The sequence below is a fragment of the Sporosarcina sp. E16_3 genome, from assembly GCF_017347125.1.
Lineage (GTDB): Bacteria > Bacillota > Bacilli > Bacillales_A > Planococcaceae > Sporosarcina.
Map to the genome: position 1 here is coordinate 1 of NZ_JADPRX010000025.1, position 55,000 is coordinate 55,000.

Here is a 55,000-nt window from a genome sequence, read left to right on the forward strand (position 1 = left end):
TGTAGCGGTTAACATGCCTGCCTGTCACGCAGGAGATCGCCGGTTCGATCCCGGTCGGGACCGCCATTAAATTTTAAATTCAGAACCGATTCTAGGGATTAATTCCGGGATTGGTTTTTTTGTATATAGAATTCTAGGATTTAACAAATATATTTAATTGAAAAAGAAGTAGGCAATGTTTTTTTGCAAACTAGACAACACTCCAACAAAAATAAACAACGTTATCGCAAAAGTGAGCAACGTTTTCAGCAAAGTAAACAACACCCCCATCCGAAAATACATATATAAGCGTAGATGCTTTCTGATATATCAAGTTTTCGGTACACTATAGCAAAGAAGCAGAGAGGAAATAACCTATGACTAGGGAAATAGAAGTTAGTTCTGTAGAAGAGACAGAGCAGATTGCAACGAAACTTGCAGCCCTTCTCACACCACCGGATGTACTAACGCTTGAAGGCGATTTAGGTGCAGGTAAAACGACATTTACAAAGGCACTTGCAAAAGGACTAGGCATTACACGCACCGTTAACAGTCCGACATTTACAATCATCAAACAGTACGAAGGTTATTACCCGCTCAATCATCTCGATGTCTATCGCTTAGCTGGCAGTGATGAGGATCTTGGCTGGGATGAACTGTTTTACGGAGATGCAATATCTGTAATAGAGTGGGCGCATCTAATAAAAGATGATTTGCCGGCAGAACGTCTGGAAATCCAGCTTGTTCATGGTGGCGGAGATAAACGGATGATTACATTCACGCCGATAGGTGAAAGATATGAAAAGATTTGCGAGGGGATTTTCTTATGATCTGGCTAGGTATAGATACGGCTAACACGCCCATTTCAGTTGCACTTGTGAAAGATGGGGAACTATTAATAGAAGGAACTTCTGCGATGGCTATTAACCACTCGCTACGTGCTATGCCGGCAATTGAAGAGTTATTGGAACAAGCTGGTTTAGTACCTGCGGATATTGATGCAATTGCAGTCTCGGAAGGCCCGGGTTCTTATACAGGCGCGCGAATCGGAGTGACGATAGCGAAGACACTTGCCTGGACACTTGGTAGACCACTTGTGGGCGTATCCACTTTAAAAGCACTAGCGGCAAATGCATTATTCTTTAATGGTTTTGTTTGTCCAATTGTTGATGCAAGACGAGGTAATGTCTACGCCGGCGTTTATCAATATGATGCAGGAAAGTTTACTGAAATTATTGAGGATGGCCATTACTCGTTGGAAGAGTTGGTTCATTTGCTTGAGCAACACAGTAGTCCTGTTTTATTCGTTGGAAAAGATACAGCAATGCATGAGCGAAAACTTATTGAGCATCTAGGACAACGTGCAGTTCTAGCTCCTCTTCAATTTAATCTACCACGAGCGTCATCCCTTATATATATTGCTGCTCAATCAGAATCAGAAGCGGATATACATGCATTTGTTCCGGAATATCGACGTATTGCTGAGGCTGAGGCAAATTGGTTAAAAGAGCAGGGGAAGGACAATGATCGTGGATAAAGAGATTAGTTATAGAGAAATGGGAGTAGAGGATATTCCTTCCGTTGTTGAAATCGAAAAGGAATCATTTGCTACGCCGTGGACTGCAGAAGCTTTTGAGCATGAAATGACCGAAAATGACCATGCGCACTATGTTGTTGCAGTTTATGAAAATGAAGTTATCGGGCATTGCGGAATGTGGATAGTACTGGATGAGTGCCATATTACGAATGTTGCGGTACGTAAGCATTTGAGGCGCAATAGCATCGGTGAATCTCTAATGAAGGAAGCGATTGCACTTTGTATAGAAAGAGAAGTCCGTTTAATGACACTGGAAGTGCGGATGACCAATATTACGGCTCAAAATCTTTACCGTAAGCTTGGGTTCCAGGACGGCGGAATTAGGAAAAACTATTATACGGACGACCATGAAGATGGGCTCGTCATGTGGGTGGAATTCAAATGACAAAAGATAGCTATATTTTAGGAATTGAGACAAGCTGTGATGAAACCGCTGCATCCGTCGTAAAAAACGGAACAGAGATTATATCGAACGTCGTAGCATCTCAAATTACTAGCCAAAAACGGTTTGGCGGGGTAGTGCCGGAAATTGCATCGAGACACCATGTTGAGCAAATTACACTGGTGATTGAGGAAGCACTTGCGAATGCTGAACTAAAACCCGAGGAACTTGACGCAGTTGCTGTTACCGAAGGACCTGGTTTAGTAGGGGCCTTGTTGATTGGTGTTAATGCTGCGAAAGCATTTGCTTTTGCCAGCGGTTTACCGATTATCGGTGTTCATCATATTGCAGGACATATATACGCTAACCAACTAATGCAGCCCATGGAGTTCCCACTTCTTGCGCTCATCGTCTCAGGAGGCCATACAGAGCTAGTAATAATGGAGGGGCATGGTTCGTTTAAATTAGTTGGAGAAACACGTGATGACGCTGCTGGTGAAGCCTATGATAAAGTAGCTCGTGTACTGGGTCTTCCTTACCCGGGCGGACCACAAATCGATAAGTTAGCGGCTGAAAGCGATGGCCAAGTTGTTTTCCCGCGAGCATGGCTCGAGCCAGGTTCATATGACTTTAGCTTCAGCGGTCTTAAATCATCAGTGATTAATTATAAGCATAATCTCGCACAAAAGGGGGAGGATGTAAACCCCTTTCATGTTGCGGCTGGCTTCCAAGCAAGTGTCGTTGAGGTGTTGACGACGAAAGCGTTAAGAGCAGCGAAAGAGTTCGGTGTGAAACAGGTAATTGCCGCTGGCGGAGTAGCAGCGAATAAAGGGTTACGTGCTTCTCTTGAAGAAACATTTAAGACGCAAGATATACCTTTTTACGTTCCACCAATCGCATTATGTACAGATAATGCGGCAATGATTGCTGCAGCTGGATCGGCCATGTTTATAGATGGAATACGCGGAAATCTTGCGATGAATGGTAAGCCTGGTATGCCCCTAGTGTCATGGAAACAGTAAATAAGTAATAACACGAAAGTCGTCATATTTTGACAACTTTCGTGTTTTTTTATCCCGATTTTTTTTGAGATGTCAATAGGGAACATTCGTACTTATGCACAATTGTGGATAAGTTGTGTATAACAATTGTATATGTACATATAGTAACAGTGATTGAGGGATAACTATGTGTATAAGAAATGCATTTTTTGTGGATAGTGTGGATAATAACGGTGGATTACAGGTATAACTACATTTCCTGTGTGGATAAGATTGTGGAAACCTTTTTCGGAGAATATCCTTTCTTACTTTTATTTGATAGAATACGACAGCAAGAAATGACAAAACGTCACGATTAAACCGCTAATTCTGGTTTACCGTGACGTACTCTTCACATCTTTCTTACAATGATTCTAGCTCCTCTTGAAGAACAAGCCAATTTTCTGATTTGCTGTCATGCTGTGCCTGAAGTGCATCAATCTGTGCCTGTAACTCCATTAATTTGACATGATCGTCTGCAAATTCAGGAGTGGAAAGTTCATCTTGCAGTGCTACGATTTCATCTTCCAAAATAGTTAGTTGCGATTCGACTTCGTCAATAGCTCTAGTCAGTCTTCTTTCCTGCCTTTTTAGTTCTTTATCTTCATCATTTTTTCTTTCAATGACAGGAGTTGCAGTTGCTTTAGCGGCGTTAGATTCGGCAAGTAGTTCTTCCTGTTCCAGTTTTTTCTCGATGAAGTAATCATAATCACCAAGGTATTCGGTTGTACCTGTTGCGCTGACGTCGATTACCTTTGTAGCGATGCGATTGATAAAGTACCGGTCATGCGACACAAAGACGAGGGTGCCAGGGAAGTCATCCAATGCATTTTCAAGAATTTCCTTGCTATCCAAGTCAAGATGGTTCGTTGGCTCATCAAGGACAAGTGTATTTGATTTTTGTAACATTAATTTAGCGAGAGATAATCGAGCTTTTTCTCCACCTGATAGGGAAGTGACAGGCTTCTCAACATCTTCACCGGTAAATAAAAAGCGTCCAAGTACTGAGCGAACGTCTTTTTCATTCATCATCGGCCACTCATCCCAAAGTTCCTGAAGAACTGTCCCGGTTCCGATAAGTGTCGCTTGTTCTTGGTCGTAATAGCCAAATTGAACATTTGTGCCATAACGGATTTTGCCGTCTATTGGCTCTTGTGACTTGACTATGGTTTTTAAAATGGTTGATTTACCGACACCGTTCGGTCCGATGAGTGCAATACGGTCTTGTTTGTAGACACGGATGCCAATACCGCTTGACACAGGAGTACCGTTATAACCAACTGCTACATCTTCCAGTGCTAGCACATCATTTCCACTGGGACGGTCAATAGAGAAGGTAAAGTTTGCGGATTTTTCATCCCCATCAGGAGAGCCCATCCAATCCGTTTTTTCTAGTGTTTTACGGCGGCTTTTCGCCATTTTAGAAGTCGATGCTCGTGCAATGTTTCGCTGAACGAAGTCTTCAAGCTTGGCCTTCTCACCCATTTCTTTGACGTAAAGTTTTTGATCACGTTCATAATTTTTCGCTTTTTCGTCAAGATACGCACTATAGTTACCCGTATACTTCGCTACTTTTTTCCGCGAGACTTCGTAGACGATTGTCACGATTTCATCTAAGAAATAGCGGTCATGGGAAACAATCAAGATTGCTCCCTCATAGGACACCAGGTATTTCTCTAGCCAGCCGAGCGTTTCGATATCCAAATGGTTTGTGGGTTCATCAAGGATGAGGAGATCTGGTTTACTTAGCAGCATTTTAGCGAGTGCCAATCGCGTCTTCTGACCACCGGAAAGTAGATTGACGTTTTTGCTGTAATCCTCAGGGTAAAAACGCATCCCGTGAAGCACCGAACGAGTATCAGATTCATATTGATAGCCGCCAGAGTCTTTGAATTCTATTTGTAGGGCGTCGTACTCTTTGATGACCCGTTCATAGTCGCTCGGGTTGTCGTAGACAGAGGGATCTGCCATAAGCCCCTCAAGCGATCGAAGTCGTCTTTCAATACTATGGAGTGGTTCGAATACAGTCATCATCTCTTCCCAAACCGTCAATATAGAATCAATGCCTGAATGCTGTTCAAGGTACCCAATCCGGATATCTTTAGGGACGATTAAATCACCCGAATCAGCGCTCATTTCACCTGCAATTATTTTGAGTAATGTCGATTTTCCGGCTCCGTTGCGTCCAACAAGTGCGACGCGGTCGCGATGTTGAACTTCGAGCTTTACGTTACTTAATATATCTGTTCCTGAAAATGACTTTGTTAGTCCGTTCACTTGTAATACGATCAAATAAAGCACCTCTATTCCTCTTCAGTTTAAATGAATGGCGTCAAGCGTGCAACGGTCGACTTTACAACATTCATTATCTACTGTACGATAGAATCGCCTTTAGATACACTCAGGAGGGTTAACATGATAGGGGAAACAATCAAAATTCCGCAGGCGACGTCAAAACGTTTGCCTTTATATTATAGGTTCCTTCAAAACTTCGCGAATTCAGGGAAGAAACGGGTATCATCCAGTGAATTAAGCGAAGCTATGAAAATTGATGCTGCCACGATTCGACGTGATTTTTCACATTTTGGTGCACTTGGTCGCAAAGGGTACGGGTATGATGTGCATTATCTTGTCGACTTTTTTCGTCAGGCTCTCGATCAGGATGAAGTCACAGATGTAGCGCTCATTGGTGTTGGTAGTTTAGGGAACGCTTTTTTGAAATATAATTTCCATAAAAACCATAATACACGGATCATCATTGCATTCGATCCGAAAGCTTCACATGAAGGGACAGAGATGAGTGGAATTCTTGTATTTCATCCAGATATGATTGAGGATAAAATCAAGGAATTAGGAATCGAGCTCGTCATTCTATCTGTGCCTTCACGTGTAGCTCAAGAAGTGACAGATAAGCTTGCAGCTATCGGTGTGAAAGGAATCCTTAACTTTACTCCGGTCCGGTTAACAGTACCCGACTCGTTACGGGTCCATACAATCGATTTGTCTGTCGAGTTGCAAACGCTTATTTATTTTATCAAAAACGACGTAAAAGATTCACATATGTAACGCCTCGTAAATAGTATTTCAGTCAGCTTTCGTGTAAAATAGACACAAGAAGGATTGAGTTCAATCCAATCCCTAGCTTTATGAAGGAGGTGTCCGAGATGCCAGGTGCAGGAAGTCTGATTATCATTGCTGTTATTGCTTTGCTCGTATTCGGTCCCAAGAAACTACCTGAAATCGGGAAAGCCTTTGGTTCATCTTTGCGTGAATTCAAACACGCGACAAAAGGTCTTGTAGAAGACGATGAAGTAAAGAAAGTTGAAGACAAGAAAGAAGAACTGAAGTAAGTTAGGATGTCTGTCGATGATAGAAAAAAACTTAACAGTCATTGAGCATATAGATGAAATTAGAAAACGGCTGATGGTTATCGTCGTTTTCTTTATTGTTGCGGTAGTAGGTGCTTTCTTTATAGCAAAACCGCTTATTCAGTTCCTGCAAAATGATGGGGAAGCACATAATATTGCGTTGAACGCTTTCAATGTACTTGACCCGATTATGATTTACGTGAAAGTGATTGTCTTTATTGCATTCATCGTCATTTCACCGGTGCTTATGTATCAATTATGGTCCTTTATTTCACCTGGATTGCATGAAACTGAGCGGCGTGCGACATTGAATTATATCCCGTTCACATTTTTCCTGTTTGTTGGTGGTATTGCATTTTCTTATTTCATCCTGCTGCCTTATGTGATGAAATTCATGATGAATTTATCCGCGGAGCTCGATATAACCCAGACAATCGGCATTAATGAGTATTTCTCGTTCCTTTTTCAACTGCTAATTCCATTCGGTATTGTATTTCAATTACCGGTTGTCTTGTTGTTTTTCACGAGACTCGGTATTTTGAATCCGAAGACACTTGTGAAAATACGAAAATACGCTTACTTTGTTCTATTTGTAATTGCGGCTTTTATTACACCGCCTGACTTATTGTCACACGCGTTCGTCACGCTTCCATTGTTTGCACTTTATGAAATAAGTATTTTCATTTCACGCTTCGGTCACCGAAAATACTTGAAGGCCGAACAGCAGCGACAATTTGAAGAGGCGAAAGCTGAACAACAGCGTCAGATTGATGAAGTGAATGAGCAACAGCAGAAATGAAAAAAGTCTTCCACAACCCTAAGTAGGGCTGTGGAAGACTTTTTTAGTGCATAAAGAAGATTATGGCTTGTTTCAAATCCTCTTGCAATTGCTGTAACTTCTCAATGTTTAAATTGAGGACAACGACAAATCCGTTCATTAGTAAATGGGCAATCATTGGTGTCAGTATGCGTTTCGTCCGGTAATACAAGTAAGAGAAGACGAAAGCGGGCATCATATAAATTAGAAGGTGTTCGAATTCATTATGAACAGCAGCAAACACTAGGGCGCTGACAATGGCTGCAATCCAAAAGTTTGTCTTTTGATAAATTCCGCCAAAGATAACTCGTCGAAAAATGATTTCTTCTAGGAATGGTGCGAACAGTACAATTGAAATGATGATAATTGGAGACACTTTCGCAATGTCGGAAAGTATTGCGGTGTTATCGGATCCTGGTTCTATTCCGATTGCAATCTCGATGGCACCAGCAAGCATTTGCCCACCCAAGGCTAGGAAGAAACCGATGAATCCCCAAAGTACTGAATTGCCGATGGAAGATTTTTTTCCTCCGAATACTTGGAAGAATTTTTTCTTCTTCAAAATGATTAGTAGAAAAATGATCGCGGCAATTGAATTAACGGTGAAGAGCGACCAAGAACTCGCCCGGTACTTCATGTCCTGCTCGGTGTATTGTTCATTCCAAGGAAAGTTTTCGAATAAGCCCTGCGTCAAAAATACACTGCCTACATGCATTAGAATGTAGGTAAATAAAAGATACATATAGATTTTCCAATTCTTCAAGTAGCGCCACCCTTTCAACTGGGGATGAAGTCAATTTTAGCTGTTTAGAGGTAGATAAGCAAAGAGAAAATGTTCGGAGTATTTCACTTGCAATATATGCAAATGTTCATTATGATTAGAAATGTATTAGCACTCATGTCTATCGAGTGCTAAAAGGGAGATATTATCTGAGGAGGTTGTTTCAATTGTTGAAACCATTAGGTGACCGTATTGTTATCGAGCTAATCGAGGCAGAAGAAAAAACGTCAAGCGGTATTGTTATACCGGACTCTGCAAAAGAAAAACCGCAAGAAGGTAAAGTTTTTGCTACAGGTACTGGACGCGTTCTTGAAAACGGACAACGTATCGAATTGGAAGTTAAAGAAGGAGATCGAATCCTCTTCTCAAAATATGCAGGTACTGAAATCAAACATGAAGGTAATGAATATCTGATCTTGCGTGAAAGTGACATCTTAGCAATCATTGGCTAATAGACTGATGCACAGCTTGTTTAAAAATACACGAAAAATCAGGAGGGTACTTATAAATGGCTAAACAAATTAAATTCAACGAAGACGCACGAAGCGCAATGCTACGTGGGGTCGATACATTAGCAAACGCTGTAAAAGTAACGCTTGGACCTAAAGGACGTAACGTTGTCCTTGAGAAAAAATTTGGTTCACCGCTTATTACAAATGACGGTGTAACAATTGCACGTGAAATCGAACTTGAAGATGCATTCGAAAATATGGGTGCAAAACTGGTTGCTGAAGTAGCGTCTAAAACGAATGAAATCGCTGGTGACGGTACAACGACTGCAACGGTTCTAGCGCAAGCAATGATCCGTGAAGGACTGAAAAACGTTACTGCGGGTGCTAACCCTGTCGGAATCCGTAAAGGAATCGAAAAAGCGGTTATCGCTGCTGTTGAAGGGCTTCAAGAAATCTCCAATGAAATCGAAGGAAAAGAAGAAATTGCACAAGTTGCATCTATTTCTTCTGGAGACGAAGAAGTTGGAAAACTCATTGCTGAAGCAATGGAGCGCGTTGGCAACGACGGCGTCATTACAATCGAAGAGTCAAAAGGCTTCACAACTGAACTAGACGTTGTTGAAGGAATGCAATTTGACCGCGGTTATGCTTCTGCATATATGGCAACGGATACAGACAAAATGGAAGCTGTGTTGGACAATCCTTATATCTTGATCACAGATAAAAAGATTACGAACATCCAAGAAATCCTTCCTGTTCTTGAACAAGTTGTACAACAAGGTAAACCACTTCTTATGATTGCAGAAGACGTTGAAGGCGAAGCACTTGCAACACTTGTTGTGAACAAACTACGCGGTACATTTAATGCTGTTGCTGTTAAGGCACCAGGCTTCGGAGATCGCCGTAAAGCGATGCTTGAAGACATTGCAACTTTGACTGGCGGAGAAGTTATCACTGAAGACCTCGGTCTTGATCTTAAATCAGCTGATATTTCACAGCTTGGCCATGCAGTGAAAGTTGTTGTTACAAAAGACAACACGACAATCGTTGAAGGTAGTGGCAATTCAGAGCTTATTGCATCACGTGTTAACCAAATCCGTGTTCAACTTGAAGAATCCACTTCTGAATTTGATAAAGAGAAATTGCAGGAGCGTCTTGCTAAACTTGCAGGCGGTGTTGCAGTTATCAAAGTCGGTGCAGCTACTGAAACTGAACTTAAAGAACGTAAACTTCGCATCGAAGACGCATTGAACTCAACGCGTGCAGCTGTTGAAGAAGGTATCGTTTCTGGTGGTGGTACTGCTCTTGTAAACGTCTATAGTAAAGTAGAAGCATTACTAGAGACTACTGAAGGCGACGTAGCTACAGGTATTAAAATTGTGCTTCGCGCGCTTGAAGAGCCTGTACGTCAAATCGCTAACAACGCTGGTCTTGAAGGATCTATCGTTGTAGACCGTCTAAAACGCGAAGAAGTTGGAATTGGCTTCAATGCAGCTGACGGTACGTGGGTAAACATGATGGAAGCTGGAATCGTTGACCCAACTAAGGTTACACGTTATGCACTTCAAAACGCAGCATCTGTTGCAGCGATGTTCTTGACTACTGAAGCTGTAGTTGCAGACCTTCCTGAACCAGCAGGCTCAATGGGCGGAATGCCTGACATGGGCGGAATGGGCGGCATGATGTAATTCTCTTCACAAGCCATTTTGTGAAGCTGTCTTGTTCATAATTAATTCGTATTGGAATAACCACTTCTCAGAAAGTTGAGAGGTGGTTATTTTTTATGCTTTGGAGAAAATATCAAAGAAACAACAATTTAGCCATTATAGAAATATGGAAATGAAGTTATTCTGAAAGCACATTATAGCTCTGATGTGCATTGTCACCATATACTACCTAAGACACTAGGTGGAGCAGCTGAATTTAAAAACTTAGTGATAGTGAATTAATCTATTCACAGATTGATTCACGCAACAACAGACAAAACCATTGAACGATATATGCAAGAACTTAAGTTGAAAGGAAAACAGCTCGAGAAACTAAATAAATATCGTAAGAAATGTAATTTGGTTGAAATTATTATTGTAGATTAAGAAGGAACGCAGTATAAAGTGAAAGTTAAAGTACGGTGTGGAGCAGGGGGAAAGGTGGAAAAATTTCAAAGCCTTACCTATTGCACTCGATTGCATAAAGTAAAATAAGAAGGCAACCATATTAACATTTGGTTGTCTCCCTATTGCCTTTTTATTCGGGGTATTGAATTGTCATAATTCAACCATGCACAGGTACCTTTGAATTATCTCCTGCTTGCGCGCGATCCGTGGATTATCTGACGTCGACGTCTACGTCTACGTCAAATTTGCTGTTAATATTGGAGATATTAATCAGACCATGTTGAATGACTACTACGCTAGGGTGCGAAGCGCAAGCGTGTGGCCTTATAGAGGCAGATTCAACAGCTAAGAACGGTCCCCAATTCCTGTTAGAGTTATTTGAACACATATTTATCACCTCCTATCTCTGCTATTCTATTCAAAGCGAATGCAAGGCGGACGGGCTATCGACTACTTGTCTATAACAACTTTAAATTTATAAACTAGTACTGCGGATTTTTCGGAACATCTGTGCAACTTCTAAAACAAGGAAGTGTAACTAGCCGAAATTCAAAATTTGTCGTGCCTTTATGATTATCAAGTTCAAAAAACAGCCGCCTTGACACTAAGTCAAGGCGGCTGTTATAGATAGGCTACACGATATATTAATTCCGACTACATCATCTAAATAGGAATTAATGCTTCTTGCTGAAGATGTTGAAAAGCCAAGACGTCTCTTTATTTTTATGTTGTTGTCTTTTCATTTCATTAGAACTCGCAATTGGAACTATATCATTTACTTTATTGGAAATCTCAATAGGGGCATTTACCACCCCATTTGGAGCAACCTCACTCACTTCATCGAAAACCTCAAGAGGCGTATTTACCACGTCAATTGGAGCTATATCATTCACTTTATTGGAAATCTCAATAGGGGCATTCACCACCTCAATTGGAGCTATATCATTCACTTTATTGGAAATCTCAATAGGGGCATTCACTACCTCAATTGGAGCTATATCATTCACTTTATTGGAAATCTCAATAGGGGCATTCACTACCTCAATTGGAGCAACCTCACTCACTTCATCGAAAACCTCAAGAGAAGTATTTAACATTTCGATTGGAGCTATATCATTCACTTCATTGGAACTCTCAATAGGAGCATTTACCACGTGGATTGGAGCTGGAGCTATAGTATTCGATTCAACGGAACTCTCAATAATAGCAGTAACCACCTCAATAGGAGCCACATTATTCACTTCATCAAAATACTCCGTCACCTTCTCGTTTTTTTCAAGAATGCTGGTAGTTGAAGATAGAGTCGAATTCTCGATGACTCTAATTGGTATCCTTTGTTTTTTCTTAAACTTATTTAGCTGAATTGCCGAAGTCATTGGAGCATTATTGTTCCGTCCACTATATAGTTGGCTAGGATTAATGCCAGTCGATGGGAAACTTTTGTTACTAAACTGCTGCTCTTCTGGATACTTCTTCTGAATAGCCAGGTTTGAAACAGGAGCAGCATCACTTGATGCTTCTTGGATGCTATTAGCCTTAGCTACAAGACTTTGCAGTTGCATAAAAGATGGTGGACGATTCGATTGTTGAATGGAAGAGATGAATGATCGGTCTTTAGTTTGGGTTGTTTCTTCTATTAAACTATCCACCCTATTCTCGTTATTCTTGATAATTTCCGATTCTTGTACTTTGACCTGTTCATTAACGTGTTCTATAAAATCATTGCTAGTATCATTTTTTATTTTATTCCTTAACAATGAAATATCTTGATTCAATTCCTCAACAGTTTGGTTTAGGTTGTTAATCTGAACAGAAAATTGTTTTACTTGTTGCTCATACTCCCCAATTTGCAAACTTTGTTTTTCATCCATTATTTCCGCTAGCCCTTCTAAATGTGAGATTTGTGATTTAAAACCACTAAATTCATTCTTTATGAACAGATACCCATCAATTGAGCTCCCTGTTTTCAACGAAGTTAAGGTGTCTTTATAGGTTGCGATTTTCTGCTTCAGTTTTTCAACGTCATGAGCGGTGTATAATTTAGAATCTCCCATCACTATTCACCCCTTTACAATACTTTACTATACTATTAGTAGTGTTTTCATTAGGTGACAAATTGTTTTTACCAGGCATGGAATTGATCAGCGGTAAATAACTTGTCACTTTCAGCCACTGATTTATATATCATAATGAGCTGGATTCTCAGCGGGCAATATCCTTACTGTAGTAAACCATTTGCATCAATTACTCCTTACCACATCCCATTCCTGTTCAATTTAACAAATATCTTGATAAATCATTTGTTTGCCCATACGCTCATTTTTTCACATCATATGCTACCAAAGAAAGATAAAAAAAATATGGAGGTGTCTGCAAAATGCAAGAAAAAAAGCATCATGAAGGAAAAGAATTAATTTGTATAAATGTCGACAAGGTGTTTGACTGGATTGTTAAAGAAAAGTCGTTTGATGTTAGTCCTAGGGGATTCATTCATTTCCCTGGAATACCAAAACATTTACACCATCATGATTTAAGGGGAGCGACCGTTTCATGTGAAGTGAAACCTGATCAGCATCATCCGATTGTCATCCTCGGACGCGAGGATTGCTCATTCTGTATTGATGGAAAGACTGTTATTCTTCAACGTCTCACTATTAAAAAGAAGTTTGATTTAACAATTTTCATTACTTTACGGAATGGATGCACATATCCATCTGAAAATATTGATGTTAGTCGTAGTGAACAAATCACCTTGTGTGCCCCTAAAGAAACAGAGGTTGAAATTACGTACACGAATCTAGATTGTTTCGTCAGTAGCACTGGGGAGTTAGAATTTAAGCATGAGGGTGAGTACGGAAATCCTGCTGAACCAACGTTGGAAGGCCCACATCCGGTAAATTCGGATAGAATCAAATTCTCTGATCTATCTATCTCAATAGATACATGCCAAAGCATCCAATCAACATTCCCAGTCACTGTTGAGTTTTTAGCTGATTACTGTGAACCAAGAGAAGATTTAGCAACTGCTTGCGCACCACCAATGCGCCCGCAACAATGCTCTGTTGTTTTCCCCGATGATGACCACGATCATTGCTGTCACTAATATCGGCTACTAGTGATAATGGTTAGGCATAAAACATATCTTAAAGAGAGGAAATTTCTCTCTTTATTTTTTTTGAGGAAAAGGGGTAGGGGAATGGTGGGACACAATAGGGATGATGTGGAAGCAAAGATTACGAAGCTTCAGCATCAAACAAAAACATATTTATCTGAAATCAAAAAAATGATTGATGAGATTAATGAGCCTGCCAAAATGATACTAGTAAGTTATTTTACTTATTCATTAAATATTGCGCATGATCCAGAACAAGAGAGCCTATGTCTCGGATCTTACCATATACATAATCTGGGGAACCAGCCAATCACAAATCCATCAGTGTGCATAAAAGTATCTAAAGAGTCTCCCTTCTCCTTTTCAGGGAGGTACGTTTATGCCGATTTTAAGCAGTCATTGAAAGTTGCAGATGGCTGGGAACGTACAAATGAGAAAACGAATAAAGAGGAATTTTGGCTTAGACCTTTAGGGAAAGCATCCATTGAACCTAATGAGACCATTTCATTTTCAAACTTCCAGATTACATGGTCTCCCAAAGAATCTTATGCGGGCAGTATCCTGGGATTTACGTATAGTGATCAAATAAAAGATGGGATTGCTGTGATTAATCCCATTAATCTCAACGGAACCGTGCAGAAACAGGAGGATGAAAATGAGTGATCTAGATGGCAAAGAGCAAGAATTATTAGTGCAGAATGTCATCAGCCAATTTATGAAAGATCAGCTTAATGGGCTAAAAGAAGGTAAAGGAGAAGCCAATAATAGTTTTGTGTTTTTGGAGAATAGCACTTTGAATATGTTGATACTCTATCTATTGATGAACGGAAAAAGTCGAACGCATGAAAAAGTGAGCGAGGATTCTCAAGGGAAAAACGTAGAGGAACTTGAGCATATTATTGCGGATAGCAAAAAAGACTTTGAAGAGATTCTTACATTACTAAAAGCAAAATTCTAATGTCATCTCTTGCAACCTAGCCTTAAAAATATTGCTATAGGAGGTACTGACGTGAATAGTGAAAACATAAAAAATAACGACCCCTTACAACTTCGGCAAATGATCATCTTTTTAAAGGCGGAATTAGCTAGACATAAACATGAAGTTAAGAAATACCAAAATAGCTATCACTATTCAGTAGTAGAAAACCTAGAGCAAGAAAATATACAATTAACGAACGAAAAAAATGAACTAGCTGAGGAGTTAGTTAAGTTAAATCAAGAAATTAAAAAGCGGGCTAGTGATTATAAGGGACCTGTCCAATTGCGAGGAATACAAGGCAATAGATTCATCGCTTCTATTGATACCTTTCAGAAAACAAAAACAGATCTATTACCAATTAGTAAACAGTTAACCGAAGTTATTAATAAATTAAAAGACGGAGTCAATTCCGATCAACAAAGATACCAAAAAAATGACAGGCAAGTTTCTTCTCTTCATAAAAAACTTGAGAATAATAAAACGACTATAGACCAGCTTGAATATAAGTTGGTTGATCTCATTCAAGAGGCAAATAAACAAGTGCACTCGCAACTGGAGAAGTTAGACATAGCCAACAAAGAGCGTACCCAATCTGAGAAAGTGAGACAACGTTTACTAATAGAACTAGAAGAAAAAAACAATACAATAGGAAAACTCAAACATGAAATAGCGGATTTAAAAAGACAAATTGAAAAGCATACCGAGGTTGTTGCAATAGAAGAACAAAATCTAACTAATAAAACGACTATAGCTCAGCTCGAAAATAAGCTTGTTGATCTAATTCAAGAAGCAAATAAACAAGTGCATTCTCAACTTGGAAAATTAGACATAGCCAATAAGGAGCGTGCGCAGTTCGAAGAGGTAAGACAACAATCTCTAATAGAACTAGAAGAAAAAAACAATACAATAGGAAAACTCCAACACCAAATAGCGGATTTAAAAGGACGAAATGAAAAGAATAGTGAGGCTATTGCAATAGAAGAAGAAAATCTAACTAATAAAACGACTATAGACCAGCTCGAATATAGGCTTGTTGATCTCATTCGAGAAGAAAATAAACAAGTACACTCGCAACTGGATAAGTTATCCAAAGCAGACAAAAAGCGTACCCAGTTCGAAGTGGTGAGACAACAATCCCTAATAGAACTAGAAGAAAAAAACAATACGATAGGAAAACTCCAACATCAAATAGCGGATTTAAAAAGACAAATTGAAAAGCATACCGAGGTTGTTGCAATAGAAGAACAAAATCTAACAAATAAAACGACTATAGCTCAGCTCGAAAATAAGCTTGTTGATCTTATTCAAGAAGAAAATAAACAAGTGCATTCTCAACTTGGAAAATTAGACATAGCCAATAAGGAGCGTACGCAGTTCGAAAAGGTGAGACGACAATCCCTAATAGAACTAGAAGAAAAAAACAATACAATAGGAAAACTCCAACATGAAATAGCGAATTTAAAAGGGCAAATTGAAAAGCATACTGAGGTTGTTGCAATAGAAGAAGAAAATCTAACTAATAAAACGACTATAGACCAGCTCGAATATAAGCTTGTTAATCTCATTCGAAAAGAAAATAAACAAGTACACTCGCAACTGGATAAGTTATCCAAAGCGGACAAAGAGCGTACCCAGTTCGAAGTGGTGAGACAACAATCCCTAATAGAACTAGAAGAAAAAAACAATACGATAGGAAAACTCCAACTTCAAATAGCGGATTTAAAAGGACAAAATGAAAAGCATACTGAGGCTATTGCAATAGAAGAAGAAAATCTAACTAATAAAACGATTATAGCTCGGCTTGAAAATAAGCTTGTTGATCTTATTCAAGAAGAAAATAAACAAGTACATTCGCAACTTGAGAAGTTATCCAAAGCCAACAAAGAGCGTACTCAGTTAGAAGAGGTGAGACAACAATCTCTAATAGAACTAGAAGAAAAAAATAATACGATAGGAGAACTTCAACATCAAATAGCGGATTTAAAAGAACAAAATGAAAAGCATAGTGAAGTTTTTACAAGGCTAGAAAAAGGTTTGAACCAGAACAATGATAGTCAAGCAGGGAGAGACTCGTTTTCTTCTACAACTACTGCTGCTATTGATACTGAAACACTTATCCAATTAGACCATCAAATAAAAGAGATAGTAGCTAAATCGTTGGACTACGAAGAAAAGTTGGATGCCAAGTTACTTGTTGTTAATACTTTGGAAGAGAAATTAGATCAGCTTACCAATGAAATTGATGGGATAAAGATTTTTAGTGTAGAGGGTCGGGGTTTAAAAGGAATTTGACGACTATAGGTTAATAATGCGATGGCGACGAGTGAAGTAGATTGCATTCAGGTTCTCCCTATTCACCTATAACTCAATAGGATGGCTCATAAGGCTCAAACTTTTTTAGGAAAGTACTGAGCCTCTTTTTGTATGTTCAATTTTAGTGCAAGAGCATACTGATTATTTATTTGTCACTGATCCGCCTTCAGTAAAAGTAGCTTCCACAAAAAAAAGATTGGAATTCTTTTTCTTATCCTACGTAAAAGCGTTTACATTTCATCCCACTTGAACTAACATACTTGTATACAAGTATATTGACCTTCAGGTGAGGGAGTGAGCATATGGGTGGAAAAAAGGAATATATATATCCTTTAAAATGGATTGCAAACGCTTCCATGGGAGTACGTTTAGCGTGCGAGCTTAGAATGCGGATTATTTCTGGCATGATAGAAAAGGGTACTGTTTTATCGGAAAATAAATTAGCGTTGGAATTTGAAGTAAGTCGTTCTCCTATCCGGGAGGCATTAAAAGTATTGGCATCAGAAAATATTATTCGATTAGAAAGAATGGGTGCGGTTGTAGTTGGGTTATCCGAGAAGGATATCAAGGAAATTTACGATGTTCGTTTACTGATAGAAACTTTCGTTTATGAACGGATTGTTAAAATGGACACAAGTGAATTGGTAAAAGAACTAAGTAAAATTCATGAAATGATGGAAGTCGCCATTAAATACAGAGATGCAGATGAGTTCTCTTATCAGGATGTCTTATTTCATGAAACAATTATTCGTTCAATTGACCATTCCTACATCATGTTGATTTGGAATAACACGAAACCTGTGATGGAAAGTTTAATTCTTTTATCGATGCGAATGCGTTTAGAGGAAAAATACGATGATTTTCCTCGTATCTTGAAAAATCATAAGGTTTACATTGAAGCCATAAAAATAAAAGATAGAGATATTATGATTCAAGCATTGCACCAAAACTTCGATGATGTGCAAGGGAAAGTGGAAGACCTTTGGATGTCGCAACAAATGCTTACTAAAGGAAGTGAGTGATAGTGGTGACGAACTATATGTTAGGTGTAGATATAGGGACGACGAGTACGAAAGCAGTTTTATTTACAGAAAAAGGAGAAATATCCCAACAAGAAAATATTGGCTATCCACTTTACACACCAGATATTTCGACAGCTGAACAGAATCCAGAAGAAATATATCAGGCTGTATTACAAGCAATTTCAACTGTAATGAGGAAATCTCAAATCTCTCCAGAAAAGTTATCGTTCATTTCATTTAGTAGTGCGATGCATAGTGTTATTGCGATGGATGAAAATGATCAGCCGCTAACGCAGTGCATCACTTGGGCGGATAATAGAAGTGAAGCTTGGGCACGTAAAATTAAAGAAGAGTTAAATGGTCATGAAGTGTACAAGCGAACTGGAACACCTATTCATCCAATGTCACCATTAAGCAAAATTGCATGGATTGTGCATGAGCGTCTTGAAATAGCTGACAAGGCTAAAAAGTATATAGGCATTAAAGAATATGTTTTTAAGAAGCTTTTTGATCGCTATGTTGTAGATCATTCATTGGCTTCAGCGATGGGTATGATGAATTTGGAAAAATTGAATTGGGATGAAGAAGCTTTGGAAATCGCGGGTGTCACACCGGAGCAGCTATCTGAGCTTGTACCAACAACTGAGATTTTCAACAACTGTAACGCTGGGATAGCAAGACAGCTAGGCATCGATCCGAAAACTTCATTTGTTATTGGTGCAAGTGATGGAGTACTTTCTAATATAGGTGTGAATGCAATTGGTAAGGGTGAAGTAGCGGTAACGATTGGGACAAGTGGCGCAATACGAACAGTCATTGACCGCCCTCAGACAGACGAAAAGGGAAGAATATTTTGCTATGCATTAACCGAGAATCATTGGGTCATTGGCGGGCCAGTAAACAATGGTGGAATGGTACTTCGCTGGATTAGAGATGAATTTGCATCATCAGAAGTAGAAACAGCAAAAAGGCTTGGCATTGATCCTTATGAAGTGTTAACGAAGATTGCTGAACGTGTAAGACCAGGATCTGATGGGTTGTTATTCCATCCATACCTAGCAGGTGAACGTGCACCATTGTGGAATCCTGACGTGCGCGGCTCATTTTTTGGTTTAACGATGACGCATAAGAAAGAACATATGATTCGGGCGGCTCTTGAAGGTGTGATTTATAATCTGTACACAGTATTTTTAGCACTAATTGAAGTTATGGATGAACCAGTTATTCGAATTCAAGCAACTGGTGGTTTCGCAAGATCGGAAGTATGGCGCCAAATGATGGCCGACATATTCGATTTGGAAGTAATCGTCCCGGAAAGTTATGAGAGTTCATGTCTAGGTGCTTGTATCTTAGGACTCTATGCCACGGGAGAAATTGAATCATTTGATGTTGTTTCTGAAATGGTTGGCAGCACTTATAAGCACACACCTGTGGATACTGATGTACAAGAGTATAGAAAACTATTGCCGATATTCATAAATTTATCAAGAGTATTAGAAAAGGAATACACAAGCATTGCAAATTACCAGAGAAGCTTAATTAAAAAGGAATAAAGAGACTTAGGGGGAATTGTTATGCCGTTAATCATTGTAGCGATAGGTATAGTTGCGTTACTTGTTTTAATCATGTGGCTCAAATTGAACACTTTTGTATCATTAATTATCGTTTCATTCGGTGTTGCTTTGGCCTTAGGCATGCCACTAGATAGCATTGTTTCTTCTATTGAGGCTGGACTAGGTGGAACACTTGGCCATTTAGCATTAATCTTTGGACTTGGTGCCATGTTGGGTAGGCTAATTGCAGATGCGGGCGGTGCGCAACGTATTGCAATGACCCTCATCGATAAATTCGGTGAAAAAAATATTCAATGGGCTGTTGTGGTTGCTTCATTCATTATCGGTATTGCCTTATTCTTCGAAGTTGGGTTAGTGCTATTGATACCAATTGTATTTACAATTTCAAAGCAATTAAAGGTTTCTATTTTATACTTGGGAATCCCTATGGCAGCTGCCTTATCTGTGACGCATGGTTTCTTACCGCCGCATCCGGGCCCAACAGTTATTGCTGGAGAATACGGTGCAAACATTGGTGAAGTATTACTTTACGGTTTTATTCTCGCAATTCCGACCGTCATTATTGCGGGTCCTATATTCACGAAGCTTGCTAAAAAGCTGGTACCTGATTCGTTCAATAGAACAGGGGATATTGCATCTTTGGGTGAACAAAAAACGTTTAAGATTGAAGATACACCTGGTTTTGGTATCAGTGTGTTCACGGCAATGTTTCCTGTTATTTTAATGTCTATCGCCACGGTTATTTCGATGGTTCAAAAGACAATGGACATTACCGACAATAAGGCATTCGAAATCGTTCGTTTCGTAGGTAATGCTTCTACAGCTATGTTGTTATCTTTATTGCTTGCAGTCTTTACGATGGGATTGGCAAGAAATATACCGATGAAAACTGTTATGAATTCTTGTGGAATAGCGATTGCAAATATTGGGATGTTGCTTTTAATTATTGGTGGTGGTGGGGCTTTTAAACAAGTGCTCATCGATGGCGGCGTTGGCGGCTATGTAGCGGAATTATTCATTGGAACCTCATTATCGCCAATCTTACTAGCATGGATTATTGCGGCTATATTAAGGATTGCTTTAGGTTCAGCAACTGTAGCAGCATTAACAACGGCAGGATTGGTTATACCAATGTTAGGTACTTCTGATGTGAATTTAGCATTGGTCGTACTAGCGACGGGAGCAGGTAGTTTAATTGCCTCACACGTGAATGATGCTGGTTTCTGGATGTTTAAAGAGTTCTTTGGTTTGACGCTGAAAGAAACATTTGCAACATGGACATTGCTTGAAACGATTATTTCGGTAGCTGGATTAGCGTTTATTCTTTTACTGAGTTTAGTTGTATAAAAAATGTGGTAATCAAATTGGTTTTATTGAGTGCAGCTATTTTTTGGATAGAATCGAATATCAATTTGGTTTGAGAAAAGTTCTATGGCATGTCAATTCGATCTTTAATTAAGTAATTAAAAAAGATCTTTCATGAGTTCGCATTGAACTTACGAAAGATCTCTTTTATTTGTTCATTGCACATCAAAGCCGCAGTGTTGAACGGAAAAGAGACGGTGGAGCCGAAAACAAGAAAGTCACAGGCAACCTCATTTTAGTCGAATACCCCATACAGCATTGCTACATTTATAGCTCACTCTACCACGGATATTAGTTGGAGGATAACAATAATAGTTTGATCTTGGCGCGTGCAGGATTTACTTGTTGTTCGTCAATGGGCAACCTTTGCAATGTTTCACTTCATTCCTAAGTTGATAATTTAAACAGCATGTGGTTCTATTCGTTGAATGATCATTAAATAAACGCATTGGATGACATAGGCCTGTACCAAAATATTCTGCGGGAATTTCCAGTAGCTTGTGAAAAATAGTCTTATCTACTTGCTTTTTCTCGAAAATCCATACCATATAAACGTAACAGTTTTCTAATAAAACTTTTCTAGATAAACCTTTCACTGTACTCAGTGAATCTATAATAGGAGCTAATAGTTTGCCGTAGACATTAGTAGCGATCCACTCTGCGTCTATTTCGTCCTCATCTTCAACTACATCTGCATGCCCCAAATAATAATCGGGCACCCAATTCTCATTGACGTCACTTTTCAAGCATGCGATTTTGTTAACATCTATCTTATATTTTATTCCATACTGTAAATAGGCATAGGTGAAAATCGCCGCCAAGAAACCAATACGTTTTCCAATTATAGAGGCGGTGACAGCTAGATTTGGAGCATCCAGAACTTCTTTCATATCTATTAAAGTACCTTGTCTTGTCCCAGGAGTAATCAAATCTTTTAAATAGAATGCTACTTGATCTGTATGCAGAATATGTCTAACACGAAAGTTTGAATCCAAATCATTGTATGCATTATTTGTAATTTGTCTCAACTTACTTGCCCTCCCTCTATCGGCTTCGTTGTTTAATAAGCAAATAAATAAAGTAAGGTGCCCCGATTACAGCTGTCCATACGCCTGCAGGCACTTCAATCGGTGCAAAGGCAACGCGAGCAATCCAGTCTGCAACAACAACGAGAATTGCTCCAATGATTGCTGATAATCCTACCATTGAACCAAAGGTAGGGCCGACGATTCTCTTTGCAATATGCGGTGCGATTAACCCAACAAACCCAATACCACCGGCAAAAGAAACGGAGGCACCCGTCAGGCCAGCACAAAGTAAAAGGGAAATAATTCGATTCCTTTGAACGGGGGATCCAGCACTTGTCGCCAAATCATCGCCAAGTTCTAACACGTTCATTTCCCTCGTCATGGCAAGCGTGATGATGAAAAGGATAGTAATCCATATCGCAATCATTCGAACTTCTGTCCAATTTGAACCGTAAATACTTCCAGTAATCCAAATATTTGCTTGGCTCGCTTGATGGATTGGTCCAACAAGCATAAGTACCGTCGTTCCCGCATGCATAAATGCTGAAATCCCAATCCCTATAAGTAACATTCGGAAAGGGGCAATGCCGTTATTCCAAGATAACACGAACACAATTGCGGCTGTAATCATCGCACCACCGAAAGCAAATAACGGCATCCAGTCTTGGCTCACGGTCAATGCATTACTTTCATTTGAAAACAAGGCTAAAAATAATACAACGGCAAATGAAGCTCCTGCCGTAATACCAATGATTTCTGGGGAACCAAGAGGGTTTCTAGAGACACTTTGTAAAATGGCGCCCGCAGTCGCTAAGCCAATTCCAACTAAAATGGCCATCATAATACGAGGGAGCCGGAATTCAAAGATAATCGTTTGATCAAATGATTCACCAATACCCAAAATAACTTTTAGGACATTTAAAGGTGAGATGAAAAACTCACCAGAACCCATCGATAGAATAGCTACTAACCCTAAAAGTAACGTTGCAATCATCGTTGTAAACAAAGATTTCTTATCTAAAATAAATGAAATAGAATTTCCTATTCGAACTGTCACTTTACTTTTCATGCCCCAAATCTCCTTCTAGCTACATAAATAAAGAATGGAACACCTATTAACGCGGTCATTACTCCGACTGGGACTTCCTTTGGCATAATAACATAGCGTGCTGCAATGTCGGATACGAGAAGTAGCATCCCACCATATAATGCGCAAAACGGAAATACCCACTGGTGTTGAATCCCGACGAATGACCGAACGATATGAGGAATAATGATTCCGATGAAACCGATAGGACCCGCGATAGACACTGAAATTCCTGCTAACACAACAACGATGAGAGAAAAGACGAGTTTCACTAGAATAACATTCTGACCTAATCCAGATGCAACATCATCTCCCATTGCCAAAAGGTTCATTTGTTTCGCCATTACAAAAGCCACAAGCAATCCAATCATCATATAAGGTAACCCTGTCATTAATAATTCGAGAGGCCGATTGGCTACGGAACCCGCTAGCCAAAATAATACTTGATCGAGTGCTGCTTCATTAATGGTTAAGAACCCTTGCGTCATAGATGAGAATAGAGCGGATACAGCAGCTCCTGCCAATACGAGTTTCATTGGCGTTAACCCTTCTCTGCCGATACTGCTTAAGATAAAGACGATAGCGAATGCAACAGCGGCCCCGACTAAGCCAAACATCATATAGGATTGAAGGCTTTGTACTTGGAAGAAGACGACCCCAATTACGACGAAAAAAACAGCTCCAGCATTAATGCCTAAAATACTCGGAGAAGCTAATGGGTTTTTCGTTATGGATTGCATAATTGCTCCTGAAATGGCTAAACAAGCTCCAACAGCTGCAGCAATTAATGCACGTGGTAAGCGAACATTTTGGATAACGAGATGTGCAGTTGATCCATCATTTTCTTTAAGTGCGGAAAAGGCGGTGGACCAGCTTGTATCTGTATAGCCGTAGACAATACTTGAAAAAAAACAAAGAATGAAAGCTAAACTACTTATGATAAGAGCAATCCACTTACCCCTTGATGTATGTATCATGATTTCCTCACTTCATTGAGAATTATTTTCAATTAACTGTTGACATGAAATATATTAGCATATAGGATACTAAGTGTAAATGATTTTCATTCTCAATTAACAGGAGGAAAAATGAACATGCGAAAAATAATATCCCTCATATTTATTATGAGTATTCTTGTATTAGCGGCTTGTGGGGCTACTAAGGAGTCAAAAGATTCAGGTGAGAGTGCACAACCAGCTGATGTGGAATCATATACTGTCGAGCATGCAATGGGGAGTACAGATGTAAAAGGAACACCAAAACGTATCGTAATCTTAACAAATGAAGGGGCTGAAGCCCTTCTATCAATGGGAATTCAGCCTGTAGGTGCAGTTCAATCACCCGCTGAAAAAGTTTGGTATGATCATATGGACATGACAGGTACTGAATCTGTGGGTGTTGAATCAGAACCAAGTTTAGAAAAGATAGCATCTTTAAAACCAGATCTGATCATCGGGAATAAAATGCGCCATGAAGCAGTTTACGAACAGTTAAGTAAAATTGCCCCAACTGTTTTTGCAGAAACACTTCGCGGGGATTGGCAGGAAAACTTTAAATTGTATGCGAAAGCAGTAAATCAAGAAGAAAAAGGTAATGAGGTATTAGGTGCATATAATAATCGCGTTGAAACAATCAAAACTGAATTAGGGGACCAAACGAAGAAAAAAATATCAATGGTTCGCTTTATGGCGGGAGATGTACGCATTTACCATAAAGATTCCTTCTCAGGTGTGATTCTAGATCAACTTGGATTTGCGCGTGCAGATGGACAAGATGTGGATGATTTTGCTGAAAAAGGTCTTACGAAAGAACGGATTCCTGCAATGGACGGGGATGTACTCTTTTACTTTACTTATGAAACTGGGGATAACGAAGCAACGAAGCTTACAAACGACTGGATTGAGGATCCACTATTTAAAAATCTAAATGTCGCGAAAAGTGGAAACGTCTCACAAGTAAATGATATCATTTGGAACACTGCTGGTGGTGTTTTAGCAGCGAACTTAATGCTAGATGATATTGAGGATTACTTCTTGAGGAAGTAATATTAATGAAATGAAATAAAATAACAAAAAAAGTCGAAACAGAAAAAAGCCTGGTGATGCGATGTTTACTCGCTTCACAGGGCTTTTTTCTTATACATAATTTACTTTTCCACCGCTTCTTTTTTATGATACTTTATCACAAACGACGTTTTGGGGTCCCGTTCATGTGGCTGGACTGCGAAAAAGTTAACTATAAATGTTGAACAAATGAAATACCTATAATAAACTGAGCGAAGGCGCCTTACAAGGGGTAGCCGGAGCCCTTGTAAGGCGGCGTAGCTGCTTGGCTTAGCGCGGGAGGCATCCCCTAGCGCTGTAGCGAATTCAATGAAATTCTCTATTTCAAACTACATAATAGATCGCAAGCATACAAATCAAATGAAATAAAAAAGGCATGTATGGTGGGGAACCCAAACACGCCTTGAACTATCACTAATGATCCAGCTACTGGAACATCGTAATTACTATCACAATGGCTCCAAGCAGGATTGAAATCCATGCCAATGCTTTTTGTGGAGAAGCTAAACAGACTAAGCCTAAAACGAGTGCGCCACCACCTAACCAATAAGGTGCATAAAAGAACCCTGCAGCCGCTAAAATTATTGCTAGCCAACCAATCCAGATGCCTAAGGAAGTTTTCAAGTCAATGACCTCCCTTCAATTTGATGGGAACAACAACTGAGTATACTGGTCGTTCGTTATTGTTCTTATAGTTTATTATATGCAGGGTTATGGTGGGGACGGTGGTCATTAGTCGTAATATTGTTATGTGCGTTCAGCTCTCTTTTTCTTGAATGAAATCGGTGAGTGTAGCTGAGGGGACTTGATTAATTATATCAAGGATAGCAAAATCCTATTCAAGTAACTAGGGTGTTTGGGTGAAAAAACAAACTGAAACTATGAAACAATTAATTAATTTATGTAAATGTGTTGCTAATTTTCCAACAATGATGTAAAGTCTGTAATAACGTAACGAAGCAAAACCAACTTAATAGTTTTTCTTATCTAGAGAGGTATAGGGACTGGCCCGATGACACCTCAGCAACCGCCATTTTGTGGCATGGTGCTAATTCCAGCAAGTCGATAAAACGACTTGGTAGATGAGGAGAAGACTTATTCAGATTTAGAGTCTACTTCCTTTATGTAACACAGGAAGAGGCTCTTTTTTATTTTAATAATTTATTCCAATAAGTAACTTATTTTAAAGAACGAGGAAAAAGTTTTGGGGCGGGACTCGAGGAAAGTGAAAGGAGTAAGTGATAGTAATGAATTTAGTAGAGACTATGAAAGAACGCATTTTGATTGGTGATGGAGCAATGGGAACTCTTCTCTATACACACGGTGTGGATCTATGTTTTGAGGAGCTGAACTTGACGCATCCTGAACAAGTGCTTCACATCCATCGGGCCTATATAGAGGCAGGTGCGGATATTATTCAAACGAATACGTATGGCGCCAATTATATTAAGTTAGCACGTTATGGTTTGGAGGACAGTGTAAAAAAAATAAATAAAGCAGCAGTCCAAATTGCCAAAAAAGCCGCTGGTAAAGATACGTTCATCCTAGGGACTATCGGGGGTATTCATGGGTCTCGAACATCCATTGGTACCGAGGAGGAAATCAAGCGCAGCTTTAGGGAACAATTGTATTGCCTACTTCTAGAAGGAGTGGATGGCCTACTTTTAGAAACTTATTACGATTTTGATGAATTAACAACGGTGCTGAAAATTGCACGTGAGGAGACAGATATCCCAATTATTACGAACGTTTCGATGCATGAAGCTGGGGTACTTCAAAATGGGTTGGAGCTAGCGGATGCTTTGCAACAGTTGGAAGATCTAGGCGCGGATATCGTTGGTGTCAACTGCCGCCTCGGTCCCCATCATATGCTTGAATCTTTAGAAACGGTTCCATTAATGAAGCGTGCATTACTCTCAGTGTATCCAAATGCTAGTTATCCAGGATATAAGGATGGGAAATTGTTTTATGAAAATGAGCCTGAATATTTTGAGAAATTAGCAATGAATTTTCGAAAAGAAGGGGTCAGTTTAATAGGTGGATGTTGTGGTACGACGCCAGAACATATTCGTGCACTTGTGAAGGGACTTACAAATCGTGAACCGATTCAAGAGAAATTTATTGAAAAGAAGGAAGCGGAAATAGGGATTGTAGAGTCACCGTCAAAGGAATCGAAACTGCCAACATTGCTTGAAACAGTGAAAAAAAGGCATTCGATAATTGTTGAACTTGATGCACCCAAACATTTAAATACGAGTGAGTTCTTTAAGGGGGCGCAGGCGTTAAAGGATGCTGGTGTGGATGCCATTACATTGGCCGATAATTCATTGGCAACACCAAGAATATGTAATGCTTCAATGGCGTCACTTGTTAAACAAAATATTGGTGCAACGCCTCTTGTCCATATTACGTGTCGTGATCGCAATTTAATTGGATTGCAGTCACATCTCATGGGATTACACACATTAGGTATCACTGAGTTATTGGCAATTACGGGGGATCCTACAAAAATCGGTGAATTCCCCGGAGCAACGTCTGTATTCGATATGACATCTTTTGAATTGATCCAACTCATAAAGCAATTCAATGAAGGCATTTCCAAGTCTGGGAAGTCATTGCAACAGAAGACGTCCTTTACTGTGGCAGCGGCCTTTAATCCGAATGTGCGGCATTTAGATCGCGCCGTGGAAAGATTAGAGAAAAAAATAGAAGCTGGAGCCGACTATTTTATCACGCAGCCTATCTATAGCGCGGAGAAGATTATTGAAGTATACGAGGCGACAAAACATATTGAGACGCCAATTTACATTGGAATTATGCCGCTGACCTCGTCGCAAAACGCCGAGTTTCTACACAATGAGGTACCTGGCATTAAGTTGACGGATCAAGTACGTGCAAGAATGGCTTTGTTAGATGGGAATCGTGAGCAGTCTACGAGAGAAGGTTTAGAGGTTTCTAAGGAATTGATTGATGTGGCGCTTGAGCATTTTCATGGCATCTATTTAATCACTCCCTTTATGCGCTATGACATGACTGTACAGTTGACGGAATATATACACGGTAAAGTGGACGCGATTGTAGCAAGGGAGGTGATTCAAACCAAGAGTGTCGTGTATTAAAATGGATTGAAAAAATAAAATAAAAAATAAAGGGGCTAACATACAATGGTAAAAGTACAAAGTTCAATTAGTGGGTATCCAAGAATTGGTGGAAAACGTGAATGGAAAAGGGCGTTGGAAAGTTTTTGGAATGGGGCAACTTCAGAAGAACAGCTACTAAAAACAACAGAAACGCTTCGGTTAGAAAGTTTACAGAAGCAAAAAGAATTCGGTATCGATCTTATTCCGGTTGGAGATTTCTCATTATATGACCATGTACTGGATACATCGATTATGTTTGGCGTCGTACCAACACGCTTTGAGTATACAGGTGGTAAAGTGCCTTTGGAAACGTATTTTGCAATTGCCCGTGGAACGAAGGATGCAGTTGCTTCAGAAATGACGAAATGGTTTAATACAAACTATCACTATATTGTTCCGGAACTAGAAGGTGTAACGCCACAACTAGTTGAAAACCGTCCTCTCGCTTTTTATAAAGAAGCAAAAGAAAAGCTGGGTATTGACGGCAAGCCCGTTATCCTAGGTCCAGTTACATATATTAAACTGGCAAAGTCTTTCGGCGAAGAGAATTTCCCTGCTTTATTGCAACAGTTTACACCGTTGTATATCGAAGTATTGAAAGAACTTGTAGAAGCAGGGGCCAAGTGGGTTCAGGTTGATGAGCCGATTCTTACAAGTAAGTTGTCGGAAGAAGATTTCCAACATGTGCAACAGGCGTACGCAGCAATCCATGAAGCGGTGCCACAATTAAAGATTATCCTACAAACGTATTTTGAAAAAGTAGCTAATTATGAAGCAGTTGTTGCGTTGCCAGTACATGGATTCGGTCTGGACTTTGTGCATGGCGATTCGCTTGAATTGTTACAGAAATATGGTTTCCCTCAAGACAAAGTACTTGCAGCGGGTGTTATTGACGGTCGAAATGTATGGCGTGCAGATCTAGATAAAAAAGTAACGCTATTAGAAGAAATCCAGTTACATGTTGATAAAAGCCGCTTGATTGTTCAACCTTCTTCTTCACTTCTTCACGTTCCTGTTAGTACGGAAACGGAAGAAAAATTGGATCCAATTATTAAAGGCGGTCTGTCATTCGCTGATCAGAAGCTTGCTGAAATTGTCCTCCTTAGTAGAGGGGTTCACGATGGAACTGAAACGATTGCAACAGGACTAGAGGAGAGCAGAAATGCACTTGCTCGTCTAAATAACTCGAAGTATCGACAAAATGTTGAAGTGAAAGAAACGATTGAAAATTTAACTGAGCAAGATGTAAATCGTTCATTGCCATTTGCGGAACGGATTATTGAACAGCAAAAACGCTTTAATTTACCTCTTCTGCCGACAACGACAATCGGGAGTTTACCGCAGACGCCAGAAGTCAGACAGACAAGATCTAAATGGCGTAAAGGTGAAATAACGAATGAGGCCTACGAGCAATTTATCAAAGATCAGATTGACAAGTGGATTGAAATTCAAGAAGACATTGGCATTGACGTTTTGGTTCATGGGGAATTTGAACGAACAGATATGGTTGAATACTTTGGTGAAAAGTTCGAAGGGTTTGCAGTATCACAGTTTGGCTGGGTTCAGTCATATGGTTCGCGTTGCGTCAAGCCGCCACTCATTTTAGGTGATGTTGCGTTTAGTGAACCAATTACTGTGAAAGAAAGTGTCTATGCCCAAACGTTAACGACGAAGCCAGTAAAAGGCATGCTGACGGGTCCTGTAACGATTTTAAATTGGTCGTTTGTACGGGATGACATTCCACGTTTCGACGTATTGAACCAAATTGCATTTGCACTGCGTAAAGAGATTGAAGAGCTTGAAAAGAACGGTATCCGCATGATTCAAGTAGATGAGCCTGCACTTCGGGAAGGTTTACCGTTAGATCTAGAAAAACGTGAAAGCTATTTGGATGCTGCTGTCTATGCATTCAAACTGGCAACTTCTTCTGTTGAAAATGATACGCAAATCCATACACATATGTGTTACTCGGAATTTAGCGGCATTATCAAATCGATTAGCGCATTGGATGCTGATGTTATTTCAATTGAAACGTCAAGAAGTCATGGCGAAATTATCGCTGCATTTGAGAACAATACGTATGATAAAGAAATTGGCCTGGGTGTTTATGACATCCACAGCCCACGTGTTCCAAGTAAGGAAGAAATGAAACAAAATATTAATCGTGCACTCAAAACCATTAATCCGAAACAATTTTGGATTAACCCAGATTGCGGCTTGAAAACAAGAAAAGAAGAAGAGACGATTGGCGCTTTGAAGATAATGGTAGAGGCGGCGAAAGAAGTTAGGGAAAGTCAGTTGGCTGTACTTAAGAGTTAATTATTTTAAGTTAGCCTTAAAAGTAAAAGAGGCATCTCCCCGTGGATCAATGGCGGTGGAGATGCCTTTTTATTGTGTATGTGGGATATTTGGCCTGTAAATTATTGATATGATCGGTCATGCAGGAGAACGTTACGGGATTAGGTCACGTTTTTATTATTCTAATCTGCCATAGTATCTTTTAGTATACTATGTCACTCTGAAGTGCGTACTTCCCCCTGGGTGTTGGTGGTGTATAATTAAATTAGAAACAGAGTTACAAATTATTAATATAGAGGAGTTTTAAATCATGGCAATTAAAGTTAAAGCAATTATCGGAAGTACTAGTTCAACTTCATTTAACCTGAAACTAGTTGAACATATGAGAAGTCGTTATGCAGGTCAATTAGACATCACACCTGTCTTTATCAATGATCTTGAAATGTTTTCAATTGATATAGAAAGTAACCCATCTGCAAATGTAGTGGATTTTAAAAATAATGTAAAAGATACAGACGCTGTATTATTTGCAGTTCCTGAATATAACTTCTCTATTCCAGGCGCATTGAAAAATGCAATCGACTGGCTATCACGTGGTGGCGATTTTACACTTAAAAACAAGCCTGGTTTCATAGTAGGATCTTCTATGGGAGCATTCGGAAGTATCCGTGCGCAACTTCACTTAAGAGAAATTTTGTCAAACCCGGCATTAGCACCTGTCTTACTGACGGGTAACGAAGTATACATCGGTTCGGTTCATGAGAAAATGAACGAAGCTGGCGAACTTACTGATAAAGCTACAATCGATTTCTTGGATTCAGTTGTATTTAACTTTATTGAGTTCTACAACAAAACGAATGCTACAGTTAAAGCTTAAGAAATCTACGGATAAATCAAAAACAGACATTCTCTTGAAGAGTGTCTGTTTTTGATTTATCCATTATAATGCGTCGTTGGTATTCTGACTATTTCTTTTCTTTTCAATATGTGTAACATGACTGGTGCCCCATTCGTGCATAATGGCTAAGATAGGCTGTAGGCTTTTTCCGTACTCAGAGATAGAGTACTCAACTTTCGGGGGAACCTGTGGATAGATGACTCTGTTAATAATATCTTCATCTTCCAATTCCCTTAATTGTTTGGTTAACATTTTTTGAGTAATCCCCGGCATCAATCTTTTTAATTCACTAAACCTTTGTGTTCCTTCAGTAATTAAATGCAGTAAAATAATTGGTTTCCATTTACCTACTAAGATCCCTAGAGCTTCGTCAACTTTACATAGTTCAGGCTGTATCCCCATAATAACCTCCTTTAGTATCTTTTTGTATACTATAGCACTTTGTGGTGCGTACTTCACACTTTGGCGAATTTAATTCATAATAACATATATAGGAATCAGTTACTATTTGAAATGAAGATGCCCTTCAAATCAGCTTCGGCTACTCCTGTAAGGCGCCTTCGTTCAACTTTCACATGTATTCATATGTTCAATATATACAATCGAAAACAGAAGGAGGAAGTTAACGTGAATAATAAACAAGTTTTTTCAAGAGGAATCAGAAGTGTAAGGGACGTCGTTTATCAGCAACAATCGCCAACTCATAAAGTAGGATTGGTAATTGAACCAGGAAACTGGCAAGACGCTGATCCATTTCTTTTGATGGCTGAAGACTTTTTCGTGCTCGGAACATTTGGCATGCATCCGCATCGTGGTATTGAAACCGTTACGTACGTGATTGATGGAAAGCTAGAGCACTTTGACAATAAAACTGGGGGAGGGGAACTACACCCCGGAGACGTCCAATGGATGACGGCAGGTAAAGGAATCATTCATACAGAGGACCCGGCTGTCGGGGAAACGGTTCAATCGCTGCAATTGTGGGTCAATCTTCCAAGCGATAAAAAAATGTCGGAACCACGTTATCAGAACATGCGTGCACAAGATATGCCGGTCCGTTATGAAGATGGCGCTACGATACGTGTTTTTTCCGGTTCTTCGCAAGGTGTTACGGCTGACACGAAAAATCACGTACCTGTTTCGATGGTCGAATTGATTGTTGAACCCGGCACGACTGTCACACAGGACCTTCCTGGCAGTTACAATGGATTTCTTTATATAATAGAAGGAACAGGGACATTCGGCAGTGAAGGCGCGGAGGGGAAGAAGGGCCAGGTTCTCTGGTTGGACCGTGGAACAGATGGCGAAAAGACTGAAGTAAAGATTCACGCAGAAGAGAAACTGCATATCATGTTATATGCAGGCCAGCCTGTCGGAGAAAAAGTAGTAGCACGTGGTCCGTTTGTGATGAATTCAGAAGAAGAGATTGTGCAGGCCTATAAAGATTACAGAGATGGTAGATTTGAGTGAACATGTACGATTCAATTTCATGCAGAATCACAAAGTATGAAATATTCTAACAGATTTGATATGCTTTTAAGTGAAATAAGAAAATGGGAGTTGCTGATATGGGAAGTAAGATAGAACAAGTAGCGCGTTTTAAAGAAGCAATGGGGAATTATCCAACGGGAGTCACTGTCGTTACAGCATTTGATGCAGATAAAAAACCGATGGGGCTAACGGTCAATTCATTTGCATCCGTATCATTAGAGCCTTTACTTATATTGTGGTCCATCGACAAAAGAGTATCTACCTATAGTGACTTTCTAGATGCTGAAAAGTTTTCTGTAAATATTTTAGCGGCAGATCAAGGCGAATTATGTACGTTATTCTCTAGCAGGGTTGCCGATCGATTTAGCCAATGCGATTGGAAAGAGTCAGATTTAAATCTACCAGTTCTGTCAAATTCGCTTGCGGTTTTACAATGCAAAACGTTTCAACAAATTGATGCTGGGGATCATACGATATTCATAGGCGAAGTGTTAGATATTCAGAATGAAAGTAAAGAACCGCTGCTGTATCACCGAAGAACTATAGGTGCAATTCCAGAAGGTTTTTATAGCGAATAATAGCTTTGAAAAGTTCGACATAGAAAGGCCTGGCATCAGTATACACTGATGCCAGGCCTTTTTAAAAAGAAAAGTATAAGTTTTTTTACTAAGAATAGTGTCTAGCTCCAGGCGCCAGCCGCTCGGAGGCCCACAGGATGTGGGTCACGTAGCCATTGCCGCAGGACGCGGCGTACTTCGGCTAGGTTCCTTGAAAGCAATCCAGTAGGAAGAATTGAACTACATCCTTCCCGGGCAAAAAGCGCCACTCCATACCTGCAAGGATGCAGGTATGGAGTCGATGCGACAGGACGTCGCGATCTTAGACTGCCTTCCAATCGACTTATGCCTGTCGCGGGCCTACAGGATGTAGGTCATGCAGCTGTTGCCACAGGAAGTGGCGCACTTATGCTGCGTTCCTTTTAGGTGCCTTCCGGTTTTCGTAGATTATAGACTTGTAGTTACTGTCACCGTTTGCTCCCGGGCTATTTGTAGGGCTTGATCAAAATCGGCAATTAAGTCATCGACATGTTCGAGCCCGACAGAAAAGCGTAACAGACCTTCAGTAATGCCGCGTTTCTCCCGTTGTTCTTTAGGCATGGCAGCATGGGACATCGTTGCGGGATAGGAAAGAATTGATTCAACACCGCCTAAACTGACTGCGAAAATAGGAATCTGGACGTTTTCAACAAATGCCTTTGCTGTCTCTCTGTTAGGCAAGCGGAAAGACAAGACAGCGCCTGGATTTGTCGACTGTTTCGCGTGGATTGCGTGTCCTGGGTGACTTGCTAACCCTGGATAAAACACTTCTTCCACTAAAGTGTGGTCGTTCAAGTATGAGGCTATTTTCTGTGCCGATTCAGATGACTGTGTTAAACGGGCACCTAACGTTTTGATACCTTGAATTAACGCGTAAGAATCCTGCGCGCCTAGAATTGAGCCGAAAGAGTTTTGAATGAATGCCAAACGATTGCCAAGTTCTTCACCCTTTGTAACTGCCAATCCGGCAATGATATCGCTATGCCCCGATAAGAACTTGGTAGCACTATGAACAACGATATCAACACCAAGATCCAGTGGACGTTGGTAAAGTGGAGACATAAAGGTGTTGTCGAGAAATGTCAGACAGTCATTCGCTTTTGCAAGTTCAACAATCGCTTCAATATCCGTAATGCCTAAACGAGGGTTGGATGGTGTTTCGATATAGATTACTTTTGTGTTCGGACGAATTGCACGTGCGGTTTCCTCGACATTGGCTAGATCTACAAAGGTGTGGTCGATACCGAATTTAGGCAATACCTCGGTTACGAATCGGTATGTTCCGCCATAGACATCTTCGGTCACAACGATATGGTCGCCTGAAGAAAGAAGCATAAATGTGGCCGAGATGGCAGCCATTCCGGAAGCAAAGGCTAATCCACGCGCGCCGCCTTCCATTGAGGCAATTGTTTTTTCCAGCGCATCTCTCGTTGGATTGCCCGAACGGCTATAATCATAAGGCCCAAATGCATCAAAGCTTTCCTGATGAAACGTAGAGGATAAGTAAATAGGAACGTTGACAGCACCTGTTTTTTGCTCGTAATCCCCACGTGTCGATGCATGGATGAGGGTTGTTTCCAATCGCTCTTTATTCAAACTCATCGTTGAAGCACCCCACTATTCAAAGTTGCAAATACTTGCTTCAAATCTGCGATCAAATCTTCAGCTTCTTCCACTCCGACAGAAAAACGTAAAAGTCGGTCGCAGACGCCACGTCGTATCCGTTCTTCGCGCGGGATGTCCGCGTGGGTTTGCGTTGCTGGATAAGTGATGAAACTTTCGACTCCACCTAGACTTTCCGCAAATGTGATGAGCTGTAGATTTTCAAGGAATGGTCCGACCAAATCACTATCGTTTAGCCGAAATGACAGCATGCCACCTTTTCCTGGATAGAGAACGTCCGTAACAAGTGGTTCATCCTCCAAATAATTGACAAGTATTTTCGCGTTTTCATCATGCTGCTTCATTCTCAAATGCAGTGTTTTCAGCCCCCTGATGATTAGCCATGAATCGGAAGGGGAGAGGACCGCACCGATAGCATTATGGTTAGCGGCTAGTTGTTCACATAGTTTTTCACCTTTTGCAACGACAAGTCCCGCGAGGACATCGTTATGTCCTCCGATATATTTCGTTGCGCTGTGCATGACGATGTCAGCACCAAGTTCAATCGGTCTCTGGAAATAAGGTGTTAAGAATGTATTGTCAACAATCAATAGTAAATCGTGCTTCCGAGCAAGTTCTGCGTACAGGCGAATATCAAATTCTTGCATGAGTGGATTGGTCGGTGTTTCGATGAAGAGCGCTTTTGTCTTTGGCGTTATTAACTTCTCGGTTTCATTTACATCGGTGAAATTCGTATACGTTGTACCGATTGAATAAACGTCGGAATACTGTTCGAGCAAGCGATATGTGCCACCGTAAATATCTTCTGGAACAATCAATTCATCCCCAGGGCGGAAAAGCGTTAGAATAAGCTGAATCGCCGCCATACCAGAACTGCACGCATAACCCGCATCGCCGCCCTCTAAGTTTGCAATTCCATCTTCCAATATGGAACGGGTTGGATTTTTTGTCCGCGTGTAATCGTAGCCGGTGGATTGACCGAGCCCCTTATGTTTGTACGCTGTTGATAAATAAATCGGCGGGTTAACCGCGCCAGTCTTCGGATCGCTGTTATTTCCTAATTGCACCAGAATTGTCTCTAAACTTCGTTTTGTCATTGTAGTCACCCTTTTCTTTTTGATTAAAAAAAGGGACCCTCTATAAGAAGAGGGTCCCCGAAATATCGTAGACTATCTTCTTATCTTCTAGGGAAATGGACACCTAAGGGAATTAGCACCGTACCTGAAAAGGCTGGTTGCTGAGACGTCAAAGGGCCCTTCCCTCGGTCTCTCTTGATAAGAATTAAATTATTGAATTATGTGAAAAGAACAATTTCTATAATTTTATCATGACATGGAAAATAAAACAAGAGTGAATTGTCAAAATCTATCTTTCGGTGGTTGCATCCGTTGATTGAATAGCTTGGATACAGTCCGCACCTACGAAAATGGACCAATTATCAAACCAGGAAGTTGAACCAAGGCCAACGTCTTCAAGAGTTTTTATGGCATTACGTTCAGCCACACGTAACCCTCAGTAAAGTTATGGTGATCAATATATCCAAAGCGAGCCGAAAACGAACAAGTGGAAATGGATACTTTCACGCTTTTCTTACAAGTACTTTATGTATTAAAATAGGTAATTCACAGACTTAGTCTATTGTAATACTAAAAAAAGAATTGTGTTATATTGTTAATCAATGATTCTTCTTGGAAGTCGTCCGATTTGATTTAATGAAACTTATTAGTTATCAAGAACCTATATGTATGAACTGTGGGTGATGAAATGCCGAACTGTAATAGTTGTGGCCGCAAATGGAATTGGAAGAATGCGTTCATCAAGTACCTTAGGTTCAACAGGGGAGTTGAATGTCCGTACTGTGGTGAAAAACAGTATGTAACCCCTAAATCTAGAAAACGCACTGGTTTGATATCCATTGCGCCTACATTGACGCTTATCCCAGCAGTACAATTTGAAATCCATTGGACAATTGTAATTTCAATCTTGAGTGTAACCGCTGTTTTAGTTATGTTCCTTTCTCTATATATGATTGAATTAACGAATAAAGATAAACCACTTTGGTGAAAAAAAGGGGGCCACTTACAAGTAGGACATGGGATTTCCGAATCCGTTCTATTTAATCACGTTATTCAAAAAAGAAAACTGGGCAAGAGCCAAAAAAATATTGGAACCTATATAGGTTCCGATATTGAATATAGCAATGGAGGTGCAGATCAATGGAGAAGAACAGTGAAAAAAACGTGTATTGGACATCGCTTAATCACTCGCAATGGAATATGTATATAGCGGCTACAACAGAGGGGCTTTGCTATATAGGTACCCCGAACGCACCATTCGAAGAACTAGAAGCGTGGGTGAACAAACGGCTTCCGAGTCATACTCTGACGGAGGAAGCGGACATTCTGAAGCCGCACACTGTCGAGTTGGTCGATTATTTGAAAGAGCAGCGCCGGAATTTCTTATTGCCAATCGATCTTCATGGTACTCCTTTTCAACAAATTGTTTGGAAGGCATTGCAAGAAATTCCGTACGGACGGACTGTATCCTATTCGGACATTGCCGAACGGATTGAAAAACCGAATGCGGTCCGAGCCGTCGGAACCGCTATCGGCGCCAATCCGGTCTTGATTATTGTTCCTTGCCATCGCGTTATTGCAAAAAGTGGTAAGTTGGGCGGTTTTCGGGCCGGCTTGGAGATGAAAGAGCAGCTTCTAGAACTGGAAAGATAGCGTTTCGATAGAAAAAAAGACAAGGGAGATGTAATTAATCTCACCTTGTCTTTTTGCTTTTTAGAATAGATGTGGGATGCGCCGATTCTTTATTCGTTACATCAAGTATATCAAGTAGGAAAACAAAAACGGGAATACCGATAATGAGTCCCCATACGCCAAAGAAGTTTTGCGAGAAAATGAGCACGATAAACGTGTAGAAAACGGGTAAATCTGTTTTTGAAGACATTAGTTTCGGATTTAAAATATAGGCTTCAATGCCATGAATAATCATGACTGCAATAATCACGTAGACAACTTTCAGGAATCCTCCGATTGTAAAAGCAATTATCGTCAGTGGAACAAGTGAAATGATGACACCAGCAACAGGAATGAGCCCTAAAAAGAAAATCATAATTGCCAACCCGATTATTTGTGGGAATCCGAGTATGAGCAATACGATCACGGACAAGATTGTATTAACAATCGCAATAATAAATTGGGCTTCAATCACTTTTCCAAACGTCCGTGTGAACTTTTTGCCAAAGAACTCAATTTCGAAGTAAAAAGGAGCAATCTTACTATCTTTAAACTTGTTTGTAAACTCTATTAAACGTGGTTTTTCTAGTAAGAAAAATAAGCTTAATACTAGGGCAAGTAGTACTTGAATACTCGTTTTACTAATATCAGAGAAATACTTTAACAAGAAAGAAAAACCATTTTCCAAGTAGGCCGCAATTTGATTGCTAGAAATGACGGATTCTAAGTAGCTGAGCAGTACATTGTCATGAGGTTCGGAAAAGAAGTTTGTAATCCTTATAATAATTTGACTGATTTCCATTGTGATTAGAGGTAAATACTTTACAACGCCAACTGTCAGTAAGCCCACAATCACTGTGTACAGCAGAATGACCAGTAGCTTGCGCTTTAAATGTACACGTTTGATCGTAAACTCAATAAGCCGATCCAATAAAAAAGCGAAAATGAAGGTAAGCAAAATAATATTCATCATACTTTTGACACTGTATAGAATTAAAATAATTAAAGCAAAAATTAGTATACGCCGTGGTCCCTTTTTCTCGAAAATATCTAATAACCCACCCATATACCTAGCTCCTCCATAAATAACTAAAAGTGAAAACAAGAAATGAGACCATTCATTGTTAGTATTGCTACGATTTGTAGAGATTACAAGATAGAAATGCTTTTTTATAAAATAACTTGCGAACAAATATGCAAGCGCTAGCCGTGAAAAAAGGAGTAATAAACCGTAAAAGGTCATAACTCCTCAGCTTATGTTTAATTATATGATAGATATTGTAATAAATGAAGTTTGAAACATACTTTAATTGATAGGAACTGCTACCCAATGCCCATCAGAAACCTCGATTAACTCAGATTGTGATAGCTGATATTTGTCCTCCTCGATTTGTTCTTCCATAAGCGTTCGTTTTTTCTTCGATTCTATTTTCGGATCAGGAATAGGAATCGCTGAAAGTAGCGATTTTGTATAGGGATGCTGAGGATTGGAATACAGTTCCTCGCTTTCGGCAAGCTCAACTATTTTCCCTGCATACATAACGGCAACCCGGTCACTGATGTGTTTAACCATGGACAAGTCGTGCGCGATGAACAAATAGGTTAGTCCGAGACGATGCTGAAGATCTTCCAGTAATTCCACGATTTGCGACTGGATAGAAACATCTAGTGCCGATAAAGGTTCGTCGCAAACGATGAAGTCAGGTTCTACGGCAAGTGCGCGTGCAATACCGATTCTTTGGCGCTGTCCCCCGGAAAATTCATGTGGGTAGCGCATTGCATGGGACGGTTCGAGCCCAACCATAACAAGTAATTCTTCAACCCTCATTTTTCGTTCCTCTTTATTTTTACTCAACCGATGGATGTCTAATGCCTGACCGATAATATCAAGCACTTTGAAACGCGGATTAAGTGAAGAATACGGATCTTGGAAGATCATTTGCATATGACGCCGCATCGTTTTCATTTCATTTTTCGAAAGTCGGTTGATGGCCATCCCTTGATACAAAACATCACCGTCCGTTGGTTCATGAAGACGTAAAATGGCGCGGCCGGTTGTCGACTTACCTGACCCTGACTCACCAACAAGTCCGAGCGTCTCTCCGGGTTTTATATGGAAGCTGATATTATCCACGGCCTTCACTACATTGCCTTTCCCAACGTCGAAATGCTGCTTCAGTGATTTCACCTCTAGCAGAGGTTTCCCTCTTTCTATACCAATAGTACGTAAAGGAGTGCGTTTTGGCTTCTTTTTCTCGTCAAGGCGTGGAAGTGCGTTGAGCAGTTTCTTCGTATAGGAATGTTTAGGATTATCAAAAATTTCTTCCGTCGTTCCGGTCTCCACAATTTCACCGTCTTTCATGACGACGACGCGATCGCACATGCCGGCAACAACGCCTAGGTCATGGGTAATCAGTATGATGGAGGTTCCAAAACGTTCCTGCATATCTTTCATCAAATTTAAGATTTGGGCTTGTATTGTCACATCAAGTGCAGTCGTCGGTTCATCCGCAATTAGTAGTGTCGGACGGCAGGCGAGTGCAATCGCAATCATGACGCGCTGCCGCATTCCACCTGAAAACTCGTGTGGATATTGGCTGAAACGCGCTTCGCTATCACGTATACCTACAAGTTTCAGCAGTTCAATGGTACGGTTTTTCGCATCTCTTTTAGATAAGTTCTGATGTTTGATTAAACTTTCAGCTATTTGCTTACCGATTTGGATTGTTGGATTTAACGAAGTCATCGGATCTTGAAAAATCATGCTTATATCGCGACCACGGATACTCTCCATCTCTTTTTCCGTTTTATGCACGAGATTTTCACCTTGAAATTCAATCTCTCCATCTTTTAGATAAGAAGGGGGAGAGGGGAGGAGGCGCATGATTGAGCGGGCTGTTACGCTTTTTCCACTTCCTGATTCACCTACAATTCCAAGCGTCTCACCTTTCTTCACTTCAAAACTCACACCACGGACTGCTTCAAATTCCTTGTCGTGACCCAGAAACGAGACGCGTAGATCACTTACCTTTAAAACTGTTTCCAATAAAAACACCTGCCTATTATCTGAAATTATATTTAGTTGAAAATTACATTGACTTAAATAGTTACCGAATCTATACTTTACTATACCAATAGGAATTAAACAATATCGGAAAGGAGGAACTGCTTCGATGGGAGTGAATAAAGAAGCGACACCCTATTTTGGGTTATTGAATGTCCTTCAATTTACGTTTGGCAAAATGGAACGACGGCCGTCTTATAAGTATTGGTTACTAATTTTAGGTTTGCCAGTTCATCTTATTGTATTTTTATTCTATCTTTTGAAGAGAAAAGACGATACATACACGGTGATTTATGAAGAGGTAAGGGAATCCTTGACAGTATCGAGTTATAAAGAAGGTGCGATGCATGATTTTAAAGAACAATTACTACGAAAACATTCGTTCTTCAATAATGAAGTAAATGAGAAGGAAATAGATAGGGAAGTGGAAAAGCTTGCCGAAGAACAATTTAGAAAAACGCTAACGAAAAAAACAAATGAAATAGCGGACCTAAAAGGCGTTCAGCAGGTAACATATTCAACTTACTTTCATTCATTGCTTGGAAAACCGTTGTTCTTGCTTGCTTCATTCATTCCAGGCTTCTTCATGTATCTACTCATTCTTTTGTTCAGCAATCCGTACGTCAAATTTATAGTTGAACGATTGATTATGAGCCTCTTCGTTATAGCTGGTGTTTCAGTTCTGGTGTTCACGATACTTTACTTATCGCCATTTGATCCTGCCGCGAATATTCTTGGCGAGGCGGCGACGAAAGAGCAGATTGCCTCATTCAATCAATTGCATGGTTTGGATTTATCTTATCTTTCACAATTATGGAATGCGCTTAAAGGAATCGCCACGTTTGATCTAGGAGCTTCTTATGCCGGCAATGAGGATGTCGCAGCAAGTATTGCAAATAAATTCCCAATCACATTGACGATTACGGTTTTATCATTACTGATGGCGGTTGTTATCGCCATCCCAGTAGGCATCATTTCAGCAACAAGGCCGAATTCGTTTTTGGACTATTCGTTTATGTTTATTGCATTGATTGGATTGTCGATCCCGAACTTTTGGCAAGGGCTACTATTTATTTTGAACTTTTCTATTAAATTACAATGGCTACCCGCCACATATAGTCCTCAAAACTGGCTGTCTATAATCATGCCAGTTGTCGTACTCGGAACTGCTTTGACTGCATCTGTTGCGAGGATGACGCGTTCGTCGATGTTGGAAATCATCAATGAGGACTACATCATCACAGCAAAAGCCAAGGGGCTCAATCGGCTTCAAGTTCTTTGGAAACATGCGGTAGGCAATGCAATGATACCAATTATTACAGTTATTGGTCTGCTATTCGGGGGAATGCTTGGAGGTGCAGCGGTGACTGAGAAAGTATTTAACATTAGAGGAATCGGAAGTTACATCGTAGATAAGCAGTTCATTCCCGATATACCTGCCATAATGGGTGGGGTTATCTATATTGCAATAACGATTTCATTAGTCAATGTGCTCATCGACATTTTGTATGCGTTTTTCGATCCTCGCATCCGTTCGAAGATGAAGCAATCGTAGAGCGGGAGAAGGTGTGAAGGTGATGCTAAACAAAAAACATGTATTGAAAATATCGCGGGAATATACACAAGCAAATTTCACATGGATTATTTCTTTAATCCTGACTGTCGTCTTGCTACTGAACAGTTTCAATTTCAAAGAAGGGGAGTTGAAAGGTTCTGTCTTTAGCGTATTTGCGGCTTATGCGTTTTTCACGATCTTTCAAACTATCCTCACATGGATGGTGAAGCGAAACCTTCTGACAGTAGGTGAAATTCGGAGTTCGACAAGAAAGCTAGGTTATGTACAGTTGTTCAGTGTAGTAACGGGAAATGTTTTTACTGTAGCATTTGCCTTTAATCTCATTAAAAAGCAGAAGACGCCGGAGTATACGTTCGCTGTCTATATGCTGCTCACCCAGGTTTTTATCATCGCCATATCATCTCTTAATTTATTTAAGTCATATGTAGCAGATTCGTTTTTATCAGCAATGATTATCTTACTAGGAATAATGATTTTTCAAGTTGTGACACTGATTCTCACAGCGAGATATGTTAAGGAAGAGAGTGCGCCGGCTTGGATGATGATTGTTGCCATAGTACTTCTGTTTACCGCGTTGACGGGAAATCTATTTGCATTATTGCTTGGCTATAGCTTGATAGTAAAGGTTCGCAGTCATGATCAGTCTAAGATTTCGAAGTGGAATACAATGTGGAAGAAGATTACCCGTAATTCAACGGCGATACTTGGTTTGTTTTTCATCATTCTTATGTTTTCCATATCCGTTTGCAGCACATTTACATTTGACTACGATATGGCAGTTGAAAATGATTATGGTGCAATACTTCAAAAACCGAGCCTTGCCTATCCGTTTGGCACCGATAACTTCGGACGGGATTTGTTTTCAAGAATCATCTATGGTGCAAGAATTTCGCTTCTTGTAGGGTTTGCTTCGACGGCCATTCCGGTTGTGATTGGCGGCTTTCTAGGTGCGTTAGCTGGATACTACAGTCAGCGGACGGACAATATTATTATGAGACTACTTGATATACTATATGCCGTTCCTGGAATTCTATTAGCAATTGCTATCATTGCGGCATTTGGTGCAAATACGACGAATCTAATTTTAGCGCTTAGTGTCGGATCTATACCTACCTATGCCCGGACTATGCGTGCCAATGTCATGATGGTGTCAAACTATGAATTTGTCGATTCTGCACGTGCGCTCGGTTCATCGGACTTCTCTATTATCTTTAGACAGATAGTACCAAATTCACTTGCGCCGATGATAGTCAAGGCGACACTGACAATCGGAGGCGCAGTTATCGCGACGAGCAGTTTAAGTTTCTTAGGACTCGGTGTGGAACCGCATATTCCAGAATGGGGAAACATTTTAAAAATCGGCAGCACATATTTGGAATCGCATTCCTATTTAGCCATTATCCCGGGGCTTGCGATTATCTTGCTTGTTTTATCGTTTAACTTTTTGGGAGATGGATTGCGTGATGCCTTTGATCCAAGAATGGATTGAACATAAATACCGAACAATAATAAGGGGGAATTAATAATGAAGAAAAGTTTATTGACGATTTTACTAGCAGTTATGGTGGTTTTGGCCGGATGTGTAAGTACGAAATCGGATGTTTCCGATAAAAAGAATGACAATACAGAACCAAAGACGGATAAAAGTAAAGTGGTCATCGAACTTCTGGGTATGGGTTCTGGGGAAGAAGATATGAACATTGTACGAGATCAGCTTATTAAAAATGGCTTTGACGTCAAGTTGAATATTCAACCTGATTACGGAAGCTTCACTGCACAAAAAGAGGCAGGGAATTATGATGTCGCATTATCTAGCTGGACTACTGTTACAGGGAACCCGGATTATGCCGTTCGGGCACTGTTCAAATCAGACGGTGATAACAGTATTATGGCTGATGAAGAAGTTGATGCATTGATTGAAAAAGCAAGTACAGAAACGCCTAATGAGTTTGCAAAGACATACAAGAAATTAGAACAGCGTCTAGTGTTTGACAAAGCTTATATTGCACCTCTTTACAATTCGTTTAAAGCACAAGGAGTCAATAAAGACATTCTTGACGTAAATACAGTACGACTTGCTAAATCACGTGCAATCGCGTGGGAACCTATTGATTTTAATGACAAAACAAAAAGAGAAACTGATTCATTAATTGTTCAGCAAGCAATCGGAACGTTGACGTCTCTTGATCCTATTAAAGCGAACGACGGCTCAATTAATACACTTAATACGAACATGTACGTTCGACTAGTTAACCTGACGGATGATGATGTAGTCGTTTCAGATGGCTCACTTTCTTATAATCATAGTATTGCAGAAGGCAATTCAGCCTATTATTTCCTTCTCCGTGACGATCTTAACTTTGCTGCTATCACCGATGGAAAAGCTGTAGATACAGGTGAGCGTGTAGGCGCAGATGATGTTATTTTCTCACTGAACCGTGCAAAAGATCCGAATTCTGTACCTGATCACCGCACATACAGCTTGCATGAACATATTCAAGATGTAGAAGTTGTAACGGATCTATCTGAATTGGATGTTTTGCAATCCGGAAGTAAAGAGACGGTTAGGGAAGGCCTGGAGAAGGGCTTGGACGTAAAAATCGCGGAGCTCGTTTCGGATAAAACTTCAGCAGATAACACTTCAGGAAAATACCAAGTAGTGAAAATGACAACAGTTAACCCTTTCCCGCAAGTTCTGAACTACTTGGCTCACCAATCTGCGGGAATCGTGTCTAAAAAACAAGTCGAGAGCATCAATACGTATGATGTCGCTTCGTTCGCCGTAAGTAAAGATATCCCTTACGGCGACCAAAATTCTGTTACAGAAGGTGCCAAATATAACAATACATTGTATGCGAGTGGCCCATATATTCTGTCCCACAAAAATGATTATGAAGCAATCTTCTACAAAAACCCTGCATATATGGCAGGGACGGATTACGAACCGAAAATTTCTACTGTAACTGTACGCTTTATACAAGATCCGGACAGTACGCTTTCGGCATTGCGTAACAGTGAAATCCATTTGTTTAACGGTGTTCCGGAAACAAAATATGATCTAGTTGAAAATGACAGCAAGTTATTCCTGCAAAAAAATGATAGTAACGCTGTAAGTTACTTACTATTTAATACAAAAAATCGTGAAGTATCAACAAGCGAAGCGTTAAGAAAAGCCGTACTTTACTCCATCAACCAGGATGAAATTCTAAATTTCTATCAAGGGAATAAAAAGAAGGCAGTTTCTACAGTTAGCCCGCTGGTCGATACGGGGAATGAATTGAAGGCAGATTCGGCAAAAGTTCAAGAGTTTTTGAACGATTATAAAGCAGGTAACTAATATCTTCTCATATGATTAATGAAAAGAGACTAAATCGATATTAAGATTTAGTCTCTTTTCCTTTGAGTTGAATTTTATTTTTTTGTCGACCGATAAAAATCAATCATCGCTTTTTTTCGGTCACCAAGCGTTGCGAACTCACGGGATAATTCCTCATGAATACCGTTTTGATTGATTGTTTTCGTTTTTATCTTTTCAGATAAGGGTTTATTTTTATTTGCATCTCGTTCATTGTCTTTTTTTATAAAAATACCTCCTTATTAGAATCAATTCTTTTTAATATGGCTTGGCAGAATAAATTCATTCATGAATTGCGGAAAAGGAAAAAGGATATGTTACATCATGTTATTTTCAGTCGAATATAGGGTAAATAGTGTATACTTGTACCATTAGTATGCGGAAGAAGGAGATTGACATGAGTTCGAAATATGCGGATGACAGCTTGGCTTTACATACAGATTTATATCAAATCAATATGGCGGAATCATACTGGGCGGATGGTATACATGAACGGAAAGCGGTTTTTGAACTCTTTTTTAGAAACTTGCCGTTCGGTAATGGCTATGCATTATTCGCGGGGCTTGAGCGGGTTCTCGATTATTTAAGAGATTTTCATTTTAGTGAAAGTGATCTTGCTTATTTGAAGGATGACCTCGGCTATGAAGACGATTTCATATCTTATTTAAAGGAGCTCCGTTTCTCTGGCGATGTCTATTCGATGGTTGAAGGGGAACTTGTATTTGCTAACGAACCGATTATTCGCGTAGAAGCGACACTTATCGAAGCACAGCTGATCGAGACAGCTCTCCTTAATATCGTTAATTACCAGACGCTTATTGCGACGAAAGCGAGCCGCATCAAACAAGTCGTCAAGGACGAAGTGGTGATGGAATTTGGCAGTCGCCGTGCGCATGAGATGGACGCCGCGATATGGGGTGCACGTGCTACGTTCATTGGCGGTGTAGAAGCGACAAGTAATGTCCGCGCTGGGAAAAGATTTGATATTCCTGTAGCGGGAACGCATGCCCACTCAATGATTCAGGCCTATAAAAGTGAGTATGAAGCATTTCACTCTTATGCGAGACGCCATAAAGATTGTGTTTTCCTAGTAGATACTTATAATACAGTGAAAATAGGTATTCCGACGGCAATTAAAGTAGCAAAAGAACTAGGTAATAAAGTCAATTTCATCGGCGTCCGTTTAGATAGTGGAGATATTTCATTCCTATCAAAAGAAGCGCGCCGAATGCTAGATGAAGCTGGATTCTCAGATGCGAAAGTATTTGTTTCAAATGACTTGGATGAATATACAATCCTCAACTTGAAAGCACAAGGCGCGAGAGTAGATGTGTGGGGAATTGGAACGAAATTGATCACGGCGTATGATCAGCCGGCACTAGGGGCAGTCTACAAAATTGTCTCCATAGAAAATGAAGTCGGCGAAATGGAAGATACGATCAAAATTTCATCGACAACCGAAAAAGTGACGACGCCTGGTCGGAAAAAGTTGTATCGAATTATTGACCGAGAAAACGGTAAGGCTGAAGGGGATTATATTACGATGCATGATGAGGACCCCGCATCTGAGAAACGCATCAAAATGTTCCACCCCGTCCACACATTCATTTCAAAGTTTGTTACGAATTTCGAAGCGAAAGATCTACATGTCAAAGTCGCGGAGCAAGGAGTTATTATTTACGATAATCCAACGCTTCAACAAATGCGTGATTACGCGAAAGACAACTTAGAATTATTATGGGATGAATATAAACGATCCCTTAATCCTGAGGAGTATCCGGTCGACTTAAGCCAAAAGTGTTGGGACAATAAGCTGCGCAACATCCAGGAAGTCCAGGAAATGGTGGAAGAATTTATTAACGGATAAGGAGGTTTGTTGAAGTTGACACTACAAGATCGAATTATTGCCGAGTTAAAGGCGCGACCTATCATTGAATCTAGAGAAGAAATTCGGAAATCGATTGACTTCATGAAAGAATATGCAAGAAAAAACCCGTTTTTAAATGGCTTTGTACTTGGAATTTCAGGGGGACAAGATTCAACGCTTGTCGGGAAACTTGCTCAACTTGCTGTTGATGAATTAAATGATGAAGAAGAAACAGAGCGTTATAAATTTATTGCAATCCGGTTGCCTTACGGTTCTCAGTTTGATGAGGAGGATTGTCAGGAAGCATTGGAATTCATTAAGCCGTCGCTAATCTACACGGTTAACATTAAAGAAGCTGTCGATGCGAGCGAGCGTGCATTGACAGCAGCGGGTGTTACGTTGACCGATTTCGCTAAAGGAAATGAAAAAGCACGGGAACGTATGAAAGTTCAATACTCAGTTGCGGCCATGCATAATTGTATTGTTCTTGGGAGTGATCATGCAGCGGAAGCGATTACCGGGTTTTATACGAAATTCGGGGATGGCGGTGCAGACCTTATGCCAATCTACAGGTTGAACAAACGGCAAGGGAAAGAACTCCTTAAGGAACTGGGCTGCCCTGAACACCTCTACTTGAAAGTTCCGACGGCGGATCTTGAAGAAGACAAGCCAGCAATACCTGATGAAGTAGCACTTGGTGTTACCTACGATGATATCGACAATTATCTTGAGGGGAAAGAGTTACCGGAGGGGCCCCGTACAGCAATCGAGAATCATTTTCTCCGTTCAAAGCATAAACGGCATATGCCAATTACGATTTTTGATGATTTTTGGAAGTGATTTATGGGCTCCTACGGGGGTCTTTTTTTATTTTCTAGAAAGAAAAGTATAGTTTTTCCACCTAAAGGAGTGTCTAGACCCCAGCGCCTTGCCCTTGGGCCCACACTTAGTGGGTTATGTAGCTTTTGCGACAGGACGTCGCGGTCTTAGGTTGCCTTCTTCTGTCACTTCAGTCCTTAAGTTAAAGGCAAAAAGGTACTTTATCTTAAGGCCCTCCAGCGCTTTTCTTATCAACGCTTAAGTTGTGTGATAATGGGATATCCTGTATTATAAAGGTGTGTTTTGTTAATTTTCGGACAAGTTGAGTCTTATATACAAATGGGGGAATTGAAATGACACATAAAGAGATGATTGAGAAAGTATTAACCAACATCGAAAAAGTGATGATTGGGAAAAGAGATATCGCCGAATTAAGTGTTACCGCCCTTCTTGCCCGGGGTCATGTCCTTCTTGAAGATGTGCCGGGTGTTGGAAAAACGATGATGGTAAAAGCGTTAGCTAAGTCAATTGGCGCAGATTTTAAGCGTATTCAATTTACACCTGACTTACTTCCATCTGATGTTCTCGGTGTTTCAATTTATAATCCAAGAGAAATGGAATTTGAATTTAGGCCAGGACCAATCATGGGGAATATTATTCTAGCTGATGAAATCAATAGAACTTCGCCAAAGACACAATCCTCTTTATTAGAGGGGATGGAAGAGTCCACGGTAACGATAGATGGTGAAACGATGCGGATTCCGCAACCGTTTTTTGTTATGGCAACACAAAATCCGATTGAATATGAAGGGACATACCCGTTACCTGAAGCGCAACTAGACCGTTTTCTATTCAAACTGAAGATGGGCTATCCAACAAAGCTTGAAGAAATTGAAGTACTTGATCGTGCGGAGAAAGCCGTTCCGATTGATACGTTGGAAACGGTGGTATCACTTGAAGAATTAATCGAACTTCAGAAGGCTGTAACGGAGGTTAAAGTCGATAACACCATTAAATCCTATATCGTGGAATGTGCTGCGCAGACGCGTGATAATCCATATGTCTATTTAGGTGTAAGTCCACGTGGATCTCTTGCGCTTATGAAAGCGTGTCAGGCATATGCAATGATAAAAGGCAGAACCTTTGTTACGCCCGATGATGTTCAGTATTTATCTCCATTCGTATTTGGACACCGCATGATTTTGCGCCCTGAAGCTAAGTATGAGGGGATTTCCACGTCGGAAATTGTGGAACGGATCTTAATGAAAGTACGTGTGCCCATAGATAAGGTTCAGTTGAAATGACAACTGCCAAGAAAATGATTGGTACTTCTAGCCGGTTACTATTTGTACTGTTCGTCTTGGTTGCTACATTTGTTTTTGCTATGTTCCAAGGCGGCATGGTAAGCTGGACTATTTTTTATATCATATTGCCTTTTACAATCTATTCTTTATTACTATTTTTCTATCCAATGTCGAAAATGACCGTGGAACGTACCATTCGGACACCTCATGTGCAAAATGGCGAGAAGTTGATTGTTTCTTTATCAATTAAACGTAAAGGCCGATTTCCTTTGCTTTATACCGTTGCGAGTGAAAGGTGGACGGAGCCGGAAATAGTTTTGTTGGCAGGTGGAAATTTAAAACGCCTGTTTGTTTTTGGATTTCGTAAAGAAGTTGAGTGGGAATACGAAATTGAAAAAATGCCCAGGGGTGAACATGTACTTCAAGGGGTGAAAGTTGAAATCTCCGACTTTTTCGGATGGCTTCGGAAAACGAGATTTATTGAAATAGAGAATACGATTCTTGTGTTTCCGAAAATGACAGGTATTCATTATGTTCCATTCAATACGCAATATGACCAAGGTACAATGGCCTCACCATTAAATATCGTCAAAGATATGACGATGGCTACGGGCGTGCGCAATTACCAGTCAGGTGATCGAGTGACATGGATTCATTGGAAGTCGTTTGCTAGAACGCAGACCTTGATGACAAAGGAGTTTGAAGATAGACGATCCCAAGAGTTATTTATAATCATGGATGGTAGAGAGACGGAAATGTTTGAGGAACTAGTGGAACTAACTGCTTCGATATTGAAAGAAGCATCAAGTCATCAGGCAGGTCTTGCCTTAATGGCGACGGGCCCTAATCCTTCCTTATTTCCATTTATACAATCTGAACAGCAACTTCATATGGCGCTAGTTCACTTGGCGAAGATTAAGCCTACCAATGAAGCGTCGCTAAATGACGTTGGAACTGCGTTTCAGCACGGTGGCAGTATTGTTTTGATCACGGGGAACCCGGACGGACCTTTTATACAATCGGTTATGCTAAGTGTGAAAAATGTTAACTCCATCATATGCATGGTCGTGGTGAAAAGGGATGATCCGGCACTGCAAAGAATTGAAGATGATATTCGATTAGCAAAATCAAGGGGAATAACCGTACATTTATTAGAGCGGGAGCAGTTTAAGAATGCTTTTAAAGAGGTGGTGCGATTATGACTGGAACGCGAATTGATAGGCGACTGCTCCTAATTCTGTATATACTCGCATTGATCCTTTTAAGAGAATGGCTCATTCCGGTTATTGAATTAACTAATTCAGACCATTTATCACTGTTCTTATTATTTGTTGCGTTGTCATTTTTTTTGGCCTTAATTAAAGTAAAGTGGTGGATAGTCCTTCCTACAAAATTACTCTTCATCGTATTAGCGACTCATTATGTGTTTTTTGAAAAGGTACTATTTACGCAGGAAACACTGGTCCGATTATCGGGTAGCTTCCTTGAGAATGCACCAATTATTATGAATGGTGACTGGGAGCGAATTACAAATCCATTTAGGACTGTTTTGTTTTTTGCGCTGCTGTGGATGACGACCTATCTTATCCGTCATTGGATTGAAGTGAGAAAAAGTATTTTGCTATTTTATATTATGACTATTCTATTTATCGCGTTCATTGATACTTTCGGTGGATATGCAGCAGACGGCGCTATCTTCAGGATAATGGTGACGGGGTTATTACTTCTTGGTTTGCTGGCGATTACTAGGCTTGCGGAGAGACACAATACATCTGTTCCAACAGGTACGTTCCTAGCGATATCCATTCCACTTCTTTTCGCAGTCGTTGTAAGTGGGGCGTTTGCAAACATTCTTCCGAAACAAGATCCCATCTGGCCAGATCCGTTTCCTTATTTTGAGTCACTTGTACAAGGCCGCGGGGGAGGCGGCGGTGGTGGAGCTAAAAGTGGATACGATATGAATGATTCCACATTGGGTGGTTCGTTTGTGCAGGATTCCACATTAGTTTTTGAGGCAAAAGTGGATAGCCAACAATATTGGAAAATTGAAACGAAAAACACATACACCTCTAAAGGTTGGGAACAGGTATCTATTGACGATGTCCCAATTAGTTTTATTCCTGGTATGAAGATGGGGGAAATTGCGGGTCAAGGGAATGTGGAAGATACGGCCCAACTACTTGCAGATTTGAAGGTGTCTGAAGAATTTCCTTTCATTGTTTATCCTTATGGGATGAATAAAGTATACGCAACAAAGGATGTTGTATTTCAATACTCGGAAGGGGCAGGGAAGTACGGTACAGAAATCGAGGGCAAGGAAGAGGCCCTAGATTCGTATCAAGTCGAATTCACAGAGTCCGACTACAGTTTGAAAAAGTTAAGGGCCACAAGGATGGAAGACTTTTCAGGGGTAGCTGAAGATTTAACGCAGTACCTACAACTTCCAGAGCAATTACCTGAGCGGGTGAAGGAACTTGCAAAAAACATAACAGAGAACCAGGAAAGTGTGTACGAAAAGACAAAGGCAATCGAAAGGTACTTTGGAAGAAATGGCTTTGTCTATACGCAGCAGGGTGTCGCTATTCCGAAAGCGGGCGATGATTATGTGGATCAGTTCCTCTTTGATACCAAAAAGGGATACTGTGATAACTTTTCCACGTCTATGGTTGTCATGTTACGCTCGATTGATATTCCAGCACGTTGGGTAAAAGGTTTCGCTCCCGGTGAATTTGTTTTAAATGACGCGGATGAGAAAGTTTATCAGATTACGAATAATGAGGCGCATTCATGGGTTGAAGCATATATGCCTGGTATTGGTTGGATGCCGTATGAACCGACGATTGGGTTTAATAGCTTAACGGATATTGAATACGATATCGAGTTGAACCTTGATGATACATTAACACCGGAAGTGAAAAAGCCTGAACAATCAAAGAAAGAGCAGGCAGAAAAAACGGTTAAAACAGGTAGGAACTTTAAAATTAGTGAGATTTTTATATCTGTAGGTACTTGGATCCGAAATAATATGTGGATAGTAGGTGCAATTGGATTAATAGTCATTTTTGCCGGTTGGAGACTATTCGTTGGTAGGGTGAAATGGCTGCCTAAAGTACTCGTGTATACCCATCGCACTAATCAAGACGACTGGGTTACATTTACAAGACGTTATACCAGTTTATTAAAGCAACTAAATCGTTCCGGTCTGAAGCGAGCAACTGGCATGACATTATCTGATTATGCCACGATGGTTGACAACTACTTCGGTGGAGAAAGAATGAAAATGCTTACAACTGCATATGAAAAGGGTTTGTATGGTAGAAATATTACCGATCACGACTGGTGTGAATTGAAGGAAATATGGGAAGACTTAATTAATAGGACTTCAGGTTGATTTTTGTCGTAAATAGAAGTAAGATGAAAAAAGAATAAGCCCAAGATGCCCTCATATATATCCGATAATATGGTTCGGATGTTTCTACAAGTCACCGGAAATGACTTGACTATGTAGGTGGATTCAGCTCATATATATGAGCTGTTTTCGCTTTTTTTTATAGATGATGAGACGCGCAGAAAGCTGGACTTTCTGACGCGTTTTTCTCTATTTGAAAAGACCTTGTGGGCCGTTTGGGATATAGTTATGTTGCGCGATGAAAAAATTTGTAAAGTAGCCGGAAAAGGCTGGAATAATAAAATTACAAGGAGGTTGTATCATCTTGAAGCAGGACAACATTTTAGTATTGGATTTAGGTAGTAGTGAGAATACGACAATAGCCCGTTGGATTCGTGATTTAGGTGTATATAGTGAAATTCACCCTCATGATCTTACGGCCCAAAATATTGAACAGTTAAAAACGGTAAAAGGGATTATTTTAAATGGTGGTAAAAATAATATCATTGATGGCGAAGCAATCGATGTATTAGATGAAATTTATTCTTTGAATATTCCGGTCATTAGCGTAAATCACCCATCAACAAAAGCATTGGAAGTGCTAGAGCAATGGCCAAGTGAAGAAGAAACGAAAGCAGTGTTAAAAGATTTCGTTTTCCATACATGTAAAGCGGAAGCGAACTGGAATATGAAAAATTTCATTGATGACCAAGTTGCTTTAGTCCGTAAACAAATAGGCGATAAGAAAGTATTATTAGCTCTTTCTGGCGGTGTAGATTCGTCTGTTGTTGCAGCATTATTAATCAAGGCAATCGGCAAGCAATTAGTTTGTGTGCATGTAAACCATGGTTTAATGCGTAAAAACGAGTCTGAGGGCGTTATTCAAATGTTCGAAAAAGACTTGGAAGAAAACCTTATTTACGTGGATGCGAGCGAGCGTTTCTTAGGCAAACTAAAAGGGGTAGACGGAGCAGAAGAGAAACGTAAAATTATCGGCAATGAGTTTATTCGCGTATTTGAAGAAGAAGCGAGCAAATTTGAAGGAATTGACTTTTTAGCACAAGGAACAATCTATCCGGATATCGTAGAATCCGGCACGAAAACACATAAAGTCGTCAAATCTCACCATAATGTTGGAGGGCTTCCAGAAGATATGCAATTTGAATTAGTGGAGCCGTTATTCCAATTATTCAAAGATGAAGTACGTGCATGTGGTGTTGAGTTAGGTCTTCCGCATGATATGGTCTATCGCCAACCATTCCCAGGACCTGGTCTAGGTGTGCGCGTTTTAGGTGAAATTGAGCCTCATCGTCTTGAAGCGGTACGCGAATCAGATGCTATTTTACGCGAAGAATTTGCACTCGCAGGATTGGATCAGAAAGTTTGGCAATACTTTACAGTCATTCCGAACTTCAAGTCTGTCGGTGTACGCAACAACGAGCGTACGTATGAATACCCAATCATTATTCGTGCCGTCAACACAGTAGATGCGATGACAGCGACAGTGGAACAAATCGACTGGCCAATTCTTCTGAAAATCACTGACCGGATCATTAACGAAGTAAAAAATGTAAACCGCGTATGCTATGACCTGTCTCCAAAGCCAGGCGGCACAATCGAGTGGGAATAAAATAGAGGATATCGTATAAAACCGAGAATATGGCTCGGAAGTTTCTACCGGAACACCTTAAATGTTCCGACTACGAATTCGATAGAAGGGGGACAACCCTTCTATTTAAATTTGTTTTAGAGAAGCATGCG

General features: G+C 40.2%; 46 protein-coding genes and 4 riboswitches. Of the genes, 33 read left to right on the forward strand and 13 right to left on the reverse strand.

Annotated elements, in window-relative coordinates; genetic code table 11:
• Nucleotides 1-356 precede the first annotated feature (356 nt).
• From tsaE to tsaD, 4 genes are read left to right on the forward strand one after another with little or no spacing between them, the layout of a single operon-like run.
• Entirely contained in the window at nucleotides 357-809 is a 453-nt protein-coding gene (gene tsaE, locus I2483_RS14000; RefSeq protein ID WP_207277757.1) for a tRNA (adenosine(37)-N6)-threonylcarbamoyltransferase complex ATPase subunit type 1 TsaE, read from the forward strand.
• A complete protein-coding gene (tsaB, locus tag I2483_RS14005) occupies nucleotides 806-1,516 on the forward strand; it encodes a tRNA (adenosine(37)-N6)-threonylcarbamoyltransferase complex dimerization subunit type 1 TsaB (RefSeq protein ID WP_207277758.1) in 711 nt (236 codons plus the stop codon). Before tsaE ends, tsaB begins: the two co-directional genes overlap by 4 nt.
• Entirely contained in the window at nucleotides 1,503-1,961 is a 459-nt protein-coding gene (gene rimI / locus I2483_RS14010) for a ribosomal protein S18-alanine N-acetyltransferase (RefSeq protein ID WP_218624961.1), read from the forward strand. Before tsaB ends, rimI begins: the two co-directional genes overlap by 14 nt.
• Nucleotides 1,958-2,980, forward strand: coding sequence for a tRNA (adenosine(37)-N6)-threonylcarbamoyltransferase complex transferase subunit TsaD (gene tsaD / locus I2483_RS14015; protein WP_207277759.1), 1,023 nt, complete (start codon nucleotides 1,958-1,960; stop codon nucleotides 2,978-2,980). Before rimI ends, tsaD begins: the two co-directional genes overlap by 4 nt.
• A gap of 381 nt (nucleotides 2,981-3,361) precedes the next feature.
• On the opposite strand, the gene I2483_RS14020 is transcribed toward tsaD, so the two are convergent.
• Nucleotides 3,362-5,290 carry an ABC-F family ATP-binding cassette domain-containing protein gene (locus I2483_RS14020; RefSeq protein ID WP_207277793.1) on the reverse strand — a complete coding sequence of 643 codons (1,929 nt, stop codon included), beginning with the start codon at nucleotides 5,288-5,290 and terminating at the stop codon, nucleotides 3,362-3,364.
• A gap of 123 nt (nucleotides 5,291-5,413) precedes the next feature.
• Between I2483_RS14020 and I2483_RS14025 the strand changes: the two genes are divergently transcribed.
• From I2483_RS14025 to tatC, 3 genes are all read left to right on the forward strand, one after another.
• The gene (locus I2483_RS14025; RefSeq protein WP_218624962.1) at nucleotides 5,414-6,064 is read left to right on the forward strand and encodes a redox-sensing transcriptional repressor Rex; all 651 of its coding nucleotides are present in this window, start codon (nucleotides 5,414-5,416) and stop codon (nucleotides 6,062-6,064) included.
• Between the two features lie 98 nt (nucleotides 6,065-6,162).
• Entirely contained in the window at nucleotides 6,163-6,348 is a 186-nt protein-coding gene (locus I2483_RS14030; RefSeq protein WP_207277760.1) for a twin-arginine translocase TatA/TatE family subunit, read from the forward strand.
• Nucleotides 6,349-6,364: 16 nt separating this feature from the next.
• On the forward strand, nucleotides 6,365-7,165 hold the full coding sequence (gene tatC, locus I2483_RS14035) for a twin-arginine translocase subunit TatC (protein ID WP_207277761.1): 801 nt from the start codon (nucleotides 6,365-6,367) through the stop codon (nucleotides 7,163-7,165).
• 43 nt (nucleotides 7,166-7,208) lie between these two features.
• Here the strand turns inward: tatC and I2483_RS14040 are convergent, their stop codons facing one another.
• Nucleotides 7,209-7,946, reverse strand: a complete 738-nt coding sequence (locus I2483_RS14040) for a CPBP family intramembrane glutamic endopeptidase (protein ID WP_218624963.1) — start codon at nucleotides 7,944-7,946, stop codon at nucleotides 7,209-7,211.
• A gap of 185 nt (nucleotides 7,947-8,131) precedes the next feature.
• On the opposite strand from I2483_RS14040, the gene groES reads away from it, so the two are divergent.
• Nucleotides 8,132-8,416, forward strand: coding sequence for a co-chaperone GroES (groES, locus tag I2483_RS14045; RefSeq protein ID WP_067205358.1), 285 nt, complete (start codon nucleotides 8,132-8,134; stop codon nucleotides 8,414-8,416).
• A gap of 56 nt (nucleotides 8,417-8,472) precedes the next feature.
• Nucleotides 8,473-10,104 carry a chaperonin GroEL gene (gene groL / locus I2483_RS14050; protein ID WP_207277762.1) on the forward strand — a complete coding sequence of 544 codons (1,632 nt, stop codon included), beginning with the start codon at nucleotides 8,473-8,475 and terminating at the stop codon, nucleotides 10,102-10,104.
• Between the two features lie 1,100 nt (nucleotides 10,105-11,204).
• On the opposite strand, the gene I2483_RS14055 is transcribed toward groL, so the two are convergent.
• Entirely contained in the window at nucleotides 11,205-12,584 is a 1,380-nt protein-coding gene (locus tag I2483_RS14055; RefSeq protein ID WP_207277763.1) for a hypothetical protein, read from the reverse strand.
• A 323-nt stretch (nucleotides 12,585-12,907) separates the two neighbouring features.
• Here I2483_RS14055 and I2483_RS14060 point away from each other — a divergent pair, with 323 nt between their 5' ends.
• The 7 genes from I2483_RS14060 to I2483_RS14090 all read left to right on the forward strand — a co-directional run bounded on the left by I2483_RS14060 (nucleotide 12,908) and on the right by I2483_RS14090 (nucleotide 20,877).
• Nucleotides 12,908-13,633 carry a BMQ_0737 family morphogenetic spore coat protein gene (locus I2483_RS14060; protein ID WP_207277764.1) on the forward strand — a complete coding sequence of 242 codons (726 nt, stop codon included), beginning with the start codon at nucleotides 12,908-12,910 and terminating at the stop codon, nucleotides 13,631-13,633.
• A 93-nt stretch (nucleotides 13,634-13,726) separates the two neighbouring features.
• Nucleotides 13,727-14,305, forward strand: a complete 579-nt coding sequence (locus I2483_RS14065) for a hypothetical protein (RefSeq protein ID WP_207277765.1) — start codon at nucleotides 13,727-13,729, stop codon at nucleotides 14,303-14,305.
• Nucleotides 14,298-14,600 (forward strand): hypothetical protein, encoded by a 303-nt coding sequence (locus I2483_RS14070; RefSeq protein WP_207277766.1) that lies wholly within the window; start codon nucleotides 14,298-14,300, stop codon nucleotides 14,598-14,600. Before I2483_RS14065 ends, I2483_RS14070 begins: the two co-directional genes overlap by 8 nt.
• A gap of 51 nt (nucleotides 14,601-14,651) precedes the next feature.
• Nucleotides 14,652-16,913: a coiled-coil domain-containing protein gene (locus tag I2483_RS14075; protein WP_207277767.1), complete on the forward strand. Its 2,262-nt coding sequence runs from the start codon at nucleotides 14,652-14,654 to the stop codon at nucleotides 16,911-16,913.
• Nucleotides 16,914-17,236: 323 nt separating this feature from the next.
• A complete protein-coding gene (locus I2483_RS14080) occupies nucleotides 17,237-17,956 on the forward strand; it encodes a GntR family transcriptional regulator (RefSeq protein WP_186673259.1) in 720 nt (239 codons plus the stop codon).
• A 5-nt stretch (nucleotides 17,957-17,961) separates the two neighbouring features.
• Nucleotides 17,962-19,509, forward strand: a complete 1,548-nt coding sequence (gntK, locus tag I2483_RS14085; protein WP_207277796.1) for a gluconokinase — start codon at nucleotides 17,962-17,964, stop codon at nucleotides 19,507-19,509.
• Nucleotides 19,510-19,530: 21 nt separating this feature from the next.
• Complete coding sequence (locus tag I2483_RS14090) at nucleotides 19,531-20,877, forward strand: GntP family permease (protein WP_207277768.1); 1,347 nt, start codon at nucleotides 19,531-19,533, stop codon at nucleotides 20,875-20,877.
• 356 nt (nucleotides 20,878-21,233) lie between these two features.
• Here I2483_RS14090 and I2483_RS14095 read toward each other — a convergent pair whose 3' ends face one another.
• From I2483_RS14095 to I2483_RS14105, 3 genes are read right to left on the reverse strand one after another with little or no spacing between them, the layout of a single operon-like run.
• Nucleotides 21,234-21,923 (reverse strand): (2Fe-2S)-binding protein, encoded by a 690-nt coding sequence (locus I2483_RS14095; RefSeq protein WP_207277769.1) that lies wholly within the window; start codon nucleotides 21,921-21,923, stop codon nucleotides 21,234-21,236.
• Nucleotides 21,924-21,939: 16 nt separating this feature from the next.
• Nucleotides 21,940-22,992 (reverse strand): FecCD family ABC transporter permease, encoded by a 1,053-nt coding sequence (locus tag I2483_RS14100; RefSeq protein WP_207277770.1) that lies wholly within the window; start codon nucleotides 22,990-22,992, stop codon nucleotides 21,940-21,942.
• Nucleotides 22,989-23,990, reverse strand: coding sequence for an iron chelate uptake ABC transporter family permease subunit (locus I2483_RS14105; RefSeq protein WP_207277797.1), 1,002 nt, complete (start codon nucleotides 23,988-23,990; stop codon nucleotides 22,989-22,991). The genes I2483_RS14100 and I2483_RS14105 overlap by 4 nt, the downstream gene beginning before the upstream one ends.
• 114 nt (nucleotides 23,991-24,104) lie before the next feature.
• Between I2483_RS14105 and I2483_RS14110 the strand changes: the two genes are divergently transcribed.
• Nucleotides 24,105-25,055, forward strand: coding sequence for an ABC transporter substrate-binding protein (locus I2483_RS14110; RefSeq protein WP_207277771.1), 951 nt, complete (start codon nucleotides 24,105-24,107; stop codon nucleotides 25,053-25,055).
• Nucleotides 25,056-25,499: 444 nt separating this feature from the next.
• Here the strand turns inward: I2483_RS14110 and I2483_RS14115 are convergent, their stop codons facing one another.
• Nucleotides 25,500-25,697, reverse strand: coding sequence for a hypothetical protein (locus tag I2483_RS14115; protein WP_207277772.1), 198 nt, complete (start codon nucleotides 25,695-25,697; stop codon nucleotides 25,500-25,502).
• A gap of 356 nt (nucleotides 25,698-26,053) precedes the next feature.
• Nucleotides 26,054-26,162: riboswitch (SAM riboswitch) on the forward strand.
• A 158-nt stretch (nucleotides 26,163-26,320) separates the two neighbouring features.
• Between I2483_RS14115 and I2483_RS14120 the strand changes: the two genes are divergently transcribed.
• The 3 genes from I2483_RS14120 (at nucleotide 26,321) to I2483_RS14130 (ending at nucleotide 31,388) form a co-directional block, all read left to right on the forward strand.
• On the forward strand, nucleotides 26,321-28,192 hold the full coding sequence (locus tag I2483_RS14120; RefSeq protein WP_207277773.1) for a bifunctional homocysteine S-methyltransferase/methylenetetrahydrofolate reductase: 1,872 nt from the start codon (nucleotides 26,321-26,323) through the stop codon (nucleotides 28,190-28,192).
• Nucleotides 28,193-28,237: 45 nt separating this feature from the next.
• Nucleotides 28,238-30,532 carry a 5-methyltetrahydropteroyltriglutamate--homocysteine S-methyltransferase gene (metE, locus tag I2483_RS14125; protein ID WP_207277774.1) on the forward strand — a complete coding sequence of 765 codons (2,295 nt, stop codon included), beginning with the start codon at nucleotides 28,238-28,240 and terminating at the stop codon, nucleotides 30,530-30,532.
• 289 nt (nucleotides 30,533-30,821) lie between these two features.
• A complete protein-coding gene (locus I2483_RS14130; protein ID WP_207277775.1) occupies nucleotides 30,822-31,388 on the forward strand; it encodes an NADPH-dependent FMN reductase in 567 nt (188 codons plus the stop codon).
• A gap of 63 nt (nucleotides 31,389-31,451) precedes the next feature.
• Here the strand turns inward: I2483_RS14130 and I2483_RS14135 are convergent, their stop codons facing one another.
• Entirely contained in the window at nucleotides 31,452-31,811 is a 360-nt protein-coding gene (locus I2483_RS14135; RefSeq protein WP_186673252.1) for a winged helix-turn-helix transcriptional regulator, read from the reverse strand.
• A 225-nt stretch (nucleotides 31,812-32,036) separates the two neighbouring features.
• On the opposite strand from I2483_RS14135, the gene I2483_RS14140 reads away from it, so the two are divergent.
• Together I2483_RS14140 and I2483_RS14145 are read left to right on the forward strand one after the other, a co-directional pair.
• Nucleotides 32,037-32,879, forward strand: coding sequence for a pirin family protein (locus tag I2483_RS14140; protein WP_346267731.1), 843 nt, complete (start codon nucleotides 32,037-32,039; stop codon nucleotides 32,877-32,879).
• A 98-nt stretch (nucleotides 32,880-32,977) separates the two neighbouring features.
• Nucleotides 32,978-33,478, forward strand: a complete 501-nt coding sequence (locus I2483_RS14145) for a flavin reductase family protein (protein ID WP_255485867.1) — start codon at nucleotides 32,978-32,980, stop codon at nucleotides 33,476-33,478.
• Between the two features lie 426 nt (nucleotides 33,479-33,904).
• Here the strand turns inward: I2483_RS14145 and metC are convergent, their stop codons facing one another.
• The 3 genes from metC to I2483_RS14160 form a co-directional block, all read right to left on the reverse strand.
• Nucleotides 33,905-35,098: a cystathionine beta-lyase gene (gene metC, locus I2483_RS14150; RefSeq protein WP_207277777.1), complete on the reverse strand. Its 1,194-nt coding sequence runs from the start codon at nucleotides 35,096-35,098 to the stop codon at nucleotides 33,905-33,907.
• Nucleotides 35,095-36,216 carry a methionine biosynthesis PLP-dependent protein gene (locus tag I2483_RS14155; protein WP_207277778.1) on the reverse strand — a complete coding sequence of 374 codons (1,122 nt, stop codon included), beginning with the start codon at nucleotides 36,214-36,216 and terminating at the stop codon, nucleotides 35,095-35,097. The genes metC and I2483_RS14155 overlap by 4 nt, the downstream gene beginning before the upstream one ends.
• Before the next feature lie 77 nt (nucleotides 36,217-36,293).
• Nucleotides 36,294-36,400: riboswitch (SAM riboswitch) on the reverse strand.
• An 84-nt stretch (nucleotides 36,401-36,484) separates the two neighbouring features.
• Nucleotides 36,485-36,622 (reverse strand): hypothetical protein, encoded by a 138-nt coding sequence (locus I2483_RS14160; RefSeq protein ID WP_207277779.1) that lies wholly within the window; start codon nucleotides 36,620-36,622, stop codon nucleotides 36,485-36,487.
• 261 nt (nucleotides 36,623-36,883) lie between these two features.
• Between I2483_RS14160 and I2483_RS14165 the strand changes: the two genes are divergently transcribed.
• The gene (locus I2483_RS14165) at nucleotides 36,884-37,183 is read left to right on the forward strand and encodes a TIGR04104 family putative zinc finger protein (RefSeq protein ID WP_207277780.1); all 300 of its coding nucleotides are present in this window, start codon (nucleotides 36,884-36,886) and stop codon (nucleotides 37,181-37,183) included.
• Between the two features lie 152 nt (nucleotides 37,184-37,335).
• Complete coding sequence (locus I2483_RS14170; protein WP_207277781.1) at nucleotides 37,336-37,848, forward strand: methylated-DNA--[protein]-cysteine S-methyltransferase; 513 nt, start codon at nucleotides 37,336-37,338, stop codon at nucleotides 37,846-37,848.
• A 40-nt stretch (nucleotides 37,849-37,888) separates the two neighbouring features.
• Here the strand turns inward: I2483_RS14170 and I2483_RS14175 are convergent, their stop codons facing one another.
• Both I2483_RS14175 and I2483_RS14180 read right to left on the reverse strand, forming a co-directional pair.
• Entirely contained in the window at nucleotides 37,889-38,932 is a 1,044-nt protein-coding gene (locus I2483_RS14175; RefSeq protein ID WP_207277782.1) for an AI-2E family transporter, read from the reverse strand.
• A gap of 240 nt (nucleotides 38,933-39,172) precedes the next feature.
• On the reverse strand, nucleotides 39,173-40,912 hold the full coding sequence (locus tag I2483_RS14180) for an ABC transporter ATP-binding protein (protein WP_207277783.1): 1,740 nt from the start codon (nucleotides 40,910-40,912) through the stop codon (nucleotides 39,173-39,175).
• Nucleotides 40,913-41,039: 127 nt separating this feature from the next.
• Here I2483_RS14180 and I2483_RS14185 point away from each other — a divergent pair, with 127 nt between their 5' ends.
• From I2483_RS14185 to guaA, 9 genes are all read left to right on the forward strand, one after another.
• The gene (locus I2483_RS14185) at nucleotides 41,040-42,485 is read left to right on the forward strand and encodes an ABC transporter permease (RefSeq protein ID WP_207277784.1); all 1,446 of its coding nucleotides are present in this window, start codon (nucleotides 41,040-41,042) and stop codon (nucleotides 42,483-42,485) included.
• A gap of 22 nt (nucleotides 42,486-42,507) precedes the next feature.
• Nucleotides 42,508-43,995, forward strand: coding sequence for an ABC transporter permease (locus tag I2483_RS14190; protein ID WP_207277785.1), 1,488 nt, complete (start codon nucleotides 42,508-42,510; stop codon nucleotides 43,993-43,995).
• Nucleotides 43,996-44,031: 36 nt separating this feature from the next.
• The gene (locus tag I2483_RS14195) at nucleotides 44,032-45,843 is read left to right on the forward strand and encodes an ABC transporter substrate-binding protein (protein WP_207277786.1); all 1,812 of its coding nucleotides are present in this window, start codon (nucleotides 44,032-44,034) and stop codon (nucleotides 45,841-45,843) included.
• A 415-nt stretch (nucleotides 45,844-46,258) separates the two neighbouring features.
• Nucleotides 46,259-47,728, forward strand: coding sequence for a nicotinate phosphoribosyltransferase (locus tag I2483_RS14200; RefSeq protein WP_207277787.1), 1,470 nt, complete (start codon nucleotides 46,259-46,261; stop codon nucleotides 47,726-47,728).
• Nucleotides 47,729-47,743: 15 nt separating this feature from the next.
• On the forward strand, nucleotides 47,744-48,568 hold the full coding sequence (gene nadE / locus I2483_RS14205) for an ammonia-dependent NAD(+) synthetase (RefSeq protein WP_207277788.1): 825 nt from the start codon (nucleotides 47,744-47,746) through the stop codon (nucleotides 48,566-48,568).
• Between the two features lie 332 nt (nucleotides 48,569-48,900).
• Entirely contained in the window at nucleotides 48,901-49,851 is a 951-nt protein-coding gene (locus I2483_RS14210; protein WP_207277789.1) for an AAA family ATPase, read from the forward strand.
• Nucleotides 49,848-51,053, forward strand: a complete 1,206-nt coding sequence (locus I2483_RS14215) for a DUF58 domain-containing protein (protein ID WP_207277790.1) — start codon at nucleotides 49,848-49,850, stop codon at nucleotides 51,051-51,053. Before I2483_RS14210 ends, I2483_RS14215 begins: the two co-directional genes overlap by 4 nt.
• Nucleotides 51,050-53,242, forward strand: coding sequence for a DUF4129 domain-containing transglutaminase family protein (locus tag I2483_RS14220; protein WP_207277791.1), 2,193 nt, complete (start codon nucleotides 51,050-51,052; stop codon nucleotides 53,240-53,242). The genes I2483_RS14215 and I2483_RS14220 overlap by 4 nt, the downstream gene beginning before the upstream one ends.
• 31 nt (nucleotides 53,243-53,273) lie before the next feature.
• Nucleotides 53,274-53,374: riboswitch (purine riboswitch) on the forward strand.
• Nucleotides 53,375-53,558: 184 nt separating this feature from the next.
• Nucleotides 53,559-54,869, forward strand: a complete 1,311-nt coding sequence (gene guaA, locus I2483_RS14225) for a glutamine-hydrolyzing GMP synthase (RefSeq protein ID WP_481886349.1) — start codon at nucleotides 53,559-53,561, stop codon at nucleotides 54,867-54,869.
• Nucleotides 54,861-54,962, forward strand: a riboswitch (purine riboswitch). (Overlaps the previous gene by 9 nt.)
• Nucleotides 54,963-55,000: the final 38 nt, after the last annotated feature.

Excerpts from the sequence above, each read along its gene's own strand:
- tsaE (WP_207277757.1), top strand. The coding sequence starts at position 357 with ATGACTAGGGAAATAGAAGTTAGTTCTGTAGAAGAGACAGAGCAGATT.
- tsaB (WP_207277758.1), top strand. The coding sequence starts at position 806 with ATGATCTGGCTAGGTATAGATACGGCTAACACGCCCATTTCAGTTGCA.
- rimI (WP_218624961.1), top strand. The coding sequence starts at position 1,503 with ATGATCGTGGATAAAGAGATTAGTTATAGAGAAATGGGAGTAGAGGAT.
- tsaD (WP_207277759.1), top strand. The coding sequence starts at position 1,958 with ATGACAAAAGATAGCTATATTTTAGGAATTGAGACAAGCTGTGATGAA.
- I2483_RS14025 (WP_218624962.1), top strand. The coding sequence starts at position 5,414 with ATGATAGGGGAAACAATCAAAATTCCGCAGGCGACGTCAAAACGTTTG.
- I2483_RS14030 (WP_207277760.1), top strand. The coding sequence starts at position 6,163 with ATGCCAGGTGCAGGAAGTCTGATTATCATTGCTGTTATTGCTTTGCTC.
- tatC (WP_207277761.1), top strand. The coding sequence starts at position 6,365 with ATGATAGAAAAAAACTTAACAGTCATTGAGCATATAGATGAAATTAGA.
- groL (WP_207277762.1), top strand. The coding sequence starts at position 8,473 with ATGGCTAAACAAATTAAATTCAACGAAGACGCACGAAGCGCAATGCTA.
- I2483_RS14055 (WP_207277763.1), bottom strand. The coding sequence starts at position 12,584 with ATGGGAGATTCTAAATTATACACCGCTCATGACGTTGAAAAACTGAAG.
- I2483_RS14060 (WP_207277764.1), top strand. The coding sequence starts at position 12,908 with ATGCAAGAAAAAAAGCATCATGAAGGAAAAGAATTAATTTGTATAAAT.
- I2483_RS14065 (WP_207277765.1), top strand. The coding sequence starts at position 13,727 with ATGGTGGGACACAATAGGGATGATGTGGAAGCAAAGATTACGAAGCTT.
- I2483_RS14070 (WP_207277766.1), top strand. The coding sequence starts at position 14,298 with ATGAGTGATCTAGATGGCAAAGAGCAAGAATTATTAGTGCAGAATGTC.
- I2483_RS14080 (WP_186673259.1), top strand. The coding sequence starts at position 17,237 with ATGGGTGGAAAAAAGGAATATATATATCCTTTAAAATGGATTGCAAAC.
- I2483_RS14090 (WP_207277768.1), top strand. The coding sequence starts at position 19,531 with ATGCCGTTAATCATTGTAGCGATAGGTATAGTTGCGTTACTTGTTTTA.
- I2483_RS14100 (WP_207277770.1), bottom strand. The coding sequence starts at position 22,992 with ATGAAAAGTAAAGTGACAGTTCGAATAGGAAATTCTATTTCATTTATT.
- I2483_RS14110 (WP_207277771.1), top strand. The coding sequence starts at position 24,105 with ATGCGAAAAATAATATCCCTCATATTTATTATGAGTATTCTTGTATTA.
- I2483_RS14120 (WP_207277773.1), top strand. The coding sequence starts at position 26,321 with ATGAATTTAGTAGAGACTATGAAAGAACGCATTTTGATTGGTGATGGA.
- metE (WP_207277774.1), top strand. The coding sequence starts at position 28,238 with ATGGTAAAAGTACAAAGTTCAATTAGTGGGTATCCAAGAATTGGTGGA.
- I2483_RS14130 (WP_207277775.1), top strand. The coding sequence starts at position 30,822 with ATGGCAATTAAAGTTAAAGCAATTATCGGAAGTACTAGTTCAACTTCA.
- I2483_RS14135 (WP_186673252.1), bottom strand. The coding sequence starts at position 31,811 with ATGGGGATACAGCCTGAACTATGTAAAGTTGACGAAGCTCTAGGGATC.
- I2483_RS14145 (WP_255485867.1), top strand. The coding sequence starts at position 32,978 with ATGGGAAGTAAGATAGAACAAGTAGCGCGTTTTAAAGAAGCAATGGGG.
- metC (WP_207277777.1), bottom strand. The coding sequence starts at position 35,098 with ATGAGTTTGAATAAAGAGCGATTGGAAACAACCCTCATCCATGCATCG.
- I2483_RS14155 (WP_207277778.1), bottom strand. The coding sequence starts at position 36,216 with ATGACAAAACGAAGTTTAGAGACAATTCTGGTGCAATTAGGAAATAAC.
- I2483_RS14165 (WP_207277780.1), top strand. The coding sequence starts at position 36,884 with ATGCCGAACTGTAATAGTTGTGGCCGCAAATGGAATTGGAAGAATGCG.
- I2483_RS14170 (WP_207277781.1), top strand. The coding sequence starts at position 37,336 with ATGGAGAAGAACAGTGAAAAAAACGTGTATTGGACATCGCTTAATCAC.
- I2483_RS14175 (WP_207277782.1), bottom strand. The coding sequence starts at position 38,932 with ATGGGTGGGTTATTAGATATTTTCGAGAAAAAGGGACCACGGCGTATA.
- I2483_RS14185 (WP_207277784.1), top strand. The coding sequence starts at position 41,040 with ATGGGAGTGAATAAAGAAGCGACACCCTATTTTGGGTTATTGAATGTC.
- I2483_RS14190 (WP_207277785.1), top strand. The coding sequence starts at position 42,508 with ATGCTAAACAAAAAACATGTATTGAAAATATCGCGGGAATATACACAA.
- I2483_RS14195 (WP_207277786.1), top strand. The coding sequence starts at position 44,032 with ATGAAGAAAAGTTTATTGACGATTTTACTAGCAGTTATGGTGGTTTTG.
- I2483_RS14200 (WP_207277787.1), top strand. The coding sequence starts at position 46,259 with ATGAGTTCGAAATATGCGGATGACAGCTTGGCTTTACATACAGATTTA.
- I2483_RS14210 (WP_207277789.1), top strand. The coding sequence starts at position 48,901 with ATGACACATAAAGAGATGATTGAGAAAGTATTAACCAACATCGAAAAA.
- I2483_RS14215 (WP_207277790.1), top strand. The coding sequence starts at position 49,848 with ATGACAACTGCCAAGAAAATGATTGGTACTTCTAGCCGGTTACTATTT.
- I2483_RS14220 (WP_207277791.1), top strand. The coding sequence starts at position 51,050 with ATGACTGGAACGCGAATTGATAGGCGACTGCTCCTAATTCTGTATATA.